We start from the raw sequence: 57671 nt of genomic DNA on the forward strand, positions 1-57671 counted from the left end.
GGTTTCAGGCGTGTGCTCTTCTGCTTTTGGGGCTGCCGGACTACCTCTCCCGTCCACCCCTGGCCATTGTCGCGCTGGTGCGGGTGCTCGAAGATTGGCAGTTGGAGTCGATGCCGTTGTATGTCGCTTATCCGCCGAATCGGCATGTGGGCGCGCGGTTGCGGGTGTTCATCGACTGGGTGGTGGAGGTGATGGGCGCTGATCAGGGCCGTTTCCCCAACTCTGGGCTATAACCTTCAAAGGTACCCCATCGCGGAGTCGCCATGGACCTTGCCCCCCGTTCCGACAGCCATGACCTTGCCAGCACCGGGCGGGCGCACAAGCCGTTCGACCTGCTGCGCTGGTATGCCTGGGTCAGCCTGGCCATCATTCTCTCGGTGGCAATGGGGCTGGGGCTGATTTCCAGCCGTTTCGTCATCGACGAGAGTGTCGAGCGCGATGCGCTGCTGACCGCGCAATTCATCACCGCGATTGCCGATGCCGAAGTGCGCCATGTGGCCATCCCCAACGTACGTACCATGGGCGAGCTGCTTGATCCGCGCCTGGACGAGGCCATGCCCGAGGTCGATCCCGAGGCCCGGCGCAAGGCGCGCGGGGAGTTTCTCGACCATATCGCCCATCTGCCGGACATGCTCCTGGCCAACATCTATGCACCCGACCGCACAGTGATCTGGTCGAGCAATCCTGCATTGATCGGCAACCTGATCCACGTCGATGAAGACCTCGACCGGGCCTTCGAATACAAGATGCGTGTCTCTGCCAGCTATCACAATTTCGAGCAGGCGCGCAGCGAGCAGAAGTTCGTGACGCCGCCGGAGCAATTGTTCATCGAGAACTACATCCCGCTGTTCGATGCCGATGGTGAACGTGTCACGGCGATGGTGGAGATCTACAAGGAGCCCCACGACCTGATCGTGCGCATCGAGCATGGCCTGATGCTGATCTGGCTGGCGATCGTGGTCGGTGCCGGGCTGGTGTACATCGGCTTGTACGGGATCATGCGGCGCGCAGCCAGGGCCCTTGCGGTGCAGCAGAAGCGTCTGGTCAACAGTGAAACCTTCGTGGCGTTGGGCGAGATGTCCTCGGCGGTGGCGCACAGCCTGCGCAATCCGCTGGCCAGCATCCGTTCCAGCGCCGAACTGGCCCAGGCGTTCGACGAGGGGCCCGCGCAGAAGAACATCAACGACATCATCGGACAGGTCGATCGCATGTCCCAATGGGTCCGGCAACTGCTGCAGTCGTTGCGTCCGCTCAATGACAGCGCGGTCCCCGTCGACCTGGCCAAGGTCCTGCATGAAAGCCTGCAGGCCTTTGCCGTCCCCCTGGCCCGCAGCGGTGTGCAACTGGACGTCCAGCCCTTGCCGGTGGTGCAGGTACTGGGCCATCCGGAACTGCTCGGGCAGATCTTCGCCAGTCTTATCGGCAACGCACTGGAGTCCATGGAGCAGGGCGGCCGGCTAAAGGTGGAAGTGGTGCGCCAGGATCGGCGGATGCTGGTACTACGCATCTCGGACACCGGGCGGGGCATGAACGAACAGCAGCAGCGCATGGCGTTCCGTCCGTTCTTCAGTACCAAGCAGGGCGGGCTGGGTGTCGGGTTGGTGCTGGTGAAGCGGATCATGGAGCGTTTCGGTGGGGCGGTCCGCCTGAGCAGTCGAGAGGGGGGCGGCACGCGTGTGTCGTTGAGTTTCCGGATTGCCAGAGCTGATATTTTTTAGAGCTTTTATCTTTAAATATATGATTTAAATAGATTTTTGTTTATTGGGTGAAATCCCCCATATGCGGGGCAGTACTCTCTAATTTACTTGACGTTATGCTTTCAAGTGCCTGATTTAATTCGATATTTTTCTCACTAAAAAGCTGGCTGATTTTTTGCTTCACTGTTTCAAACGCTTCCAGGCCGTTACCCAATCGAGCGACCGACAGCATGCAGACCCTGCAAGACGATGCTTCCGACACCCAACATGTCTCGCCGAGTGCGTTGGCGGTTCCCCTGCGTGAATTCAACCTGTTGCGCTGGTTCTCGATCATCAGCCTGCTGATCATCGCTTCGGTCGCCGGTGGCCTGGGCTATTTCTCTACCCGCTTCGTGGTGCGCGACAGCGTCGAGCGTGACGCCATGCTCACGGCCCAGTTCATCCAGGCCATGGCCCAGGCTGAAGTGCGCCATTCGCAACTGCCCCCGGGAACGACCATGGGTGAGCTGCTCGACCCGCGCATGGATGGCCAGCACTTGCAGATCAGCGAAGCGTTGGTCAGGGCGACCCGGGTGGAGTTCCTCGATCACGTCGAGCACCTGCCCGATACCTTGCTGGCGAATGTCTATGCCCGCGATCACACCATCGTCTGGTCGACCAACAGCGAACTGATTGGCAAGCGCATCGGCGAGGACGACGATCTGCAACAGGCCTTCCATTCGCGCCAGGCGGTTTCGGCCAGCTATCACAAGGTTGATGAGGATCGTGAGGAGCAGAAATTCCTGCGTGAGCCTCAGTACCTGTTCATCGAGAACTACATTCCGCTGTTCGACACCCAGGGCGAGCAGGTGCTGTCGATGGTGGAGATCTACAAGGAGCCGCAGGACCTGGTGCGGCGTATCCAGCGCGGTTATGTGCTGATCTGGGTATCGACCCTGGTGGGCGGGGCGCTGATCTACTTCGGGCTGTTCTGGATCGTGCGCCGCGCCGCGCAGTTGCTGCATCACCAGCAGGATCGCCTGGTGGCCAGCGAGACCTATGTGGCGCTGGGCGAAATGTCTTCGGCGGTGGCCCACAGCCTGCGCAATCCGTTGGCCAACATTCGCTCCAGTGCCGAACTTGCCCAGGATATCGCGAGCCCGGCGGCGCAGAAGAACATCACCGATATCATCAGCCAGGTCGATCGCATGTCACGCTGGGTGCGTGAACTGCTGGTGTCGCTGCGCCCGACCAGTGACGACCCCGAAGCCGTGGACCTGGTGGCGGCCCTGGAAGACACCCGCCTGGCGTTTGCCCAGCAGATCGAACGCAACGGTGTGCGGTTCAGCCTGGTTGGCCCACAGGTGCAATGGGTCGCCAGCCAGCCGCTGCAGCTCACGCAGATTCTCAACAGCCTGTTCGCCAACGCGCTGGAGGCGATGCCCAATGGCGGCGAACTGCGCGCCGAGGTCGGCGTTGTGGAGGGGCAGCAGGCGCAACTGGTGCTTAGCGACACGGGCAAGGGCATGACCCGGCAGCAGGAGCGGATGGTGTTCAAGCCGTTCTTCACCACCAAGCAGGGCGGGCTGGGCGTAGGCCTGGCCCTGGTCAAGCGGATCATGGAACGGTTTGGCGGCTCGGTGAGCCTGAGCAGCCGTGAAGAGGAAGGAACCCGCGTCAGCCTGATATTCAAACGTGCAGCGGGAGGGGACCATGGAGCACAGCATCCTGGTGGTCGAGGATGATGAAATCCTTGCCGACAACATTCGCACCTACCTGAATCTGAAAGGCTTCGAGGTCATGGTGTGTCACAGTGCCGAGCTGGCGCTGGAGCAGATCAAGCGCGTCCAGCCCGATGCGGTGCTGACCGACAACTCATTGCCGGGCATGAGCGGCCATGACCTGCTGCGTACCCTGGTGGCGCAGGCGCCGGCATTGAAGGTGATCATGATGACTGGTTATGGCAACGTCGAGGACGCCGTCCTGGCGATGAAGGAGGGGGCCTTCCACTACCTGACCAAACCGGTGGTGCTGGCCGAGCTCAAATTGATCCTCGACAAGGCCCTGGCCGCCGAGCGCATGGAGCGCACCTTGTCGTTCTACCAGACGCGCGAGGCGCAGAAGTCGGGGTTGCAGGCCTTGATCGGCGAGTCGCCGGTCATGCAGGGGCTCAAGCACACCCTGCGTCAGTTGCTCGATGCCGAGCGGCGTATGGCCAGTGACGACCTGCCGCCGGTATTGGTGGAGGGCGAGACCGGCACCGGCAAGGAACTGGTCGCCCGTGCCCTGCATTTCGACGGCGCACGGGCCAAGGGGCCGTTCATCGAGTTCAACTGTGCCTCAATTCCGGCCAACCTGCTGGAGGCCGAGTTGTTCGGGCACGAGAAGGGTGCCTTCACCGACGCCAAGGAGCGCCGAGTAGGACTGGTCGAAGCCGCCGATGGCGGTACGTTGTTTCTCGACGAAATCGGCGAGATGGACCTGGTGCTGCAGGCCAAGCTGCTCAAGCTGCTGGAGGATCGCAGCATTCGCCGCATCGGTGCGGTCAAGGAGCGCAAGGTCGACCTGCGGGTGATCAGCGCGACCAACTGCAACCTGGAGCAGATGGTCCAGCAGGGCAAGTTTCGCCGCGACCTGTTCTTTCGCCTGCGGATCATTGCGTTGAAGGTGCCGCGCCTTTATGCCCGGGGGCAGGACATCCTGATTCTGGCCCGGCACTTCCTGGCGCACCACGGTCGGCGTTATGGCAAGCCGAACCTGCGCTTCTCAGCCGAAGCCGAAGCCCTGATGTTGGGTTATAGCTGGCCAGGGAACGTGCGCGAACTACGCAACATGCTGGAGCAGACCGTGTTGCTGGCACCGACAGAGCTGATTGGCGCGCATCAGTTGAACCTGTGCCTGACCCTGGTCGACGAGCCAGTCGTACCGGCCGCACAACCTGTCTACGAACCCCAGCGTCCCGAGCCCGAGATCGGCGGTAGCTTGCCGGACATGGAGCGAGACATGGTTTGCCGCACCCTGGACCGCACCGACTGGAACGTCACCAAGTCGGCGCGTTTGCTCGGGCTGTCGCGCGACATGCTGCGCTACAAGATCGAGAAGCTGGGGTTGAGCAGGCCTGACAAGCGGCAGTGGTAGGCGTCAGGGCTTGCCGCTGCCGCCCTGGCTACCATTACCTTCCGAGCCGCTGCCATCCATGCCGGGCAGATCGCGGTTGTCGTTCTGCCGTGCTGGCGGGCTTTCCGGGTCGTTGCCCTGAATGCGCGGATCGGTATCGCGCGGCATGGGTTTCTCGACCGGATTGAGGGTGCTGTCTACACCAGGTTGCGGTGCAGGGTTGTGCGGATCGTCCGGGTAGGTGGTGCCGGTGCCAACCGCCATGGCCAGTGGTGAACAGAGCAGGGCGGCGAGCAGGCAGGTACGGGGCAGGGATCGCTTCATGGGGCAAACTCCTTTGCGCAGGACAGGGGCATCTTCCTCTTGGGCCCCGTCCTGCTCAGCAAGGTGCCATTACCCCGACCGACGGTCACACCACCATCGACAACAGCATGATGAAGATGATGCCGACCACGGACAGGATGGTCTCCATCATGCTCCAGGTCTTGAAGGTCTCGGCCACGGTCATGTTGAAGTACTGCTTGACCAGCCAGAACCCGGCATCGTTGACGTGGGACAGAATCAGCGAACCAGCGCCGGTGGCCAGTACCAGCAACTCACGGTTGACTCCCGGCACCAGCTCGATCACCGGCGCGACGATACCGGCGCCGGTGATGGTCGCCACGGTGGCCGAACCTGTGGCGATACGGATCACCGCCGCCACCAGCCAGGCGAGCATGATCGGTGAAATCTCGGCTTGCACGGCCATCTGCCCGATCACGTTGCCGACGCCGGTGTCCACCAGCATCTGCTTGAAGCCGCCACCTGCCCCGACGATCAGCACGATTGCCGCGGTGGGCGCCAGGCTCTGGTCGAGCATCTTCATGATCTGCTGGCGGCTGAAGCCGCGGGCCGAGCCGAAGGTGTAGAACGCCAGCAGCAAGGCGGCGAGCAACGCGCTGATGGGGTGGCCGATCAGGTCCATCCACTGGCGCACGATATGGTCGGTGGGCAGCACCACATCGGCGAAGGTCTTGAGCAGCATGAGCGCCACCGGCAACAGCACGGTGACCAAGGTGATGGTGAAGCTTGGCAGGTTTCTCTGGTCGGACTCGCGGGCGATCTGGTCCATCAGCTCCTGGGACGGGTTGCCGGGGATATAGCGGGAGATGAAATTACCGAACAGCGGCCCGGCGATGACTGCCGTGGGCAGCGCCACCAGCAGGCCGTAGAAGATGGTCTTGCCGATGTCGGCATGGAAGATGCCGATCGCCAGCAATGGCCCTGGGTGCGGCGGCACCAGGCCATGCACCACCGAGAGCCCTGCCAGCAGCGGGATGCCGATCTTCACCAGCGACACCCCGGAGCGGCGGGCGACGATGAACACCAGCGGGATCAACAGCACGAAGCCGATCTCGAAGAACAGTGGGATGCCCACCAGAAACGCGGCGAACATCATTGCCCAATGCACTTTTTGCTTGCCGAAGGCTCGGATCAGCGTTTGTGCGATCTGGTCGGCGCCGCCGGAGTCGGCCATAAGCTTGCCGAGCATGGTCCCCAGCGCTAGGACGATGCCGACAAAGCCAAGCACGCCGCCGAAGCCGTCCTGGAACGACTTCATGACCTTGGCCACCGGCATGCCGGAGGTCAGGCCAAGGAAGCCTGCGGCGAGGGTCAGGGCGACGAAGGGATGAACCTTGAAATGGGTGATCAGCAGGATGAGCCCGACGATGGTAACCAGCGCGTCGAGCAGCAGGTAGGTATCAGTAGCCAGTCCGAACATGGGGTCTATGCCTCGGTCTTGTCGTTGTTGTAATGGCGGAGCTTGAGTGAACTTTTGACGCTCGCAGGCGTCGAGACAGCGCTGTCTTTGGTGAGCCGGGAAACCGCCGGGTCAGGCAGTTCGCGCCAGAGGCCGGTCACCGCAGGGCTTTAGCCAGTCATGCACGGATTCGGCGAGTGCCTCGATCGGGCGCGTGGCGTCCAGCGCCAGCGTGAGCGGTTCGCCAAACGGTGCTTCAAGGGTCGCAAACTGGCTGGCGATCAGGCTGGCGGGCATGAAATGGCCGGGGCGGGCGAGCACCCGTTTCTCGGCCTCCTCAGGGCTCAATTCGAGAAAGACGAAGCCCAGGCCTGGCACGGCCTGGCGCAGGGTGTCGCGGTAGCGGCGCTTGAGCGCCGAGCAGGTGAGAATCGGGCGTTCGCCAGCCAGGAGAATGGCCTGCAATTCTTCGCCCAGGCGTACCAGCCAACCGGCACGGTCGTTGTCGTCGAGGGGGATGCCGGCGCTCATCTTCTCGATGTTTTCGGCAGGGTGGAAGGCGTCGCCCTCGATCAGGCGTCCGCCGCTACGCGTAGCAATGGCCTGGCCGACGCAGCTTTTGCCGCAGCCTGCCACGCCCATGACCACGATGGCGCGAGGGGAAAGGTTCATCGATACCTCCTGCGGGGTAAGACAGCGCTGTCTCACGCTCGACGAGCAGTGGGTGCAGGCGCCACCCTCCCGGGTGTTATTGATCTTGTGATACGCAGTATGGACGCTGCGGCAATTATTACGTTGCCTGCGTTCTGAGACAGCGCTACCTTAGTGACCGTTCCCACTTCTTGCAAGTAGTAAAATTACAACATTCATGACCCGCACCGGCTCCCGCACCACAGGTCGTCCCACTCTGGCCGAAGTCGCCAGACTTTCAGGGGTTTCTCCCATTACCGCATCGCGCGCGCTGCGCGGCGTCAGCACGGTTGCACCGGAGCTGGTGGAAAAGGTCATTGCCGCCGCCGCGAGCCTGGGCTACGTGGCCAATCCGGCCGCCCGGGCCCTGGCGTCGGCGCGCAGCCAGTCGGTGGTGGTACTGATTCCGTCCCTGTCCAACCAACTGTTCATCGACACCCTGGAGGCGATTCACGAGGTGATGCGTCCACGTGGGCTGGAAGTGCTGATCGGCAACTATCACTACGACAGCGCCGAGGAAGAGAACCTGATCCGCAACTACCTCGCCTATCAGCCCTGCGGCATCCTGCTGACCGGGTTCGAGCGCAGCGACGCTTCGCGACAGATGCTCGCCGCCAGCGGTGTGCCCTGTGTACACATGATGGAGCTTGGCGGGGAGCCGGGCGCGTTGTCGGTGGGGTTCTCCCAGCAGCAGGCTGGGCACGCCGCGGCTCGCCACCTCATCGAACGCGGGCGCAGGCGCCTGGGCTTCATCGCTGCGCAGCTCGACCCGAGGGTGATGCAGCGCGCCGAGGGGTTTCGCCAGGCGCTGCTGGAAGCGGGCTTGCAGGCACCGGAGCTGGAGATGCTGGACCCACAACCCTCATCGATCGGCCTTGGGGGCGAGCTGTTCAGTCGTTTGCTGGCCAAGGCACCGGACGTCGATGGCCTGTTCTTCTGCAACGACGACCTGGCTCAGGGCGCAGTGCTCCAGGCGCTGCGCCAAGGTGTAGAGGTGCCGCGGCAGGTGGCGATGGTCGGCTTCAACGACCTGCCGGCCTCGGCGCACATGGTGCCGCGCCTGACGTCGATCCGTACGCCAAGGGCCGCCGTGGGGCGCAGTGCCGCGCAGGCGCTGTTGAGCCTGCTCGATGGCAAGCGGGTCGCGCAGCAGCAGCAGGACATGGGCTTCGAACTGGTAGTGCGGGAAAGTACCTGACCGGGTGTGGGGGGGGGGGCGAAGCCCTCTGCGAAACCGTCTAATCACAAGGTGATATCAGATCGCTTGCACGGCAGCGGGGCCCATCTATGCTCAGGAAACCCCTGCGCATACAAGGAGGCCCGGCGCATGTTCGAGTACCATCGCAAGTCCGATCTGATCGAGATTCAGCGGTGCCGCCAGGCACTGGCGGGCATGGAAGCCAAATTAGCCGCGATCAGTCGCTCCATGGCGATGATCGAGTTCGCCCCGGATGGCAGCATCCTCGACGCCAACGACAACTTCTGCGCAACGATGGGCTACAGCGCCGAAGAGATCCGCGGCAAGCACCACCGTCTGTTCTGCGACCAGACCTATGCCAAGAGCGCCGAGTACCAGCAGCTATGGCATGAGTTGCGGCAGGGCAAGGCGATCAGCGGTACGTTCGAGCGTATCGACAAGGCGGGGCGCGAGGTGTGGCTGGAGGCGAGCTACATGCCGGTGCTCGACGATCAACAGCAGGTTACCAGCGTGATCAAGGTCGCGGCCGACATCACCCGCAGGGTCAACGAAGAGCACGAGAGCGAAAGCCTGCTCAAGGCCATCGGTCGCTCGATGGCGGTGATCGAATTCACTCCCGAAGGGCGGGTGATCACGGCCAACCAGAATTTCCTCGACACCATGGGCTATCGCCTGGAGGAAGTCACGGGGCGTCATCATGGATTGTTCTGCCTGCCCCATGAGCGCGAATCAGCCCAGTACCGGGAGTTCTGGGCATCGCTCAACCGGGGCGAATATCACTCCCACCGCTTCGAACGGGTCAACAAGCAAGGCCAGACGGTGTACCTGGAGGCCTCCTACAACCCGATCTTCGATGGCAAGGGCCGCCTGTACAAGGTGGTCAAGTTCGCCAGCGACATCACCAGTCAGGTCAGCACCCAGCAGAGCGCTGCCGATGCTGCTCACGCAAGCTCCGTGCAGACCGACGCCTGCGCGCGCAAGGGGACCCAGGTGGTGCAGCAGACGGTGCAGGTGATCGAGCAGATTTCCGAGGAGCTCAATGATGCGGCACGCAGCATCGATGCCGTGAGCAAACAGTCGGAGCTGATTGGGAAGATCGTCCTGACCATTCGCGGGATTGCCGACCAGACCAACCTGCTGGCACTCAATGCCGCCATCGAGGCCGCCCGGGCCGGTGAGCACGGGCGTGGTTTCGCGGTTGTGGCTGACGAGGTGCGCAGCCTGGCGGCGCGCACCAGCAAAGCGACGCTGGAGATCGTCGAGGTGGTGCGACAGAACCACGATCTGTCACTGACGGCGGTGGCCAGCATGCAGTCGAGCCTGTCGCGCACGGGGTTGGGCGTGGAGCTGGCCAACGAGGCCGGCACCGTGATCATGGAGATCCAGCAAGGCTCACGTCATGTGGTCGATGCAATCAGTCAGATCAGTTCGACGCTGCAATTGCATTGAGTCCCTCGCCTAGCTGATGCTCCAGGCCCTGGAGGTTTGCCTCCAGGCGCTCGAGCAATGCATCGCTGGGCGCTTCATCGGCCAGTGCTTGTTCCAGTGTTTCGCAATCGCGAACCACCCCCCTGACCTTGAGCATGCGCGCACCGCCCTTGATCCGGTGCACGAGCGTTTTCACCTGTTCCGATGTGCGGTCTGGCCCCAGTTCTCGCAGGGCCTGCAGATCTTGCGCGGTACTCTGGGCGAGTTGTTCGAGCAGACGCCGGGTCAGGTCCACGTCGTCCTGGGTGAGATGGCGCAGCTGAGCGATGTCGAAACCACTGGCAGGTGGTGTGTCTTCGGTGAGCGGTGCCTCGGTGGTCGACGCCTGGGGCAAATGGGCTTTGAGGGTGCGCAGATCGATCGGTTTGAACAGGCATTCGTCCATGCCATCGGCCAGGCACTGTGCCTTGGCTTCGGCCTGGGCGTTGGCCGTGACGCCGAGGATTTGGCAGGGGTGCGCGCCGCGCTCGCGTTCCAGTGCGCGGATGCGCCGGGTCAGTTCGTGGCCATCCATGACGGGCATGCTGCAGTCGGTGATCACCAGGTCGAACGTTTCTGCCTGCCAGAGCGCCAGGGCCATCTCGCCATTTTCAGCCAGGCGCACTTTGTGCCCGAGGGTGCAGAGTTGCTTTTCGAGGAGCATGAGGTTGGCGGGGTAGTCATCTACGACCAGAACCCGCAAAGGACCGGCCAGGTTGGTATCGCCAGGTTCAGGCGTGGTCTGCGCGACCAGGGGCTCGGCGCTCGGCAGCGACAGGCTTATATCGACTCGGGTGCCGATGCCCTGCAGGCTCTGCAGTTGCAGGACGCCGCCCATGAGCTGGCACAGCGTACGGCTGATGATCAGCCCCAGCCCGGCACCATGGCGCGCGCGCTGGCCGTCGAGTTGGGCGAAGGCCTGAAACAGCCTGGCCTGATCGGCTTCGCTGATGCCGATGCCGCTGTCCTGCACCTGCAGTTCCACCTGCAGGACACCTTTGGTTTGCGGCTGCGCGCTCAGACTGACTTCGACCTGGCCTTGCTCGGTGAACTTGATCGCATTGCTGAGCAGGTTGGACACCACCTGGCGCAGTCTTACCGGATCGACCGCGGCCCAGACCGGCGTCTCCGGGAGCCTGGTTTGCAATGTCAGCCCCTTGAGCCTGGCATTGGCTTCGAACGCGCGCAGGGTCGAACGGACCAACTCGACCAGGTCGGTGGCTACCGGCTGCAAGACCATGTGTCCGGACTCGATGCGCGAGATGTCGAGAATGTCGCCGATCAGGTCGAGCAGTCCGAGCGCGGCATCGTGTGCAGTCTGCAAACCCTGTGGGTCGCTGCGGCCTTTACGGTTGTCTTCGAGTGCCAGCTCCAGCAGCCCGATCACCGCGTTCATGGGGGTGCGAATCTCATGGCTCATGATTGCCAGGAAGCTGCTCTTGGCCTGGCTGGCACGCTCAGCATCCTCTTTGGCCACGCGCAGTTGTTCGAGCAGGCTGCGGCTGAGTGTGAGCTGCGCTTGCAGCGCTCGTTGTGCTTCGCTGCGTTGGTGGATCAGCTTGCGTAGGTAGCCGTTCCAGAACACCACACCGGCCAGCAGCAGCGTCGAAAGCACCAGTACCTGCAATGCCAGCGAGCGGTAGTTGCCCCATAGGCTATCGCTGACGACGGTGCTGGTGCGCCAACGGTTGACCAATTGGTCCAGTTCTTCCGGCGGGATACTCAGCAGCGCCTTGTCCATGATCGACTGCAGTTGTGGCAGGTCAGGCGCTACCGCAAAGGCCATGGCTGTATGACTGTCGTCCTGCAAGCCGGCGATGCGCAACTTGTCCTTGAACACATGGGTCAGGTAGTAGGATGCGCTGATGTTGCTGCTGAGTGCGATATCGGCATTGCCTTTGGCAACCGACTCCATCATTGCCAACACGTTGCTGGCCTCGACCACCCGAGCCTCTGGATAACGCTGGCGCAGCGCGACATGCTGGGAACCATCACGTACGAGCGCGATGCGCTGCCCTTCCAGAGGGGTAGACGAAGTGCTGCCGCGGCGCACGACCTGCACGTTCGGGCTGACCAGGTAGGGGCGGGTGAAACGTAGGCGCGATGCACGTGGCGTGCTGTAGTCCAGAGCTCCGATCATCTGTGCATCGCCCCGTGCCACCTCATCGACCATGGCGGCTACGGAGTCGCGTTCGACGATGTCGAAACGCAGGCCGGTGCGCAACGTGATCTGTTTGAGAACGTCCAGCGTGATGCCGCTGGGTTGCTGCTGGGAGTCGTTGAAAGTCAGCGGTGCAAGGCTGGGATTGATCAGCACCCGTATCCTCGGAGCGCTGGCCAACCAGCGCTGTTCTTCACCGGTGAGCGTGGAAGGGCGCCGTTCAAGGAGCAGGCTGGTGTTGCCGCTGGACCAGCGCCGCAGGATGTTCAGGCGCTCGCTGTCAGTGATCCTTTGCAACGCCTGGTCGACCAGATTCAGCAGTCTGACGTTGTGTTGGTCCAGTGCGAAAGCGAAGGCACCTGCAGGCGTCTGGACGAAATGGTCGATGCGCACCAGGCCTTGATAGGCCCGTCCAATGGCGAAGTCCGAGCTGATGGCATCGCCGATGTAGGCATCGGCATCGCCTAGCGCCACGGCGCTGAGGCCTGCCTGGGTCGAGCTGTAGAGGGTCAGATGCGCCTCGGGGTAGAGGGCTTGGACAGTCGTCGTCGGCAGGTAGTGGTCGACCATCGCCAGGCGCAGGCCGGTCAGATCCTCACTGTGTAGTTGGGGACGGTCCTGACGCGTGACGATTACCGGAAGGTCGTCGGCATAAGCTTGGCTCAGAGACAACTGGGCATCGGCCGCTTCGAAACCGTTGGAGCTCCCAAGCAGGTCGATCTCCCCCTTGTGCAGGGCTTCGATGGCCGCCGTGCGGCTGGCGAAACGGCGTACTTCGACCGGAATGCCCAATTGCTCGCCGATCAGGCCTGCATAATCCGCGCTCAATCCCTCGTAGTCGTGCGGGCTGACATTGATTTCGAAGGGCGGATAGTCAGGGCGCGAGCTGCCCAGGATCAGCACCTTGCGCTCGCGCAGCCATTGGCGGTCGCTGTCGCTCAGCGGCAGCGCGGCACTGGCGCTGATCGAGCGGGCCAACAACTGTCGTGGTTCGTTTTCGCCAGCTGCGGCGCCCGATACCAGCAGGACGGCCGCTGCCAGTAGCAGGCCGCCAAGGGTGTGCTTCATGAGCGCGAGGCTCAATTCACGTGGTTGCGTTTGGCCAGGTCGACCATTTCGACCAGCGACTCGGTCTTGAGTTTTTCGCCGATTCGGCCGCGGTAAGTACTGATGGTCTTGGCGCTGAGGTTCATGGCTGTCCCTATGTACTTGTTGTTTTCTCCCCGCGCGAGCCTGCGCAAGACTTCCATTTCCCGGTTCGACAGGCTGTTGAGCCGTACCGTTTCCGATGCCAGGGTGTTGCTGTTCACCGACATCTGCGGAAACGTCGAATAACCTTTGACCAGTGCCTTGAGCGCAAACAACAGGGCATCGAGGTCTTCGTCCTTGTTGACGAAAGCCGCGATCCCGGCATCCAGGCAGCGACGAACATAGAGGTCGGAGGACTGCCCAGTGAGTACCATGATTTTTGGCGCAGGATCGAGCAATTGCAAACGCTTGATCACCTCCATGCCATCCAGGCCTGGTAGCCCAATATCGAGAATCACCACTTTTGGGGCAAGCTGGCGTGCCATCTGTACGGCTTCGATGCCATTACCCGACTCGCCAACGACATCAAAGCGTTCGCGTTCGAGCAGGATGCGCACGGCAAGGCGAACTGTGGGGTGATCATCGACCATCAGTACGGTGGTCATGGGAAAACTCCTGTACGAAGTAATGTTCGTTCCTGACGTTATCCAGGAATGGGTCTGTAGGGCCAATCTGGCTGCAGGCACGATACGTCCATCAGAAAGCTTTGATAATGGCGAGTATAGGCGCGTTGAAAAAGCCGCCACTGGTTGGTGAAAAGTCTTACAAAAAAGCGGCACGTGGGGCGGCGACGCCGCTCGCGGGCCGGTATGGGGTGAGGATGCTCAGGTAGAGCGCAGACAAGCTGGGTGAGGTTTGTTCACGCGTTGCGTGGAGGCGGGATTGTTGATCAGCGCAGTGCCGACCCGCGTCGGGCGTTGCCGCAATTGTCCTGCGCAATTCGGGCACTGTCCCTGCAGATGGTGCTCGGCGCAGTGGCGACAGAAGGTGCATTCGAACGAGCAGATCAACGCGTCAAGGGTATCGGGGGGCAAATCGGTATCGCAACATTCGCAATTGGGGCGTAGCTCGAGCATGGCGCAACTCCGGTACGGACAGTGATGCGCCAGTGTCGGCCGCTGGACGCTGGCTGGCAATCCTCAGTCGCCGGGGCGATACAGGTGGGCGTGGCCGGCGCGGTACAAGGCCGAGTCGGCAAATGGCGCATCGCCTAGCACGTGGCCGACGAGAATCAGCGCAGTGCGTCGGAAGCCTTTGTCGGCAACAGCGTCGACGATATCGGCGAGGCGGCCCCTGACCCAGTCCTGGTCGGGCCAGGTTGCGCGGTGGATCACTGCCACCGGGCAATCTGCCCCGTAGTGCGGCAGCAGCTCGTCGACGATGCGCGGTAGATGGCGTACCCCCAGGTGGATGGCCAAGGTACTGCGGTGGCGCGCCAGGTCCGCCAGCTGCTCGCCTGCCGGCATCGGTGAGCGGTCGCCGTAGCGGGTCAGGATGACGGTCTGCGAGATGTCCGGCAGCGTCAGTTCGCAGCCGAGCAGGGCGGCGCTGGCGGCCGTGGCGGTAACGCCAGGAATGATCTGGTAGTCGATGCCCTGTTCGCGCAGGTGGCGAATCTGCTCGCCGATGGCGCCATACAGGCTGGGGTCGCCGCTGTGTACCCGGGCGACATCCAGCCCCTTTTCATGGGCGTCGCGGATGGCGGCGATGATCTGCTCGAGGTGCAGTTCGGCGCTGTTGATCACGGTACTGGCCGTGTGGCCTTCAAGTACCGCGGGCGGTACCAGTGAGCCGGCGTAGATGATCACCGGGCATTGGCGGATCAGGCGTTGGCCCTTGACCGTGATCAGCTCCGGGTCGCCGGGGCCGGCACCGATGAAATAGACCGTCATGGCAAGTCCTTGAAACGTGAAATGAAAAGCGATTATCCGTTGCTGGCCAGGGCAAGGGTAGCGTCACCGAGCACCTGTCGAGTGACTGTCAGGATCGGCGAGCGCTGACCCTCGTCAGCCAGTGCCAGCGCTGCGCTCTCTGCCACTCCCCAACAGCCTGTGGCGTTGAAGGCCATTTCGGAGCGGTGGCTGAGGAGGGGCAGGAAAGGGTGCAGTTGCTGGGCGCTGTACAGCGTCAGGGGCAGGCCGAGTTGCTCGGCCAGTTGCCGAAGGCCGGGCTCCTGGGCCTTGAGATCGATGCTGGCGATACCGCGCAAGGCGGCCAGCGGCAGGCCGTTGTCGGCCAGCGTACGGTGCAGCAGGGTTTCCAGAACCGCCGCCGGGCAACCCCGGCGGCAGCCGAAACCGACGAACAGCGCGGCCATCAGGCCTGCGCGGAGCGACGGTAGAGCCAGGCGCTCAGCAGGCCCAATGCAACCCAGAAAGCTGCGTTGGTCAGCCAGGAGGCAACCTTGAACTGTGCTTCCAGCGCTTCGGGTGCCAGGCTTTCATGCACCAGTGGCTGAGGGGCGCCGATCAGGTGTGGCACGACCAGCAGCGCTGCGCCGAGCACCTTCAGCAGCCAGTGGCGCGCGAAGACCAGCAACGCCAGGCCCACCGCAGTGGCGGCGGCGGTGCCGATCCACCAGGTCTGGCGTTGGCCCAGATCGGCAGCGGCGGTGCCAGGCAGTTCAGGCGGAAGGCCCAGGGTCGGTGCCAGGCAGAACACGGCGAAGCCGCCCAGGCCCCACAACGCGCCAGTACTGACCCGACCAGGTTCGCGCAGGCTGTAGAGTGCGGCGAGAATCAGCGCGAAACCGACTGCCACCACCAGATTACCGCCGGTGGTCGACAGCACACGCTGCCAGCCGTCTTCCGGCGACCAGGCTTCTGCGTCGTGCTCATGGCCTGCGGCGCTTTCAGCGGTGTGCTCATGCTGCTCGGTGGGGGCCGCGCTTTCATAGGTTTCGGCCTGCAGGATCAAGGGCGCGACCCAGAAACTCTGCACCAGCGTCAGCAAAAGTGCGGCGAGCAGGCCACTGAAGCCTGCAGTTCGAGCGATACGCTTGATCATTGTCGGGCACTCAGTGGCAAGGGAAGGCAGCGCTGTGGCGGGTATCGTGGGCAGCGTTGTGAACCGCCTCGAGATGGGAGAACCCGGCGAAGTACACCAGGCACAGGCCCAGCAGGCTGGCGCCGACCGCAACGACGAGGCGCTGGCTGAGGCTGACGGGGGTGGCGATGCTGTGTTTGGCGCTGGTGACGGACATGACGCATTCCTCTGCTTTTTTTCATGGGCGACAGGAAGCGCGGCAACCCCAGGCGAGAACCGCCCAGGGACATGCAACAGCGCCCGCCCACCGCGGGGTGTGATCACAAGACGTCGGGCCGGTCTCCGGGCTGACGAGCAGGAGCATGGCTCCTGGGGAGAGCGTCACCTTCCCATGCCGAACTGCGGACACAGTGGATCAGACGCTCGCTCGCTTACCGTTGCGGGGGCAGCACCGGACTTGTCAGGCCCATAAAGAGCCATTGACGCACCGGTTTCCCGTTTCACCCCTGCAAGGGGCACCCTACGTAATGCATTAGGAGATCACGGCCATGCTTTGGTCGTCAATTCTTGTTACGAATCGCGCAGGCGTAGCGACTGGAAATCATCAACCTGCCTTGCACGTCGCACTTTTTGGCGTTCAGGGGCTCTATGCATGGCCAGGCTGTGCCGATTTCCGGCCCGGCCGCTGACCCTGGACCCCGGTGCAGATGCCTGTTCCTGCCTATCGCCGCCGTGCCCGCCTGTCGCTGGTGGGTGTCTTGATCGCCCTGTGCGCGTGCACCGGGCAGCAGGGGCGCGACGTATTCACCCAGTTAGGCAATGGTCATCCCAGCGAGTTGTTCCAGACCAGTGTCGACCGCATGGCGACCTTGTCCATGCGCGACAACCTGCAGAGCCTGTATCTGCTGATGAACAAGCTCTACCTGCGCAACCCCAATCAGTGGAAGCAGTCCGGCTATCTGGATGCGGCCACCGCCGAGCGCCAGATCCGCCAGGCCATCGAGCAGCGCCAGCCATTGCCGCAACTGGGCGAGCGCCGTGACCTGGCGGCGCTGAGCTACGCCTTGAGCCCGGAGTTTCGTGGAGATCGAGTCGGGGCGTTCATCTATGCCATCGGCAGCATGTTGATTACCGCCCACGGTGGGCGCACCGAGTTCTACATGACCGATGCGATTGATCCACTGTTCGTCAATAACGCCGCGCGCAACATCGAAAAGGCTACCTGGATGCTCAGTCAGCGCCAGGACGCCAATGGTGTGTTGCTACTGTTTTCCAACGAAATCTCGGAGGAGGGCAGCAACCTCAGCTTTGCCGTCGAATTCGGCAAGATCGTGGCGCGCCTCGATCTGCTGGCGCAGATGCTGGATGAGCGTTATCGACGGATCGGCCTCAATTACGCGCAGAGCCTGTTATTGATGAATTTCCTGCCGGTGCAGTGATCGTTACCCGTGGTTTCACAGCAATGCTTCGATCGCGCGTCGATAGCGCTGGCCGGCCAGGCTCATGCTGTTGTTGTGGCTCGCTCCCGGCACCAGGAGCAAGGTCTTGGGCTGTTGGGCCGCCTCGAACAGCGCCTCGCTGAAGCGGGGGGGCACATACCGATCATCCAGGCCATGCACCAGCAGCAGCGGCAAACCGATATCGGCGATCTTGCCCAGCGAGTCGAATTTCTGCGACAGCAGCCAGCGCACCGGCAGTGTGGTATCGGCCACTGATGCCGCCGCGTCGCCAAGGGAGGTGAAGGTGGATTCGAGAATCAGGCCGCGCGCAGGTACAGGCTTACCTTGCTGGCGTGCCTGGCGTGCGAGCTCCGAGGCAAGCTCCACAGCGACCGCACCGCCCAGCGAATGGCCGAAGATCAGGCGCTTGCCCGGCACCGGCTGCAACTGGGCGAAGCGCTCCCAGGCAATTCGGGCGTCCTCGTAAACCGTGGCTTCGGACGGCAGGTCGCCTCGGCTCTGGCCAAAACCGCGGTAGTCCACGGCCAACACCGAATAGCCCATGGCGTGCAACTGCTCGATGCGGAACATCTGGCCGGTGAGGTTCCAGCGTACGCCGTGCAGGTAGAGTATCGCCGGCGCATCGGCGCGTTTGGCCGGCCACCACCAGGCATGCAGGCTCTGGTCGTCGGTGAAGTTGCGCGGGCGCAGGTCCAGTTCCTGTACGTCGGCAGGCAGGCCCCTGAACCAACTGGCCTGGCCCGGCTCGATACGAAACACCAGTTCGCGCTCCTTGTGCTGCAAGACCGCGCAGCCCGCGGGCAGGCCCACCACCAGCAGGGCCATGGCCAGCCACATGAGCCAGCGGCGTTTGAAGTGAGTGAGCAGGGTGTCGGTCATGGGTGTCATCAGGCTGCTGGGAATCGTCGTTTTTAGCAGAAGCCATGGCCTCGCTGCAGGCAATTTTTCCCGAGCGGTGCTGACACATGTTTGCAAGCTGTTTCCCCGGTGCCATCGAGGGGCTCTGCACGCTTGCCGCCGCGGGCGCCGAGGGGTAGGTTTCCCTGACCCTGCCGATGGAAGACTCACCTTGGACTCGATTACCCAAGCCGTACTCGGTGCCGCCCTGCAAGGTACGGTGCTCGGTCGCATCCAGGGCCGCCGTTCGCTGCTGTATGGCGCCGCGCTGGCCACCTTGCCCGATCTCGATGTGGTGATCCGGTATGCGGACCCCGTTTCGCAGATGACCTATCACCGTGGTTTTTCCCACTCGATCTTCGTCCTTACCGGTCTGGCGCTGCTGCTGGCGTGGCTGGTGGCCTGGGTTGGGCAAAGGCGCTGGCCCGACAAGGGATACCGTTGGCCCCGGTTGTTCGTGGCGTTCTGGCTGGTGCTGGTCACCCACCCTCTGCTGGACGCGTTCACGGTCTATGGCACGCAATTGTTCTGGCCGCTGCCGCTCATTCCCGAAAGCTGGGCGGCGGTGTTCATCATCGATCCGGTCTACACCGTGCCACTGCTGGTCGCTGTGATCTATGCCGCGTGGCGAGGGCTGAGCGGCAAGGCGATACCCCTGATGACAGCAGCCCTGGTGTTCAGCACGGCGTATCTGGGCTTTGGGCTGGCCGGGCGCATGGCGGTCGAGCAGCGTTTCCAGGAGGCCTTGGGCCGCCAGGGCGTTGCGGTCGATCACCTGCGTGCAGTGCCCATGGCCTTCAACAGCCTGGTCTGGCGGGTGCTGGCCAAGACAGCGGATGGTCATTACTACGAGGGCGTGAGCAGTGTGTTCGACCGCGAACCGCCCGAGATGCAGCGCCTGTCGCTGAACCTGGAGGCCGCCAAGGTGCTCGAGGGCGTCGAGCTGCACGAGCGGCTGCGCTGGTTCACCGATGACTGGCTGCGTTATGACGTGGTGGGCGATGTACTGGTGGTAACCGACCTGCGCATGGGCATTCCCGGTAACTACACCTTCCGTTTCAGCATGGCTCACCGCGACAGCCAGGGACAGTGGGTGGTCGATACCCCGGCGAACTGGCGTGGCGGTGCCGCGATGTTCAACGGCCATGACCTGGGGCTGATCTGGCGTCGTATCCTCCAGCAGCAGCCTCCGCTGCCCCTGGCGGCCTGGACCACACGCTACCTGAACCCCTCGGCGCAATCCGAGGTGGGGCACTGAACGGCCGCTCGAGCGGGCTCGACCTGGTCAAGTGGACGGCGATCCTGAGCATGGTCGCCGATCATTTGCGCTACCTGTGGCCCAGTGCCGACGGGTTGTTCGTGATCGGGCGACTGGCCTTTCCACTGTTCTGCCTGGTCATCGCCTGTCATGTCGCGCGCGGCCAGCCAGGCGTGCTGTACACCGCCGCCAACGCTCGCTACCTGAGCTGGATGCTGGCCTTCTCGATACTTGCCGAAGGCCCGTACCGGTGGCTGGACAATGGCTCGCATACGCTCAACGTCATGCCCACCCTGACCCTTGGCCTGCTGGTCGCCTGGGGGGTGAGGCACCCGCAGCCTGCTGCGCGCATTGTCGGGCTCGGTAGTGCCGGGCTGGCGCTGGTTTTCAGTGATCGACTGATGTACGGCTTGCCGGGGGTATTGCTGCCGGCGGCCTGCCTGGTGCTGTGGTCGCGAGGTTGGCCGGGATGGCTGCTGCCCTGCCTGTTGGCAATGGGCGCCAACCTGACCAACAGTTGGTTGCGGGCACATCCCTGGCAGCCTTTTTCCCTGCTGGTGCTGGCCACAGCTGCAATGGCGGTGCCATTGGGTTTGCGGATGCTGGCATACCAGGGGGCGTCCATCGTGCCTGTAGGGCGCTGGGCCTACGGGTTCTATCCCTTGCACTTGATGGCGATCAAGGCCTTGCAATACCTGGATCTGCCCCCATCCTAGGGAGCCTCGGATATCCAGGAACAGTCCCATGGAACCCAACCGCTTCGGCGACATCGCAGCCTTCGTCAGTGCCGTGAAGGCCGGCAGCTTCACTGCAGCCGCCGCGAGCCTGGGCCTGACCCGCTCGGCGGTGGGCAAGAGCATCGCACGCCTCGAATCGCGCATGGCGGTACGCCTGCTCAACCGCACCACGCGCAAACTGAGCCTGACCGATGAAGGCCAAGTGGCGTTCGAACGCTGGCGGCAGATCCTCGAAGACCTGGACGAAGTCGAGACCACCATGGCCCAGCGCCGCGGACGACCGACAGGCACCCTGCGCCTGACGGCGCCGCTGTCGTTCGGCCAGCGTCACGTGCTGCCGATCCTGGATGTCTACCTCAAGCAATGGCCGGAACTGCGCGCCGATATTCGCTTCACTGACCGTTTCGTCGATCTGGTGGAGGAGGGGGTGGACGTTGCCGTGCGCATCGGTGCGCCCAAGGAGGACTCGCAACTGCTGACGCGTACCGTGGCGTGGCAGCAGTTCGTCACCTGCGCTGCGCCCGAGTACCTGCAGCGCCATGGTGTGCCCCAGGTGCCGGCAGACCTCTATGGGCACGACAAGATTGCTTTTCTGGCGGGCGAGAAGGCCAGCCCCTGGCGTTTCCACACCGATGAAGGGCTGCACCTGTGCGAAGAGCCCGGGCGCTTGAACATCGACAGCTCCGAGGCCATGCTCGATGGCGCCCGCGCCGGTTTCGGGCTTATCCATCTACCCACCTACATCACCGGCAACGACTTGCGCGCCGGAACGCTGGTCGAAGTGCTCGCAGGTTTCCGGCCGCCGGCCGACCCGATTCGTATCGTCTACCCCAGCAAGCGCCACTTGTCGCCGCGGGTGCGAGGCTTCATCGACCTGCTGGTCGCCCGGTGGGAGCACGGAGTGCCGTGGGAACACTGATTGGGGAATGGAGGGACCGGGTGTAGGGCCCGCCTTGCGGTTTATCGCTCAGGCGTGGCCCGGGACACTGTGCAGTCATACCCGTCACGACTTATGGAGACGCCATGACTGCGTTGTCTGTCCTGGACCTGGTCATGATCGGCGAGGGCAAGACCCTGGCCGATGCGATCGAGGAATCCCGCCAACTGGCACGTCACGTCGAGCAGCACGGTTACGCTCGATACTGGATCGCCGAACACCATGACATGCCCGGCATCGGCTCTGCCGCCACCGCGCTGGTAATCAACGAGATCGCCAATGCCACGCGGCATATTCGCGTGGGTGCCGGTGGCATCATGCTGCCCAATCATGCCCCGCTGGTGGTTGCCGAGCAGTTCGGTACGCTTGATACCTTGCATCCGGGGCGCATCGACCTGGGGCTGGGACGTGCCCCAGGCAGTTCCGGGCCGACCGTACGTGCGTTGCGCGGCGTCGCGCCCGAGCGTGACTTTGGCCAGGATATTGCCGAGCTGCGCGACTACCTGGCCGACAACGGCCAGCGATCGGTGCGCGGGGTGCCGGGCAAGCACGAGGTGCCGGTGTGGATATTGGGCTCCAGCCTGTTCGGTGCCGACCTTGCGGCCCGGCTCGGCTTGCCTTATGCCTTCGCCTCTCATTTCGCCCCGCGCTACCTGTTGCAGGCCATCGCCCATTACCGCGCGAACTTCCAACCCTCGGCGCAACTGGCCAAGCCCTACGTCATGGTGGGCATGAATCTGTTCGCTGCAGCCAGCGATGCCGAAGCCGATTACCTCGCCAGCTCGCACCGCAAATGGATGCTCGATCTGCATGTCGGACGTCATGGCCTGCTGCCCTTGCCGCAGGAAGGTTATGTCCAGGGTTTGCCGGGCCATGAACGAGCGGTGCTGGAGCAGGTGATGGCCTGTACCGTAGTCGGTGGACCGCAGCGGGTGAGGGCTGGGTTGCGCGCACTGATCGAACAGACTGGCGCCGATGAGTTGATGATCGATTGCCGGATCCATGACCCGTTGGCGCGCCTGCGCTCTCACGCGTATGCGGCGCAGGCCCTTGCCGACCTGAACTGAACGGGGTGGCAGGCGCCAAAGCACGGCCTGCCATTGCCCGCCTTCACTGTGCGTCTTTCCAGCCCCCGCCCAGCGCGGCATAGAGGTTCACCTCTGCCAGCAGTTGCGCCAGCCGGTCGTTGATCAACCCCTGCTGAGCGCTGAACAGCGAGCGCTGGGCGTCGAGAAAGGTCAGGCTGCTGTCCACGCCAATGCGGTAGCGGTTGCGGGCCAGGTCGTAGTAACGCTGGGTAGAGGCTACCAGGTCGCGTTGGGCCACCAGTTGCCGCTCATACGTGGCGCGCGCGGCCAGACCGTCAGACACCTCCTGGAACGCGCCTTGAATCGATTTCTCGTACCGGGCGACCTCGATTTCCTTTTGCAGGCGTGCATAGTCCAGGCTGGCCCGCAGGCTGCCGGCGGTGAACAGTGGCAGGTTGATCTGCGGCTGGAACAACCAGGTTCCGGTGCCGCCGTCGAACAGCCCGGACAACTCGCGACTGCTACTGCCAGCGTTGGCGGTCAGGCTGATACTGGGGAAGAATGCCGCCCGTGCAGCACCGATGTCGGCATTGGCGGCGCGCAACTGGTATTCGGCTTCGAGGATGTCCGGGCGACGCTGCAGCAGTGCCGAGGGCAGGCCGGCTGGCAAACCGACGATCTGTGGCGAGGCCAGCGGCAAGCTGGGCGTGCGCTCATCGAGGGGCGCGCCGACCAGCAGGGTCAGCTGGTTGATATCCTGGGCAACCTGGCGCTGGTAGCGCGCTACTGCAGCACGGGCGGTGTCGACGCTGGTCTGCGCCTGGATCTGCTGCAATGCCGACGCAGTGCCGGCGCGGCGCTGACCTTGGGTCAGGCGCAGGCTTTCCTGGTCGGCGATCAGGGTCTGGCGTGACAGTTCGAGCAGTTCCAGGTCGGCACGCCAGGTCATGTAGCTGCTGGCCACGCTGGTCACCAACCCCAGTTGCACACTGCGTCGGGCCTGTTCGCTGGCGAGGTAGGTCAGCAAGGCCTTGTCGCTCAGGCTGCGCAGGCGGCCGAACAGGTCAAGCTCATAAGCGCTCACCCCGAGCGTGGCGGCGTAGGTCTGGGTAATGGCGCCGTCACCGGTTCCGGTCATGCGCCGCGGCAGGTACTGACGCTGGCCCTTGGCGTCGGCGGAGACCTTGGGCAGCAACTCCGAGCGTTGGATACGAAACTGCGCGCGATAGGCTTCGACGTTGAGCGCTGCCACGCGCAGATCGCGGTTGTTGAGCAATGCGTTTTCGATCAATTGGCGCAGCAACGGATCCTGGAACACCTCGTGCCAGTCGTCGTGCTGATGGTCGGGCGTCATCTCGCTCTGGGTGGTCTCCCCCAAGGGAAATTCAGGGGCGACAGGCAGGGCGGGGCGTTGATAGTCGGGGGCCAGGGTGCAGCCGGTCAGCAACACCGCCAACAAGGCAGCAGAGTATTTGGGCATCGCGGGTTCTCTGGGGTCAGGCACCGGCCATCCATCTGGCCAGGCCGTGGCGGCCACTGACGCCAAGCTTGGCGGTGGCGCGTTTGAGGTAGGTTTCCACTGAGCTGTTCTTCACATTCAGGCGTTGGGCCATTTCCGGCACGGTGCCGCCGGTGAGCAGCCCCAGGCAGACTTCCTGCTCGCGACTCGACAGTTGCACCGCTTCCTGGGCCAGTCGCTCGCCGAAGCCGTGGCGCAACGCATCGGGCATCGCCGCGCCTTCGCCCTGGCCGGGCACCGGGTGTTGTGCATGGTGTTCGAGCAAGGGCAACAGGGTGTCGGAGAGGCGCTTGAGCAGCGACAGTTCGCCGAGGGAAAAGGCTGTCTGGCTGGGCAGGCGATGGAAGCAGATGACCCAACGGCGGTCGCCATTGCATGACACCAGGTTGCACTGGTGCGCGCTGGGTTGCGGGTTGCCGGTGACATGCGGCGCCCTGACCTGAATGAGCAGGGGGTCCTTCATCTGCAGAATGTTCTGCAACAGCGGGTGATTGGGCTGATCAGGCGGAGGAAACTCCTGGGCCAGCCCTGCGCCGCCCAGCACCTTGACCCGGGTGACGCCGGTCTGTCGGGCATCCAGGGTCCACTCGCTCAGGTCGAGCCGGTGAATCGGCACGAGGCTGTCGACCAATTGGAGCATGCGCTCGGCAAAATGAACCTCGCCGGTGCTGGCGATCAGTTCTCCCAGTTGCAGGTAGAGGCGCGCGTCGTGGTGATGTTCGAGGCTGCGGGTCAGCTTCATGTCCTGTTCATCCTTGAGTCGGGTACTGCGCAGGCGGGTGGCGACTGGGCTCACGCCTTGGCCGGTCGAGGGTGCGCTATTCAAGCCCGGGCCCGGCGCCTGCGTCTGTAGTGGAAACCGGGGACAGAAAATGGCATCGATTCGGACAAAATGGGGGGATGAATCAGACAGGTTGAATGCAGATCTTTCTGCATTAGTCGGCAAATTGACGTCAGAAAGCCGCTGTTGCCACCACGTTTGCCACGGCTGGCGCGGCGGGTAGGCTATAGAAGGGGCTGATATGTGGCTGATTTCCTACAGAAAAATCAGCGACCTTGGATGCGCGGACGACTGTCCGGGTTTCCGGGGCCATACAGGTTACGGAAGCGGTGCTTGAATCCGCGGACGATCAACGGAGAAGGACCCTCCCAGCCCATGCCTGCCGCCGATACCTACCCCCTGACCAGCGCTCAACGGGACATCTGGCTCGACCAGTTGAGCAAAGGCGATTCTCCGCTCTATACCATCGGCGGCTATGTCGAACTCACGGGCGAGCTGCGGCCGGACACCCTGCATCACGCGTTGCAGCAACTGGTGGCGGCCAACCCGGTGTTGCGCACCGAGCTGCTGCCAGGTGCAGGTGCCGACGGCCTGCCGATGCAGCGCTTCGCCGAGCATGCCACGTTGGCGTTGCCTGTGCTGGACCTGTCGACTGAAGCCGACCCGGCAGCCGCGGCCACGGCATTGATCCAGGCGCAAATGGGCCAGGGGTATCGCTTCGACGGCACGGCACTGCTGCGTTTCGCCCTGATTCGCCTGGGCCCCGAACGTCATTGGCTGGCAACCCAGGCCCACCACCTGATCCTCGACGGCTGGGGTTTCGGGCAGATGCTCAAGGCACTGGGCGAGCATTACACGGCGTTGCTCGAGGGTGGCGAGGCGCCACGGGCCCAGGTCGGTTATGCCGACTTCATCGACGAAGACCGCCAGTACCAGGGCTCGATGCGCCAGGCCCGCGATCGCGCATATTGGCTCAAACGCTTCGCCAGTGTGCCGGAGCCGCTGCTGGCAGCGCGTCACCATTACCGTCGAGCCACCGATGAAGCACCTTCGCGCACCTGGGTTCAGGCGTTTCCCGATGCGTTGCATGGGCGCATGAAGCGCCTGGCCGAGGCTCACCAGGCCTCGGCGTTCCATGTCCTGCTGGCTGCACTGCATGTGCTGTTCTCCCGTAGCGCACAACGCGAGGACTGGGTGGTGGGGCTGCCGCTGCTCAATCGTGGCGGTGCACGTTTCAAGGCCACACTGGGGACCTTCGTGCAGGTCAGTGCGGTGCCCCTGGCGTTTGCCCCGACACTGAGCTTCGCCGAACTGGTGGTTGCGATACGCGATACCCTGCGCCGGGATTTTCGCCATCAGCGACTGGCCGTGAGTGAGCTGAACCGAGCGCTTGGCCTGTTGCGCGAGGAACGCGGGCAATTGTTCGAGGTGTCGGTCTCCTACGAGCAGGACGATCACGACTACCGCTACGGCGCGGCCAGCGCCCACACGGTGAAGGTCTCCAACAGCCACGAATCCACGCCCTTGGCCATCCACCTGCGCAGCAATCGCCATAACGACAAGGCCTGGTTGCATCTGGTGCATCACCGCGCCTGGCTGGCAAGCGACGAGGCCGAGGCATTGGCGCAGCGGCTGCTGCATGTGCTCGAGCAAGGCTTGGCGACACCGGCGTTGGCGGTTGCCGATTTCGACCTGCCGACACCTGCCGAGCATCGCCAGATGCAGGCGTGGAATGCGACGGGGCGTGCCGTTGGCGAGCCGGTCGTGCACCGCCGGATCGAGGCCCACGCGGCGCTGATGCCCGACGCCATTGCCACTGTGCACGAAGGGCGCAGCCTGAGCTACGGCGAGCTGAATCAGCGGGCAAATGCTCTGGCCCTGCGTCTGATCGAACGAGGTGTGAGGCCCGAGCAGCGCGTGGCAGTGGTTGCCCGCCGTGGCCTGGATACCCTTGTGGGCCTGCTGGCGATACTCAAGGCGGGGGCAGCCTACGTACCGATCGACCCGGCGCATCCGCGCGAGCGCATCGCATATCTGCTTGAAGACAGCGCGCCCGTGGTACTGCTGACACAACAGGACCTGCTGGCGCGTCTGCCGCGCCATGAGCTGCCGCTGATCGAACTCGACGCCTGCCCGGCAGCCACGACCATTGTGGACAACCCTCGCGTGGCGGGGCTTGGGCCCGAGAGCCTGGTCTATGTGATCTACACCTCAGGCTCCACCGGCCAACCCAAGGGTGTGATGGTCGAACACCGCATGCTGGCCAATCTGGTCGACTGGCATTGCGAGGCCTTTGACCTGGGCGTCGGCGGGCACACGTCGAGCCTGGCCGGCTTTGGTTTCGATGCCATGGCCTGGGAGGTCTGGCCAGCCTTGTGTGCGGGGGCGACGCTGCACCTGGCGCCCAGCAGCGACGGTGGCGAAGATATCGACAACCTGCTGCGCTGGTGGCGTGCCCAGCCACTGCAGGTCAGTTTCCTGCCAACACCGGTGGCCGAACACGCGTTCACCCAGCACGATCACCCGACCCTGCGTACCCTGCTGGTGGGGGGTGATCGGCTGCGCAGCCTGTCGCGTGAGCGGGCCTATGCGGTCATCAACAACTACGGCCCTACCGAAGCCACGGTGGTCGCCAGCTCCGGGCGGGTGACGGCGGGTGGTGCGCTGCATATCGGCACGCCTGTGGCCAATACCCGGCTGTATGTGCTCGATGCGCAGCTCAAGCCATTGCCGGTCGGTATCCCGGGCGAACTCTATGTAGCAGGCCTGGGGGTCGCCCGCGGCTACCTGAATCGCCCGCAGATGACCGCCGAGCGTTTCCTCGACGACCCGTTCAGTGATGAGGTCGGTGCCCGGATGTACCGCACCGGCGACCGCGTGCGCTGGCTTGCCGACGGCACCCTGGAGTACCTGGGGCGCAATGACGATCAGGTGAAGATTCGCGGTGTACGCGTTGAACTCGGTGAAATCGAGGCTGCGCTGACCCGCCACCCGCAGGTGCGTGAAGCGGTGGTGCTGCTGCGCGATGGGCAACTGCAAGCCTGGTTCATTGGCGATGCGGTTACCCCCGGCGACCTGCATGAGCACCTGCGCGGGCTTCTGCCGGTGGCCTTGCTGCCAGCCGGCTACCAACGCATCGAGCACTGGCCGTTGACCGCCAACGGCAAGCTCGACCGTCGCGCCTTGCCGGCGCTGGATGAAACCGCATCGGTACGTCGCGCCCATGAAGCGCCTCGCGGCGACGTGGAGGTCCGCCTGGCTGCGCTCTGGAGCGAACTGCTGGGTGTGCAGCGCATTGGCCGTCACGACCACTTCTTCGAGTTAGGGGGCCATTCGTTGCTGGCGGTGCAACTGGTCGAACGCATGCGCCAGCAGGGCCTGCAGGCTGACGTGCAGGTGCTGTTCGGCCAGCCGACCCTGGCAAGCCTGGCCGCCGCCAGCCAGCGTCTGCTCGCGCAGGTGGAGGATAACCGCGTACCCGCTGACTGCACCCATATCACACCGGCGCTGCTCAGCCTGGCTTCGCTGACCCAGGGCGAGATCGACGCCATTGTCGCGGGCATACCGGGTGGCGCAGGCAATGTGCAGGAAATCTACCCCTTGGCGCCGTTGCAGCAGGGGCTGCTTTATCACCACCTGCGCGACAGCCATGACCCTTATCAGCAACAGGCGCTGTTCGCCTTTACCGACCGCACGGCGTTCGAGGCATTCGCTCAAGCGTTGCAGCAGGTGGTCGAGCGTCACGACATCCTGCGCACCAGCCTGGCTTGGGAAGGGCTCGAGCAACCGCAGCAAGTGGTCTGGCGTCAGGCGCAACTGCCCGTCGAGGTGTTGCGGATCGGGCCGGGCGACACGGCGCAGGAGTTGTCTGCACATTACTCAGCGGCCCAGCGCCCGCTGGACCTGCGTCATGCGCCGATGATGGCGCTGGCGGGGGCTGAAGACCGTGAGCACGGTCGTTGGCTGGGGTTGTTGCGCTTCCACCATCTGGTCAACGATGCGGTGTCGGTGCAGGTGTTGCTCGGCGAGCTTCGGGCCTTGATGAGCGATCAGGGGCATGCGCTGCCGGCGCCTGTGCCTTATCGCAACTACGTCGCGCTCAGCGGCGCCGAGGTGCGGCAGCAAGGGCACGAGGTGTTCCTGCGGGCATTGCTGGCAGGTGTCGAGGCACCGCCGACGTTGCCGGGGATAGTAGAGGACCAGGTGCAGGCGGACGCGCTGGAGAGCCTCGCGCATGAGGTTCCGCTGGTGCTGACCGAGGCCTTGCGCCGCCTGGCCAGGCAGCAGGATGTCGGGCTGGCCAGCCTGTTCCACCTGGCTTGGGCGCAGGTGCTGGGGGCACTGGGCGGTCGTGACGACGTGGTGTTCGGCAGCGTGTTGCTGGGGCGGATGATGGCGGGTGAGGGGGCCGACCGAGCGTTGGGCATGTTCATCAACAGCTTGCCCCTGCGGGTGAGCCTGGCGGGGCGCAGCGTGGCGCAGGCGCTGGCCGACACCCATGCCGGCCTTGCCGGGTTGTTGGGCCATGAAGACGCACCCTTGCTGCTGGCCCAGCGTTGCAGTGGGCTGCCAGCGGGTGTGCCGCTGTTCAATAGCCTGATCAATTTCCGCCATGGGCTGGCGGCCGAACAATCGACGTTGCCAGGGGCTCGCTTGTTGGAGGCCAGCGAAGTACACAGCCATGCGCTAGTGCTGTCGGTGGATGATCAGGGTGAGGCCTTGCACCTGAGCGTTCGTGCGCCGCGAGCATTGGGTGCAGCGCGTGTGCTGGCCTATCTCGAACGTACCCTCGAGGGGCTGGCCGAGGCGCTGGAGCAGGGTGGTTCGGCACCGATCGAGCAGTTGTGCAGTGTGCCGGAGAACGAGCTGCACCGGCTGCTGCACGACTTCAATGCCACCGAGGAGCCCCATGAATTGATGCACAAGACCCTGCCGGCGCTGTTCCAGGCCCAGGTGCTGCGCACGCCCGATGCCGTGGCGCTGCAGACCGACGAGGCGACGCTGAGCTACCGTGAACTCGACGAGCAGGCCAACCGCCTGGCCCATCACCTGGTGGCCCTGGGCGTACAGCCTGACACGCGAGTCGGCGTCTGCATCGAGCGCGGCCTGTCGCTGCTGGTCGGGCTGCTGGGCGTGCTCAAGGCCGGCGGTGCCTACGTGCCGCTGGATCCTGGTTACCCGGATGAACGCCTGCGCTACATGGTCGAGGACAGTACACCGCTGGCAGTGCTGGTCCACGGGGCCACACGTGGCCTGTTCGATCCGTTGGCGGTGCCGCTGGTGGATCTCGATCAGGGTGTCTGGCAAGCGCAGCCTGCCCAGGCCCCTCAGGTGCCGACACTGACGCCTTCGAACCTTGCCTACGTGATGTACACCTCCGGCTCGACCGGCATGCCCAAGGGCGTGATGATCGAGCACCGCGGGCTGGGCAACCTCATGCACTGGGGCTCGACCATCTGCCCGCCGCGTCCGGGCGATGCGCTGTTGCAGCGTGCGCCGTTCAGCTTCGACGGTTCGGTCTGGGAGTTGTTCTGGCCGTTGTGCGCAGGCTTGCGCCTGGTGCTGGCCCGCCCTGACGGTCATCGCGATCCGGCTTACCTGGTCCAGCTGGTCCAGGCTCGCCAGGTCACCACGATCAAGTTCGTCCCGGCATTGTTGCACCAGTTTCTCGAGCAGCCGGGCGTCGAACGCTGTACGAGCCTGACCGACATCTTCTGTGGCGGGGGTGAGTTGACCTTGACGCTGGCTGCCAGCTTGCGCCAGCGCCTGCCGCAGGTGCGCTTGCACAACGTTTATGGGCCCACCGAGGCTACGGTCGACAGCACGGCCTGGACGCTCGAACCGGATCAACCGCTGCCGAGCACGCCACCGCCGATCGGCCGGGCGATCGCCAACACCCGGCTCTACGTGCTGGATGCCCATGATCGACCGGTGCCACTCGGCGTGGCAGGTGAGTTGCACATCGGCGGCGTCGGTGTGGCACGCGGCTACCTGGGGTTGCCGGTGCTGCAGGCCGAGCGCTTCATCGACAGCCCGTTCGTCGAGGGCGATCGGCTGTACCGCACCGGGGATCTGGTGCGCTACCGCGAGGATGGCGAGCTGGAGTTCCTCGGGCGCAACGACTTCCAGGTCAAACTGCGTGGTCTGCGCGTCGAGCTGGGTGAGATCGAGGCCCTGCTGGCCGGGCATCCCGCTGTGGGCCAGAGCGTGGTATTGGTGCGCGACGAGCGTCTGGTCGCCTACTTCACCTGCCGGGAGGGGCAACCCGCCCCGGCACTGGATACGTTGCGCAGCCACCTGCTGGCGCGGCTGCCGGAGTACATGGTGCCCTCGGCCTTCGTCGCCCTGGCCGACATGCCGCTCAGCCCCAACGGCAAGATCGACCGCAAGGTGCTGCCTGAGCCTGGAGCGGAATCGGTGATCAGCCGCGTCTACACGGCGCCACGCAACGCACTGGAGCAGACCCTGGCGCAGATCTGGAGCGAGGTGCTGAAGGTCGAGCAGGTTGGGCGGGACGACAACTTCTTCGAACTGGGCGGGCATTCACTGCTGGCGGTGAATCTGGTGGCGCGCATGCGCCAGGCGGGGTTGCAGGCCGACGCACGTACCTTGTTCCGCCAGCCCACGTTGGCGGGCCTGGCGGCCAGTACCGGGTGGGACAAGCCGCAGGTCGAGATCGCGGCCACCACCATCCCGGGGCTGAAGGCACGACGCAGGATCTGAGGCGGGCAAGGGGCTGCGTGGCAGCCCCGCACCCACTGTGCCGGCGAATGACTGCTCCACTGTGCTTGACCCCATGGCGCCAGGGGGTAAGGCTACCCGGGTCCGCATGGAGAAAAAAATGGACCTGTCGAGCCTGCTGCTGTTCATCCCCGCCTGTTTCGCCCTGAACATGGCGCCGGGGCCTAACAACCTACTGTCGCTGCACAACGCCAGCCGCCACGGCTTGCGCACTGCCTGCCTGGCGGGGGGCGGGCGTATCCTCGCCTTCAGCGGCATGATCACCTTGGCGGCGATGGGGCTGGCGGTGGTGCTGCATACCAGCGAATACCTGTTCCTGAGCATCAAGCTCATGGGCGCGGGCTACCTGTTCTATATCGCCTGGCAATTGTGGCGGGCGCCCGTGGCAGAGGTGGCCCATGCCGGCGGGCAGTCGCGCGGCACCTGGAGCCTGGCACGCCAGGAGTTCTGGGTGGCGGCGGGCAACCCGAAAGCGATCCTCATATTCACCGCCTTCCTGCCGCAGTTCGTGTCGGTCGGCAGTACCACCCCGGTGAGCGAGCAGTTCCTGTGGCTGGGGTTGTGGTTCCTGTTGCTGGAATGGGCGGCGATCGCGATCTATGCGGCGCTGGGTGCCTACCTGCAGCGCTGGTTCAACCAGCCGCGGCCACGGCGGCTGTTCAACCGGATCAGCGCATCGTTGCTGGGATGCGCAGGGCTTGGCTTGCTGGCGGCGCGGCGATAGCCCCTCAAGATAGCCCCTCAACCGGTCTTTTCGCAGGTATCGACAGGCAAAGCGGGTTGCTCGCGCAGCGCCGACGCCACGACGAACGCCAGGGCCACCAGTGTCAGGACCGGCAGCATCGCCAGGCGCAAGCCATGATGTTCGCCGATAAAGCCCAGCAGGGGCGGGCCGACCAGAAACGCCAGGTAACCTGCCGTTGCCGCCAGCCTGACCCGTTGATCGCTGTGAGCACCACTTTCCCCGGCTGCCGAGATCGCCAGGGGAAAACCCAGCGATGCGCCAATGCCCCAGAGCATCACGGCGGCTGCGGCGATCCACTGCACGTCGCAGAACACCACCAATGCCAGGCTGGCTGCGCCAAGCAGTGCGCTGGCGCGCAAGGTGAGCGTCCGGCCAAAGCGGCGCACCACCGGCGCACCAGCGAATCGACCCAGGGTCATGCCCAGGGTGAATACCAGGTAGATCAGCGTGCCGGTGGTTTCTGCGAATCCGTGGCCGTCGATCATCAGCAGCGGCAGCCAGTCATTGGCCGCACCCTCGGCCAGCGCCATGGCCAGTACCACGAAGCCGATCAGCAACAGGCGTCGGTCGCTGAGCAGGGCGCCCCAGGCAAACTCGGCTGTCTGCGTTGTCGGTTGATTCGCTGCTCCTTCACTGGCCCGAGGGGCGTGAGGGGCAAGGGCCAGGGTCACCACGGCCGAAAGCAGTGCGGCGACGATCAGATGCAGGTCCAGGGGCACCTGCAGCGCGGTCATGCCCATGCCGGCCAGCGCGCCCACCAGGGTGCCGAGGCTGAAGAAACCGTGCAGGGTAGTCATGATCGGTGCATCGATTTCCCGCTCCACGGCTGCACCTTCGATGTTCACTGCGATGTCCGCCCAACCCATGCCGATGCCGTAGATGAACAGCCCGGCAAAGGCGCACCAGGCACTGTTCAACTCGCTGCTGCCGGCCAGCACCAGCATGCCTGCGGACAGCCCGAGCAAGCCGGTGCGCATCATCCGGTGTGCACCAAAGCGGGCGATCAGGCGTCCGGCACTGAGAATCCCGCACATCGCTCCGGCTGAAAATCCGAACAGGATCATCCCCATCTGTTCGGTGGAGGCCGACAGGCCGTCGCGCAGGGCAGGGGTGCGGGTGACCCAGCTGGCGAGGGTCAGGCCAGGGAGCAGAAACAGCAGATACAAGGCGTAGCGGGCCAGGCGGTAGTTGGCGGGCATGGTACAGACTCGTTGGAAAGGTTTCGTACGGGCGTACGAATAAATCGTACGGATGTCCGAAAAGGGCGTCAATCCTGTATTGAGTCGTGTGCTGGCTGAATGTTCAAAGACTCCAGAGGCAACCGGCGCCTGGCCGGTCGCGGTCAGGAGAACAGGTCGGCGCCGGTGGATGCCGCGTCCAGCATCGCCTGCAACTCGGCTACCCGGCGCTGGTGACGGGCGATGGCCGCAAGGTGTTCATCGATCTGCTGGCGAATGACTGCCGGGTCTTTGGCCTTCCTCGAGAGCCGCTCGATCCGCCTGGACAAGCCAACCTTCTTATCGGCCTCCAGGCGTGCCGACTCGTCCATCTGGGCGATGAGTGCCTGCAGGTCGTCCAGGCCATGGACGTTGCAGAACAATCCCGTCGCCTGGCGGTAAACCACCGACTTTCGGGCTCTGTCCAGCAGTTCGAAGACATTGCTCAGGGTGCCGGGGCTTTTGCCGTCCCAAATCATCAGGCCGAAATCGGCGGCTTCTGCCATTTCCAGGTCCTTGGCAGTGTAGAACGCGCGGCCCTTGGCATTGGCGGGTGGGCAGACAGCCACGAGTGGCCATGCACCAAGATTGTGGCGAGGCGTGTCACCGGTGCAGTACACCGTGACAGCGGCGTACTGGCGTTTGGCGAAATACTGCTGCACGCATTTGTCCACGCCTGCGGCATCACCGACCAGCACTTCGTGGCCACTGGCAACGATATTGTCGAGTCGCGCCTCGACCTGAGGGTCGAGGCGCTTGAGCGTGATCGAGCCGGAGATGAAAACCTTCGGCATCAATGCCTCCGTGTAAGGGTGACGACTGCAATTGAGCGGATGCTAGCGTATCCGCGCAGGGCGGTACAGGCGGCTTCCAGCGAGGCGCCAGTGTCGAACAGATCGTCGAGCAGCAGGACATTGCACGGGTGGAGTTTGTCTTGGGTGACAAAGCAACCTTGCAGTGCAGCGCAGCGCTCTTCATAGGTCGCCAGGTCTTTCATTGCGACGGTGCTGCTGTGCTTGATCAGTGTCTGGTCGCAGTACTCGAGCTCCAGCAACTGGGCTACCCGTTCTGCCACCGCGTGCACGGGCTGGCGAGTACGCTGGCGGCTGGCGGGCATGGGCAGCACGACATCCACCGGGACATTCTGTATCGCCTGGACGACAGATTCTGCGAGGAAGTCCACCAGGTCGTAGTCGTCGCGGTACTTGAGCTGGAACACCGCCTCGCCGATGGCGGTGCGGGTGGTGTCGAACTGCATGTAGCCCTGGGCGTTTTCGCCGACCGGCACGCTGCAGACGATGTGTTTGTCGAGGCTGATACCGTAATCCCAGGCGTCGTTGCCCGGCAGCGTGCGAATGTCCATGTGAGGCTTCCTTGTCGTTGATATGCCAGAGACTTTCTAACGGCCATCAATCAGCCGTGGTGGCAATGTTGCGACGGGGAAGTCCCGATTTCGACTTCACGCTTTCCGTTTTATGGGTAGGAAAATTCTGAGCTATCCGTGTGTCGCCCTCGCCGGCCAGTGGTCACGAGCCCGGCTAGACTGCTCAGGATCATCCACCGATCCGGGGGCCTGCCATGCCGAGCAAGAACACCATCTGCCTGTGGTTCGACAGCGATGCCGAGGCGGCGGCGAAGTTCTACGCCGCTACCTTCCCCGACAGCCGTGTGCTCGCCGTGCACAAGGCACCGGGCGACTACCCCTCGGGCAAGGAGGGTGATGTGCTTACGGTGGAGTTCATCGTGATGGGCATTCCGTGCCTGGGTCTCAATGGCGGGGCCGCGTTCAAGCACTCCGAGGCGTTTTCGTTCCAGGTGGCCACCGACGACCAGGCCGAGACCGACCGCTACTGGCACGCGCTCATCGATAACGGTGGCCAGGCCAGCGTGTGCGGCTGGTGCAAGGATAAATGGGGGCTGTCGTGGCAGATCAGCCCGCGAGTGCTGACCGACGCGGTCGGCGGTAGCGACCGCGCGGCAGCCAAACGGGCGTTCGAGGCGATGATGGAGATGGACAATATCGACATCGCCACGATCGAGCGGGCAATCCGGGGCTGACAGGCCTTGCCTGCCAGCCCGCGAGGGTCAGAAGCTGTACTTGGCCGTCAGCATCAGGTTGCGCGGATCGCCGAAGGTGTCGCCGCCGTAGTCCACCGACTTGGAGATGGACGAGTAGTACTTCTTGTCGAAGATGTTGTTGGCGTTGAGCTGCAGGTCCAGATGCTGGTTGACCTGGTAGCCGGCCAGCAGGTCGGTGACCGCGTAGCTGCCCTGTACCAGCCGATAGTTGCCGCCATCGACCGGGATGTCGTTGTACATGCGGCTCTGCCAGGTGATGCCGCCGCCCACCCGCAGCTTCTCCAGCGGGCCCTGGAAGCGGTAGGTGGTGAACAGCTTGAACTGGTGCTCGGGCGTGTCGGATTTGAGCGGCTTGTTGACGCTGGCCGGGTTCTTCTCGTCCTTGATGGTGTGCACGCGCGCGTAGGTGTAGCCGGTGCCGATCTGCCAATGGTCGGTCAGTGCGCCCTGCAGCTCGAAATCGATACCCTGGCTGCGGACCTCGCCCGAGGCTTCGTAGCAGGTCATCTGCGGGCAGTTGGCCGCACCGATCTCGACCTGGCGGTTTTCCTGATCGATACGGAACACCGCAAGGCTGGCGTTCAATGCACCGTCGAAGTATTCGCCCTTGATGCCGACTTCATAGTTCTTGCCGACGATCGGGATGATCGGCTTGCCGGAAACGTCCTTGCCGCTCTGCGGGGTGAAGATGTCGGTGTAGCTCACATACACCGAGTGATGCTCGTCCAGGTCATAGATCAGGCCGCCGTAGCGGGTGACGTTGCGGGTCACCTTGTAGTCGCCGTCGTTGCTGCCGCGCTGGTCGTAGTCGTACCAGTCCAGGCGCCCCCCGAGAATCAGCTTGAGCGGGTCGGCCAGGCTCAGGCGGGTGGTGGCGTAGACGCCTTCCTGGTTGATCAGGTAGCGACTGTTTCCGGTGTGCAGGAAGTTCGGCTTGCCGCCGTCGAGCGGATAGTTGGTGTCATAGGGGCTGTAGTCGCGCTCGTTCATGTCGTAGATGCGCTTGCTGGCACCCAGCACCAATTCATGGGTGCGGCCCAGCAGCTCGAAGGGGCCGCTGGCGAAGGCGTCCAGGCCCAGCTGGTTTTCGTCGTGCGCGGACTGGTAGACCGTCCTGCTCAAGGTCTTGGCAGTGTTCCAGCGCGACTGGTAAGAACCGCGGAACAGTGCGTTCTGCTCGCTGTAGTTGGCGTTGACCTGCAGTTTCCAGTCGTTGGCCAGGTGCTGGCGCACTTCGGCGAAGAGGGTGTTGATCTCCTGGTCCTTGTCTTCCCAGTCGGTGCCGGGGTTGTACGAACGGGACACATCCAGGTGATGGCCGCTGAGGTCGGTGGGGATCGCGCCCCAGAAGAAATTGGTCTTGTCCTTCTGGTGTGAAAAGCCCAGGGTCAAGGTGGTGTCATCGCTCAGGTCGGCTTCGCTGATGGCATAGAACAGCCCGTGGTTTTCTTCCTGGCCATCACGGAACCCGTTGGCATCGCGGTAGGAGGTCACGATTCGGCCGCGCAGGGTGCCGCTGTCGTTGAGCGGGCTGGAGGCGTCGAGTTCGCCACGGTAGTTGTCCCAGCTCCCGGCCGCGCCGGTCACGGTGACTTTCTGCTCGGCCAGCGGGCGCTTGCGCACCAGGTTGATGGCCGCTGATGGTGTACCGGCGCCTGTGACCAGGCCGGTAGAGCCGCGAACCACTTCGACGCGGTCGAACATCGCCAGGTTGGGTTGGGCGCCAACCACCCATCCGGTATAGGCGCTCGGGATGCCGTCGTACATCAGGTTGTCGACGTCGAAGCCCCGGGCGGTGTAGCTCTGGCGGCCGGGGCCGCTGGACTGGTTGAGGAACAGCCCAGGGGTGTAGCGGGCCACGTCGTTGATGCTGGTCATGTTCTGGTCGTCCATGCGCTGACGAGTGATCACCGTGACCGCCTGTGGCGTCTCGCGCATGGTCAACGGCAGCTTGGTCGCGGTGTTCATGGCGCCGGTGGTGTAGGACGTGCTGCCTTCGGTGGTGCTGCCCAGCCGGTTGTCAGTGATCTCGGTGGCGCCCAGTTCCAGTGTTCCGGGTGGTTGCTGGTCGTCGGCCATGGCATGGGGCAAGGTGCTGATACAGATGGCCAGGGTCAACAGGTTGGGCGCGAAACGACGAGGCGGAGCAGCAGGGGTCATGCCAGATATCCTTGTTGCTAGTACTTATGAGAATGATTAGCAATAAGTGTGTCAGGATTTGTCGCGGTCCGAAAGCGTGGTATGCCAAAAAAATCGCCAAATTTTTCACATTCGTCCGTGGGTTGCAGGATCGCGGGGCGTCCCGAGGCTTGCGCAAAGCGAGTAGAATCCGCGCTTGATCAAGTGTGTGAGGTCCATGTGGAGCTGCAGCAGGGTTTTGTCCTGACCCGTCATTGGCATGACACCCCCGACGGCACGTGCGTGGAGTTCTGGCTGGCCACCGACCAGGGCCCCCGGCGCGTGCGCCTGGGCGCGCAGGTTTCGGTGGCGTTCGTGCCCGCACAGCAGGCCGCCCACGCGCAACTGTTGCTCGCCGATGAGCCGGGCGCAGAGTTGCGCCCCCTTGAGCTGCGCGACTTTCAGCAGCGGCCGGTCATGGGCCTGTACTGCCGCCAACACCGCCAGCTGATGGCCTTGGACAAACGCCTGCGCACGGCCGGCGTCGAGGTGCTGGAGGCTGATATCCGGCCGCCGGAGCGCTATCTGATGGAGCGCTTCATTACCGCGCCGGTGTCGTTCGGTGGTCGTGTCGATGCCCAGGGAGCGGTCGTGGATGCACAGCTCAAGCCTCATCCGGACTACCGACCGAGCCTGCGCCTGGTGTCTCTGGATATCGAGACCAGCGAACGTGGCGAGTTGTACAGCATCGCGCTGGAGGGGTGCGGCCAGCGTCAGGTCTATATGCTCGGCCCTGCCAACGGCCAGGCGCAGGTAGAGGATTTCGACCTGCACTACTGCGCCGACCGTGGCCAGTTGCTCGAATGCCTCAACCACTGGTTGGCACGCCATGACCCGGACGCGATCATCGGCTGGAACCTGGTGCAGTTCGACCTGCGCATCCTTCACGATCACGCTCGGCAATTGCAGGTGCCTCTGTGCCTGGGTCGCGACGGTGCGCCGATGACCCTGCGCGAGCATGGCAGTCGTACGCATTTCTTCGCCGACGCGCCGGGGCGGCTGTTGATCGACGGCATCGAGGCCCTGCGCTCGGCGACCTGGAGCTTCCCCTCGTTCAGTCTGGAAAACGTTGCCCAGACCCTGCTGGGGGAAGGCAAGGCCATCGACACCCCCTACCAGCGCATGGATGAGATCAACCGGATGTTCGCCGAGGACAAGCCGGCCCTGGCGCGCTACAACCTCAAGGATTGCGAACTGGTCACCCGCATCTTCGAGCACACCCGGCTGCTCGACTTCCTTCTTGAACGTGCCACGGTGACTGGCCTGCCGGTGGACCGCAGCGGCGGCTCGGTGGCGGCGTTCTGTCACCTGTACATCCCGGCCATGCACCGGCTGGGCTTCGTCGCGCCGAGCCTGGGCAGCCGCGAGGGGGAGGCCAGCCCGGGCGGGTTCGTCATGGACTCGCAGCCAGGCCTTTACGAGTCGGTGCTGGTGCTGGACTACAAGAGTCTGTATCCATCGATCATCCGTACCTTCCTGATCGACCCGGTGGGGCTGGTGGAAGGCTTGCGTGAGCCCGATCAGGCCAGCTCGGTCGAGGGCTTTCGTGGCGCTCGCTTCTCGCGTACCCGCCACGCTTTGCCGGCCATCGTCGAGCGCGTCTGGCAGAATCGCGAGGCGGCGAAGAAAGCGGGTAACGCCCCGTTGTCCCAGGCCCTGAAGATCATCATGAACGCCTTCTACGGTGTGCTTGGCTCCAGCGGTTGCCGGTTCTTCGACCCGCGCCTGGCCTCGTCGATCACCCTGCGTGGGCACCAGATCATGCGCCAGACCCGCGCCTTGATCGAAGCACGTGGTTATGACGTGATCTATGGCGACACCGACTCCACCTTCGTCTGGCTCAAGGGCGCGCATGACGAGGATCAGGCGACGTGTATCGGGCGTGCACTGGTGGCCGAGGTCAACCAGTGGTGGCGCGAACACCTGCGCCAGGAGATGGGCCTGCACAGTGCGTTGGAGCTGCAGTTCGAAACCCACTACCGGCGCTTCCTGATGCCGACCATCCGCGGCACCGAGGAGGGCAGCAAGAAGCGCTATGCCGGGTTGGTGCAGCGCGCCGACGGTCAGGACGAGGTAGTCTACAAAGGGCTGGAGTCGGTACGCACCGATTGGTCGCCGCTGGCCCGGCAGTTCCAGCAGGAACTGTATGGCCGGATTTTCCGTGGCCAGCCCTATCGCGACTATGTGCGCGATTATGTACGACGCACGCTGCTGGCCGAGCAGGATGAACTGCTGGTGTATCGCAAGCGCTTGCGTCGTCCGTTGCAGGACTACCAACGCAACGTGCCACCCCATGTGCGCGCCGCGCGTCTTGCCGATGAATACAATTTGCGCCTGGGGCGCCCGCTGCAATACCAGCGCGGCGGCTGGATCAGCTACGTCATCACCACGGCTGGCCCGGAGCCCCTGGAGAACCTGCAGTCGCCAGTCGATCACGAGCACTACCTGAGCCGTCAGTTGCAGCCGGTGGCGGATGCGATCCTGCCGTTCGTGGGGGATGACTTCGCCAGCCTGACCGATCGCCAGCTCCTGCTCTTCTGAGGGGGGGCGGCTGCCGCCGGGGTGGCATCTATCTACTGCCCGAGCATGGCCGCTGCCACCTAGCCTGCGCTTCTTTTCCAAGGAGCGCTACGCCATGACGACCCCCCGCGTACAGCACGAACAAGACGCCACCGCCGTCCCTGATGTTCACGCACTGCATCAGGACGCCGTGATTGGTCAGCGTTTGCCGGACTGGCTACGCCAGGCTTCCCCGGAGCAGGTCAAGCACCTGTACGAGGCGATGAGGCTCAGCGTGTATTTCCAGGCGCGGGCCCAAGCCATCATGGGGCAGTTGGACAGCCTGGACAGCTTTGCCGAAACGCGTTTGGCCGAGGCCCTCAGGCCCCATGTCGATGGGCCGTTCGATGTCCGCGCGTTGCAGTTTCGTCGTGGTCACCGCGAGCCAGTGCTCACCTCGATACCCATCGGTTACCCGGTGACGGAGCCGGTGTACACGCAAATGCCCCTGGTCGAGGCGGCGCTGCGCAATTTCCGCGAGGAGGAAACCGAGGACGGCGGGCAGTTACCCGGCAACCGGCTAAGCGATCCTCGCAATGCATCTGCCCGGCTGCCCAACGCGCGCCGTTTTGCTGCATTGTGCCGGTCTCTGGACCTGGGCGGTCAATACCAGCGCCATTTGCACACCGTGCTGGAGCGGGACAGCCATTCGGGCGCTGCCGCCGAATCGGTGTTCGGCCGGGCCCATCGCTACGGCATGCTGGCTGATGCCTGCGTTGCGCGGCTCAAAGGTGTTCTGAGCGAGGACGAATACCTGCTGGTGCACAATCTCTGCGCGCAGAAAGCCTCGTTGACCTTCGAAGGACGTCCGGTGCAGTGCAAGCGCCTGAGCCTGCTGGCGTGCACCCTGGAGCAGATCGTGGTGCTGGATGTTCGTGACGAGATCTTCAGCCCGCTGTACAGCTCCAGCTACCGCGTGCTGGTCCACATTCCGGGCGATCCGACGACTCCGTGGAGCGCATTCCCCGACCTGCGCCACTTTGCCAATGACCTGGGCAAGCGCCTGCGCCTGCCCGGGTACCAGCGTTTCTTCAGCCGCTTTGTGTTGCGCCGCGATGCGCAGTCGTTCTTTTCCGCCGTTGTTTCGGGCTACCAGGGCGTGTCGGACCTGGCAAACATTGCACTGGAAGAGCATATGCACCCCTGGGAGATCACCGACCAGGCTACTGCCAGTACCCTGGAAGGCTCGCTGTTCAGTGCGCTGGGCCGTGCGCGCATTGCGCAGGTCAAGGCCGATGCGGCGATGATTGCCGTGCCCTCGGCTGCGGTGGATGAACAGGTCCGGCGCGAGCACGATCGGCGCTTGTCCGCAGAAGGCTGGGCTTTGCTCAATATAGCGGGGCTCTTCGTGCCGGCCCTGGGCGCGGTGTTGCTCGCAGTGACCGCATGGGAACTGCTGGGTGAGGTCTACCACGGTGTCGAGGCCTGGCACGAGGGGGATAGCAGCGAGGCCCTCGATCACCTGCTCAACGTCGCCGGCGATGTAGCCATGATTGCAGCCACGGCGGCAGGTGCGCAGGTGGCGCGAGCGGCCTGGAGCCGTTCGGCGCTGGTCGATAGCCTATTGCCGGTCCGGCTGGAGGACGGCAGCACGCGGCTATGGAAGGAGGACCTCACGCCATTTCGCAATGCGCCGCCTGCCGGGGCGCTGCGTGACGACCAAGGTGTATACCGTGCTGGCGAAGGTTGCTGGATTGAAATGGATGGCCAGCACTATCGGGTTGCGCAGGGTAGCGATCAGCGCTGGCGCTTGCAGGGTGACGACAACCACGCGCCTGTGCTCAGACACAATGGTGCGGGCGGCTGGCGGCTGTGGTGGGAGCAACCACTGGAGTGGGATGAGCCTCGGCGTTCGTTCCGGCGCCTGGGGCATGACTTTGCCGAGCTGGACGACGACCAGATCGACGAAATCCTGCTCGCCCACGACATACAACCGCAGCATCTGCGCGCGGTCCATGTCGAGGGACGTGTGGCCGATGGCGAATGGCTGGACAGTGTCGTCCGCTATCGGCTGGACCTGCGCATCCGTCGAGTGGTCAGCCAATTGCGCAGTGGGATCATGGCCACCGACGAGACTGTACTCGATCAGGCACGGTTGCTGTCCGGCGGCGCTGATGCCTCCGACCAGGCATTGGCGGAGCTGATCTGGTCCGAACGCAGGCGTCTGTTCGAGCAGTTGTATGCGTTGGAGCAGCCAACCGGAGACGCGGGCGTCGAGCGTCTGTGCCGACAGTTCTCTTCACTGCACAGTCGGGCGGCCTCGCAACTGTTGCGCGAAGCCAGTGTGGTCGATCGTGGGCGCTTGCTGGACAACGGCCGGGTGGCGATGGACCTTGCCTCTCAGGCGGGCGCTGCGGTGTGGCGTATCAGGGTGGCCCGGGTGTTCGAGGGGTTGTACTTGGATGCCAGCCAGAATGCCGATCTTGCCCGCGTTGCGCTGCAGGTGCTGGACACACTGCCGGGTGCTTCGCGAAACGTGGCCTGGCGCTTGTGCGAGGGCTCGGCGGACGGCCCGGTACTGCTGTCGATAGACCGCGCACAGACCGTTCGCACACTGACCCTGGTTCACACCGATGGGCATTTCCAGTTGCTCGACGGTGCAACAGAGGTGGTGCTCAAGGAAGGCGAACTGTTCGACGTCCTGAGTGGCGGGGTGGACGACGGGCAGCGGGAGGCCCTGGGGTTGACCGAGCCCTTGGCCCACAACCTGCGTGTGACCCTGGCGCGCGCGACGGCGGCCCGTCGCTCGGAAGTGGTGGGGATGCTCGGCAAGCGCGCCTCTGCAGGCTGGTTCCGGGCGCCGCAACGTCTGGCGGATGGGCGAGTCGGTTACCCGTTGAGCGGTCGCGGCGCCGGACGTGGGCGATGCCGGCCGTTGTTCGGCAGGGTGCGTAACCTGTACCCGAACCTGAGCGACAACGAGGTGCGAACCTGGCTGGTCATGCTCGGCAACGGCGGCACAAACATTCACACCGAGCTGACTCGGCTAGAGGATGAGATGGCTTTGCTGGAGACGCACCTGCAGTTGTGGGCCAATCAGCCTGGCGGCCTGAGCGCCCGTGGAGAGCGAGCCTACCTGCGCGATGCCTTGCTCGCGGCCTGGCGGCGCACCCTGCCCAGAGTGTACGACCAGTTCGGGCGCGTGATCGGTCAACGTCTGAACCTGTGGGCCGTGTCATTGCAGTCGCTCCCGGAGATTGCGCAACAGGTCAGTTTCGATCATGTGGTGTCGTTGTCGTTGCGCGGCATTGGCTTGACCGAGATTCCCAGCACCTTCATGCGGGCGTTCGGTCGCCTGGAAGTCCTCGAGTTACCCAGCAACAGGCTTACCCGCCTGCCGCCGCGGTTACGTCACCTCTCGCGACTGCGGGAACTGGACCTCACCGGCAATCGGATCGTGCTGGACGATCGCCAGGCAGCCACGCTGTTGCAACTGACGCATCTGAGGTTACTGGATTTGTCGTACAACCCGTTGGGGCGTAGTTTTTCCGTGGCAAGCATGCCACATCTGAGCTCCCTTCAGCTGGCGCACACCGGAATCAGCCAGTTGCCTGACGGTTTGCTGAGTCGCGGCTCTCTGGCGATCGCTGACCTGCGTCACAACGCAATTGTCGAACTTCCCGACCACTTCTTCAGTGCCCCTAGGTGGTATGCCCGCTCGGTGCTGTTGAGCGATAACCCGCTGAGCACCACCTCTACCCAGCGCCTGCGCAGCTTCATGATTCGTCATCAACTGATGGTTGAAGAGGAGCTGGAAGCCGAGAATGCCGGCGATCAAGCGGGGGGTGTCGCTGCTACGCTCGACAGAGCACGCGGTATCTGGAGACAGGTGATCGATGCAGGTTCCACCGCACTGTTCGACGAGCATTGGAATGGGCTGGCCGAGGCGCCGGGCAGCGCCGATTTCATGGACCTGTTGCGCCGCCTGCCCGAAACGCTGGATTTTCGCAATCACGGCACAGACCTTGGGCGGCGAGTGAACAGCATGATTCTGGCGATGCGCGAGCATGAGCAGTTGCGCGAGGAACTGTTCACCCAGGCGATGTTGCCCAGGACCTGCCAGGACAGTGTCATCGGGAACTTCAGTCGGCTGGAAGTGCGCATGCTGGTCTGGAAGGCACTGGTTGACGCCCGGGGCGGTGCCCAGGATGCGGCATTGGTGCACCTGGGGCGGCAGCTGTGGCGCCTGGATGAAATCGAACGGATTGCCGTCGATGACATTGCCGGTCGTGTGGTCGCGGGGAGCGACCCCGATGAAATCGAGGTCGAATTGGCCTACCGGGTCATGTTGCGCGATGAGTTCGATCTGCCTGCACAGCCGTCGGACATCGCCTACCAGCAGACTGCCGGCTTGAACCCTGAGCGTTTGGCTGCGGCCCGCCGGCGGCTGCGCGAGGGGGAAACCGAGCAGGCCATGGTCGAGTCGCTGTTCATGCGTGAATTCTGGACCGAGCACCTCAAGAACAGCCATCAAGAGGAATTCGACGCCATCAAGAGGCCGTTCTTCGAGCGTATCGAGGTGGCTCAGGAGATGGCTGGCGATGACTCGACAGGCACTCGGTCCTATGACGATACCTTGCAAGCCTTGAGTATCGAGGTTCAACGACTTCAGGCTCAGTCCGCCGAGCTTGACCTTCAACGCGGCGGCCTGACGGGGGATGCCCTGGAGGCCCATCTGCAGCGGCACGCGGATATCGACCGACAACTGCGCGAGCAGCGTGCCAGCCTTCAGATGCGCTTGGCCGATGGCGAATTTGCCGAGCGCATGCGCGCCTTGGGCACTGGCATGGATTCCCAGACCTTTCGCGAAACGATGGACCTGTTGTCGACCGAGCACGATGCGGCGGTGCAGGCACGCATCATCGAACTGACCCGAACGGCGCTGGCGCAGAACCCGTCGCAGGTAACACCGCCGACTTCCGAGCCGCAGCCGGGTCCGAGCCGTGGCAGCGGCATGGGCTGAGAGGCGAGGGTGCCAGCGTTCATTGTTGGGCTATGCTCTGCAGTGGGGGGCGGGCATTTCCGCACGTCCCGAGCGAAGGCCTGGACACCGGAAGTTACCTTTGCACAGCGCATGTTCCACTTCAGGTGGTTTAGGCTCCGTGTCGGATCTTTCTCTATGATCTGTAGTCATTGATATATCGAGAGAACAAGGAGATACACATGCTCGTCCGGTCACTGACCCTCGCCACTCTGCTTGCCGTCGCTGCCCCGCTGCTGGCTGCCGACAGCGATGCGCCCCTGGCCAAGGAGCTGGGCAAGGCACGGCCATTGGTCGTGATCGCCCCCAGCAGCGCCGACCCGACGTTGCGCGGGTTGGAGGAGGCCATGAAGGATCCGGCCACCCAGGCCGGGTTCAAGGAGCGCAACCTGGTGCTCTTCAGCGTCGCCCAGATGATGGGTAAACGCGAAGACAAGAACCTCGAGCAGCAGACCACCATGGCGCTGATCCGCGAACTCAAGCTTGGCGCGAGCAAGGGCACCAAGGTGATCCTGATCGGCAAGGATGGCGAGCGCCACATGCTCAAGGATGATGAAAGCGGTGAGAAGATCGACCCGCAGGCGATTTTCAAGGCCGTTGACGAACTGCCGGCGGCAGAGAAAGCCATTGCTGCCCCCGAGCCTGTAGCCGCTGCCCCGGCCTCGGAGCCCAAGGCGAAAGAAACTGGCAAGGCCGCCAAACCGGCCAAGCCGGCAGCACCGCCCAAGCCACTGGACGACTGAACCGCCAGCGCCGGTCTTTGCAGACCGGCGTTTTTGTATCCCACTGTATCAGCGGGCCCCGGTGACCGATTGCCATACAAATTCCCTCGCTTCTCGATACATCGGGGACACACCACTGCGGCGAAATGAGCTGACCTTTCGACCGACGTGGAGCTTCGCCATGACCGCCATCTGCAATCTTCTCCCGCCGCTCTGCCGTCTCATTCGAAACATCTGACTTTTCGCCGGTTAGCGCGCGGGGCAAGCCATCTTCCATCGTTCAACGGGAGGCGGCTTGCCCCGCGGTCGTTTCCGGCCCCTGCGGAGACTTTCCCCATGCATTCCGAACCCTTGCTCACCGGCCTTGGCTTGCGCCGCGGCCTGCTGGCTGAACTGCTGAAACTGGAGCCGGGCACCGTGGACTTCCTCGAGTGCGCCCCGGAGAACTGGATCAATGTCGGTGGCGCCTTTGGCCATGGGCTGGCGCAGCTCGCCGAACGTTTCGCAATCGCCTGCCATGGCTTGTCACTGTCGCTGGGCGGGCCGGAGGCGCTGGACTTGAAGCTGCTCGATGGCACCCGGCGCTTCATGGACCGTTACCAGGTGAAGCTGTACAGCGAGCACCTGAGCTATTGCAGCGATGACGGTCACCTCTACGACCTGATGCCGATCCCTTTCACCGACGAAGCGGTCCGCCATGTCGCTGCGCGTATCCGTCAGGCCCAGGATTGCCTGGGCAGGCGCATCGCCGTGGAAAATATCAGCTACTACGCCGCGCCCTACCAGGCGATGAGCGAGTTGTCGTTCATCTGCGCGGTGCTCGAGGAAGCCGACTGTGACCTGTTGCTGGACGTCAACAATGTCTTCGTCAATGCCTGCAATCACCGGTACGACGCATTGACCTTCCTCGAAGGGCTGCCGCGCGAGCGAGTGGTTGGCATGCATGTGGCGGGGCACTACGACGAGGCAGCGGACTTGAAGGTGGACACCCACGGCGCTGCGGTGAAGGAAGACGTATGGACGCTGTTCTCGATTGCGTGCCAGCGCTTCGGCAATCAGCCGACCGTACTGGAACGCGACTTCAACTACCCGCCCATGGCCGAGCTGCTCGCCGAGACTGCACGCATCCGGGCGCTGCAACAGGCTGCCGGAGGGTTGCGCCATGACTGAACTGCGCGAGCAACAATTCACCCTGGCCCGTCACCTGCGCGACCCGCAGCGTCATCCGGGGCCACCCGGTATCGAGGAGCGGCGGTTGAAGGTCTACCGCGAGCTGTTCTACGGGGCCATCGAGGGCCTGCTGGCCGGCGGTTTCCCGGTGATGCGCAAGACGTTGGGCGATCAGGTCTGGCATGCCCGGGTGCGTGATTTCTATGCCAACTATCGCAGCCAGACCCCGTTGTTCACCGAGGTCGCCGAATGCTTCATCGACTACCTGCAGGGTGTCGAGCTGGACGCACCCTGGCAACTGGAACTGGCGCATTACGAGTGGATCGAGGCGTACTTGAGCCTCACGGATGCGCAGGACCCCGCACACGATCCGCACGGCGACCTGCTTGACGGGGAACCGCTGCTATCCTGTGTGGCCCAGGTGCTGGCTTATCAATGGCCGGTAGAGCGAATCGGCCCTGACTATCAGCCAGAACAGGCGCCTGAGGTGCCGACTCTGCTGCTGGTGCACCGCGATGCAGGGTTCAAGGTGCACTTTTCCCGCCTGGCACCCTTGGCGTGGCAGCTGTTGAACGCATCGGGCAGCGGGCGTGAGCGCTTGCTGGCACTGGGCGGCGAGGCGTTGCTCGAAGGCGGCAAAGCGATGCTTGAAGGGTTGCGCGCCCAGGGTGTGATCATCGGAACCCGGGCGGCCTGACGAGTCGCCTCAAGCTTTGCGGGAAGACACAAAGCCCACGCCTGTTGCCAGGCGTGGGCTTTGTGTTCTGCGGGCCTTGATCAGCCGTGCTGCCAGCGACGGGCCAGCCAATGATCCAGGCTCAGGCGGCCGGATCCCTTGAGTATCAGCGGCAGCAAAGCCACCAGGTAGATCAGCGGCAGCTTGAAGTTGCCGAAGCCGCGGTCGGTAATGGTATAGCCCTGGGCCAGCTCAGCCAGCGATGACCAATGTGCCGGCCAGTGCACGGAGGCGATCGCGACGACCGTCACCACGGCCAACACCACCGAGGCCAGCCGTGTACCGAAGCCCAGCAGCAGGAGCAGCGGGCAGATCAGCTCGGCCCACATCGACAGTTGCCAGTTGAATTCAGCGGGCAGCACGTTGAACGGGAAGGGAAAGTTGGCCTGCAAGTCGACGAACCAGTTGTTGCCGTTGAACTTCTCAAGGCCTGATTCGAAGAACTCCCAGGCCAGGAACAGCCGAAGGGGCAGGTCTGCGCTCCAGTTGCCGGTGTTGTCGATGCGTGAAAGGGTGCGGTTGATCAGCGTTGTCATGGTGCAGGCCTCGCTTCAGCAGGAAAGGGCAGGTTTGGCGCGGCGCAGGTGTTGAGCGCGCTTGGCGGTGAGCTTGAGGACGATGGCAGCGAACATCAGGGCGAATGCCAGCGGGTACCAGCCGCCCATCGGGATGCGCTTGTAGAACGACAGGCAGAACACCCCGGCCAGCACCCAGGTGCCGGTGCTGTGCAGGCCTCGCCACAGACGGCCGCCGAGCAGGCGCATGGCGCCTTTGAACGAGGTCAGGGTCAGCAGCAGGATGAACAGGTAGCCAACACTGCCGGGAATGTTGGCCACTGCGGTGCGGCCGGCCCAGAACAGCTCCGGGAAGCGTTGCGCATAGAGGTAGATCAGTACCCCGTGAACCGTGTGGGAGAAGGCGAAGGCCAACCCGAGGAAGCGTCGCTCACGCAGCACCTGGCGACTGAAGACTCCAGGTAACAGGGTCACCAGCGAGGAGGCGAGAAACGTCAGCAGGAACAGCGCGAAGGAGCTGCGTGCGGTGGCGCGGATGGCTGTGCGCAGGGCTTCGGCAGAGCCGACGGGGTGCATCGACAGGGCCAGCCCGGTCATCAGCAGGGTCAGGCCGGCAAGGGCAGCGAACAGCTTCCAGCCGGAGGGTAACGCGAGGTTTTTCATGAGCAGCTCCCAGGTCTGCGACGGCGAAGGCCGTGGCGTTGTTGTGGCTGGGAGTGTGTTGGCGAGGGGTATCTGCAGTGTGTCGGCGGGGCGGGGGTTGTGTATCGGTGTGTAGCGTTGGGCGGGTGTGCTACAGATCCATACATGAACCGACCGTGGGAGGGAAGCCCGCTCCCACAGACAGCCCCACTTCTACAGGTGGGAGGGTGGCAGTTCTACCTGGGCGCACAGCCCGCCGCTTTCACGATTGCTCAGACTCAGTCGTCCACCCATGGCCTGGGTCAGTTGATGGGCAATGGCCAGCCCGAGTCCGGTCCCGCCGGTGCTGCGATTGCGCGAGCCTTCGACCCGATAGAAGGGTTTGAGCACCTCGCTCAATTCCTGTTCGGGAATCCCCGGGCCGTCGTCGAGCACTCGAATGAGGGTATCGCCGGTACTGCCGTGGCTGACCTCCAGGCGCGCAGAGCCGGTGAACTTCAAGGCGTTGTCCAGCAGGTTGACCAGGACTCGGCGCAAGGCATGCGGGCGGGTGTGCAGCACCGTGTCGGTGTCACCGCAGCGCACGACCTGCGCGCCGCTGTCCTGGTAGTCGAACACCAGGCTGTCGAGGAACGCGTCGAGATTGACCTTGCAGGGCTGTTCGGTGCTGCTGTCCATGCTGCGGGCGTAGGCCACCCCCTCGCGCACCAGATGCTCCATGGCGCTCAGGTCGTTCCACAGTTTGTCCTTTTCCAGCCCGTCATCCATCACTTCCACGCGCAGCTTCATGCGTGTGATCGGTGTCTGCAGGTCATGGGAGATGGCCGCCAACAATTGCATGCGCTCCTTGAGATAAGCGGCGATGCGTGCCTGCAGGGCGTTGAAGGCCACGGCGGCGTACTTCACCTCGCGCGGGCCGCTCTCATCCAGCTGTGGGCCGGGCTTGTCGGGGTCGAGGTGATCGACGGCCTGGGCCAGGCGCGTCAGGGGGCCGATCGCCAGGCGTACCGCAAGCCAGGTGCACAGCAGCAGGACCGCCAGCTGGAACAACAGCACCACGGGTAGCCAGGTGGCCAGTGGCACCGGCGCCGGGGTGACGTCGATGGTCAGCGGCGCGCCGTCGGCGAAGTCGAGATGAGCCTGGAAGTGTGCGTTCGGCCCAGGGATTTCCTGGAAGGTCAGTTGATAGTCCTTGCCAATCGCCTTGACGATCGACTCTGCTGCCATGGGCGGGTCGGCGCTGGGCATGCTCTGGCCGGCGAGGCCTTGGTCGAGGCGGTAGCGGTAGTTGTGACGCTCCAGGCGCGGCAGCCACGCAGCACGTTCGGCGGCGGGCAGGCGGTCGAGGATGGCCACCGAGGTGGCGACGTCCATTTCCAGGTTGCTCAGCATCATCGAGCGGCTGCTGACGTAGCGCTCGTAGAACTGAAGGCCGAACGACGAGCCGTAGGCCAGCACCAGCCCGGTCAGGAAGATCAGCGCCAGGCGCGAAGCCAGAGTGCCTGGCCACTTCATGTCGGCGACTCGATCAGCGAGACCGGCAGCGAGAACACATAGCCCTCGCTGCGCACGGTCTTGATGCAGGTCGGCTCGCGCGCGTCGTCGCCCAGGCGCTGGCGCAGCCGGCTGACCAACAGGTCGATGGAGCGGTCGAAGATGTCGGCTTCACGGCCCTGGGTGAGGTTGAGCAGTTGCTCGCGGCTGAGCACCCGCTGCGGATGGTCGAGGAATACCCGTAACAGGCGATACTCGGCACCGCTCAAGGCCACGAGGGTGCCTTCGTCGTCGAGCAGGTGGCGGGCGGTGGTGTCGAGGCGCCATTGGCCGAAGGCGATCAGCCGGCTGCTTTCGCTGATGGTGAGGTTGGGCGGCAGCATGCGCGTGCGACGCAGCACTGCATTGATGCGCGCCAGCAGCTCGCGGGCGGAGAACGGTTTGGTCAGGTAGTCGTCGGCGCCCATTTCCAGGCCGATGATGCGGTCGGTCTCGTCGTTGCGGGCGGTCAGCATCAAGACGGGCGTGTTGCGGTGCTTGCCGGCACGGAGTTCGCGACACAGCAGCAGGCCGTCATCGCCGGGCATCATGATGTCGAGCACGATCAGGTCGACGGAGTTGCCTTCGAGAAAGCTGCGCATCTGCCGGCCGTCGGCGACGATGCTCGTGCGCAGGCCGTTCTTCTTCAGGTAGTTGCCGACCAGCTCGCGAATTTCGCGGTCGTCGTCGACGATCAGGATGTGATCGACGTGTTCCATCATGGTGGTCCTGTAATGAGTGCGATGGGCACAGTGTAACGAGGCTCGGCTCGCTTGCCTGCGGGTGTTTGTATTGCAGTGTATCCGCCTGCGACACAGATACAGAACGAAGCAGCACGGGCATTTCTCGACACATGGCCGATACCTGGCGGGCTTCAAATGGCTCTCGACCGGGGAGCGAACAGCTTCCCACCCAAAGCCCCCGCAGGAGATCCATCATGAACTTCAAGACCCTTGCCAGTGCCAGCCTGTTCGCCGTGCTCAGCGTCGGCGCCATCGCCGCCCAGGCCAGTACCCAACCGATGCCCGACAGCCAGGCCATGCAGTACCGCTACGGTGATCACCTGGACGTCAAGCGCGTATTGTCGGTAAAGAACGACCGCAGCAACGCGTGTGGCGTGGTCAACACCCGCATGGACTACCTGGACTCGCAGGGCCAGGCACAGAGCGTCGAGTACCGCACCTACGCCACCGGCGGTTGCCATGACAACTGATCGCACCCAGGCCGAGCCAGGCAGCCCCTGGCGACGCCGCTCGCTCAAGCTGGGCGGTGTAGTCCTGGCGCTCGCTGGGCTGGGCCTGGCCGGGCACCTGTTGGCGCGGGACGACCTGGGGCCAATGCCTTCGCTGGCAGGTGCCCAGGCGTGGATCAACTCGCCGCCGCTGGATGCTCCGGCGCTCAAGGGCAAGGTCGTGCTGGTGGACTTCTGGACCTGGGACTGCATCAACTGCAAGCGCAGCATGCCGTACGTCAACCAGTGGGCCAAGCGCTATGCCGACCAGGGGCTGGTGGTGGTGGGCGTGCATACGCCGGAGTACGACTACGAGCATGATGTGGGCAATCTCAGGCAGAAGGTACGTTCGCTCGACATCGGTTATCCGGTGGCGGTCGACAACGATTACCGGATCTGGAATGCCTGGGGCAATCAGTTCTGGCCGGCGCATTACTTCGTCGATCGCAAGGGGCAAGTGCGCCATGTGCATTTCGGTGAAGGGGACTACGCCGGTCAGGAACAGGTGATCCGCGAGCTGCTGGCCGAGCCATCGACGTAGGCCCAGGCTAGCGCTGGCGCAGGAGACGACTCACCGCAAACTGGCAAAGTGTGCCTGCATCCGTATCGGGTCGGCCTGGCGAGCGCTGAACAGCTCGAATGCCTTGACCGCCTGGAACACGGCCATGGTACCGCCGTCGAGTGTCTGGCAGCCCAGCGACCGGGCATGGCGCAACAGTTCGGTTTCGAGCGGGAAGTAGATGATCTCGGCCACCCACAAGCGCCTGTGCAGCAGTTCGACCGGCAACGGTGTACCCGGCAGCTTGGCCATGCCCACTGGCGTGGTGTTGACCAGCCCGTCGGCTGCCGCCAAGGCGTCGGCCAGGTTCTCGCCCAATTGTGCGCGGCCGGTTCCGAAGCGTGTGTTGAGGTTGTCCACCAGCGCTTGCCCGCGTGCGCGGTCTATCTCGAACAGCACCAGGCACTCGACTTCTTCGGCCAGCAGCGCATGGGCCACTGCTGCCCCCGCACCGCCAGCCCCCATTTGCACCACCTGACGCCGGGCAACGCCGGGCAGGCCTCGGCGCAGGCCTTCGGCGAAACCCAGGCAGTCGGTGTTGTGGCCGATGCGCCTGCCGTCCTTGAACAGCACTGTGTTGACGGCGCCGATGCCGCGCGCCTCGTCTGACAGTTCATCCAGAAACGGCAGGATCGCCTGCTTGAACGGGAAGGTGATGTTCAACCCGGTAAAGCCGGTGTGCTGTGCCGCGTCGAGCAAGCGGGGCAGGGCGCTGTCGTCCAGGCCCAGCTGGTCGACATCGATCAGCCGATACAAGTAGCGCAAGGTCTGGGCATCGCCCTCTTGCTCGTGCAGCGCAGGTGTGCGCGAGGCCTGGATGCCGCGCCCGATCAGGCCAGCGAGGATGCTGTGCGGCCTCATGCAGCCACCTCCTGCAGCAGTTGCTGGAAATGCGCCAGCGCTGCGCGGTAGCCCTGGCTGCCCAATCCGCAGATCACCCCCACGGCCACCGCCGATACGAACGAAAGGTGTCGGAACGGTTCGCGCTTGTAGATGTTGGACAGGTGCACCTCGATCACCGGCAGCTCACAGGCGACCAAGGCGTCACGGATGGCAACCGAGGTGTGGGTCCAGGCACCGGGATTGATCAGGATGCCGGCGCAGCGACCTCGGGCGCCATGGATCCAGTCGATCAATTCACCTTCATGGTTGGTCTGGCGAAACTCGGTTTCCAGGCCCAGCTCGCGGGCGCTGGCGGCGCACAGGTTCGCAAGGTCGGCGAGGGTTTCCCGGCCATAGTGACCGGGTTCGCGTGTGCCCAGCAGGTTGAGGTTGGGGCCGTTGAGTACAAGGATTGGGCATGACATGGCGCAGCATCGCTTTTATTGTTGGCTGCAGTAAGTTTTGTACTATCTGGTTAGTTTTGTAAATCGGCGGCACCATTCGGCATCAAAAACGGGGGCGATAATCGCCCATCGTTCCGGCTGGATTACAGAATCGTAATCTTCACGCCACCGCCACGATAACCGCCGCGCCCTAGAGTCCCTCGCCAGCAACCGCCAGCCGTCGAGGATCCCAGACCGTGCCGTTCAAACCCTCCCGCTCCCTTGTCCTGATTTGCCTGCTGTCGGCCAGTGCTTTCGCCCAGGCAGGACAGGGCCTGACCCTGGGCCAGGCGCTCGATGCGGCGTTTGCCGATAACCCGGACCTGGCTGCCGTGCGCCAGGGACAGGGCATTGCCGATGGCGAACGGCGCCAGGCCGGGCTGATACCTAACCCGGAGCTTTCCTGGGAGCGTGAAGACACTCGCCGCGACACCAGTACCACCACGGTCATGCTCAGCCAGGCGCTCGAGTTGGGTGGCAAACGGGGCGCGCGTGTCGAGGTGGCCAAGGCCGGTCAGGATATCGCCCGGCTGGAGCTCGAGCGCCAAGGCAATGGCCTGCGTGCCGATGTGACCCAGGCGTTCCATGCTGCACTGCGGGCGCAGACTGCGGTGGAGCTGGCCGAGCAGTCCAAAGCCTTGACCGAACGGGGCCTGCGGGTGGTACAGGCGCGGGTCACGGCGGGCCAGTCATCGCCGGTCGAGGCCACTCGCGCCGAAGTGCAGTTGGCCCAGGCCCTGGCGCAACTGCGTCGCGCCGAAGCGGATCGCGTGGTGGCCTGGCAGGCGCTGGCGCGCTTGACCGGCAGCGCCGAGGTGGCGTTCACACAGCTTGATGGCAGCGGCTTGTTGCCTGGCCCGGCGCCACAGGCCGAGGTCTTGCTGGGCAAGGTCGAACAGACTGTCGAGTGGCGCCTTGCCGCCGTGCAGATCGAGCGCTCAGAGGCTGCGCTAGGTTCGGAAAAAGCCCAGCGTATCCCCAACCTAACGGTCAGCCTGGGCAGCCAGTACAGCCGCGAGGACCGCGAACGGGTCAACGTGGTCGGCCTGTCCATGCCGCTGCCGCTGTTCGATCGAAACCAGGGCAACGTGCTGGCGGCCTCGCGTCGCGCCGACCAGGCCCGCGACCTGCGCAACGCGGTGGAACTGCGCCTGCGCAGCGACACCTGCAGCGCCCTGAGCCAGTGGGCCATGGCCATGGCCGAGGTCAACGCCTACGACCGCACAATTCTGCCCTCGGCACGCCAGGCGGTAGATACCGCCACGCGCGGCTTCGAGCGCGGCAAGTTCGCGTTCCTCGATGTCCTGGACGCCCAGCGCACGCTGATCGAAGCCCGTGGGCAGTACCTCGACGCCCTGGCTTCGGCAAGTGATGCGCGGGCCCAGATCGAGCGGATCTATGGCCAGCTGGATGCCGGGCGCTGAGGCGCGAATCGAGCGTTCCACCTTCTTCATTTGCAGCAGGAGCCCCCATGAACACCACCCGCAAGTTCGCCCTCCTTGCCACCCTGGTCGCCGTGATCGGCGCCGGTGGGTTGGCCTGGACCGGCAACCTCGGCCCCGGAAAGACCAGTGAGTCCGGCCAAGACGACCATGGCAACGACGGCCACGACCACGGCAGCGCGCCGGCAGCGTCCGGCGAGGAAGCTCACGACGAAGAGGGCGAGCTGCACCTTTCCGCTGCGCAGATCGAGGCGGCCGGGGTCCAGTTGGTCACCGCCGGCCCGCGCGCCCTGGGGACGTCGATCAGTTTTCCTGGCGAGATCCGTTTCGATGAGGACCGTACCGCCCACGTGGTGCCGCGTGTTCCTGGTGTGGTCGAGTCGGTGCAGGCCGACCTGGGCCAGCCGGTCAAGCGTGGCCAGGTGCTGGCGGTGATCGCCAGCCAACAGATTTCCGAGCTGCGCAGCGAGCAGCAGGCGGCGCAGCGGCGGGTCGAGCTGGCGCGGCTGACCTTCGAGCGTGAAAAGCAGCTGTGGCAGGAGCGCATCAGCGCCGAGCAGGATTACCTGCAGGCTCGCCAGGTCTTGCAGGAAGCTGAAATCGCCTTGGCCAATGCCGGGCAGAAGGTGGCTGCCGTGGCCCCGGCGGGGGCGGGCAATCGCTACGAACTGCGTGCACCGTTCGATGCGGTGGTGGTGGAAAAACACCTGGCCGTTGGCGAGGTGGTGAGTGAGGCCAGCAACGCCTTCACCCTGTCTGATTTGAATCGGGTCTGGGCCACGTTCGCCGTAACCCCGCGTGATCTGGACAAAGTTACCAGCGGGCGCGCCGTGACGGTCAGTTCGCCGGACCTCGATGCGCAGGTCGAGGGCACCATCAACTACGTCGGCAACCTGCTCGGTGAGCAGAACCGCGCCGCCACCGCTCGCGCCACGCTGGCCAACCCCAAGGGGTCGTGGCGCCCAGGGCTGTTCGTCAATATCGCGGTGACTGTCGAGCAGGCAGAGGCTGCCGTGGTGGTTCCGCAGGTTGCCCTGCAGACCCTCGAAGAGCGCAGCGTGGTGTTCGCCCGCACCCCTGATGGCTTCCAGGCGTTGCCGGTCAGGACGGGTCGTCGCGATGGCGGTTTCGTCGAAATCACCGAAGGCCTGGCCAGCGGCACCCAGGTGGCGGCGGCAGGTAGCTTTGTCCTCAAGTCCGAGCTGGGCAAGGGCTCGGCCGAGCACAGTCACTGATCCGGGAAACCCTCATGTTCGAACGCCTGATTCAATTTGCCATCGAGCAACGCCTGGTGGTGATGCTTGCCGTGGTGCTGATGGCTGCGGTGGGCATCCACAGCTACCAGAAGCTGCCGATCGACGCGGTGCCCGATATCACCAACGTGCAGGTGCAGATCAACACCGCTGCACCCGGCTATTCGCCGCTGGAGACCGAGCAGCGCATCACCTATGCCATCGAGACAGCGATGGCCGGCCTGCCCGGGCTGAAGCAGACCCGGTCGCTGTCGCGTTCAGGGTTGTCGCAGGTGACAGTGATCTTCGATGACGTCACCGATATCTTCTTCGCCCGGCAACTGGTCAACGAGCGCCTGCAAGTCGCTCGCGAACAGTTGCCAGAGGGCATCGAAGCCAGCATGGGGCCGATCTCGACGGGCCTGGGGGAGATCTTCCTGTGGACGGTCGAAGCCCAGGACGGCGCACTCAAGGAGGACGGCACGTCCTATACCGCTACCGACCTGCGGGTGATCCAGGACTGGATTATCAAGCCCCAACTGCGCAATGTGCCGGGTGTGGCCGAAGTCAACAGCATCGGGGGCCACGCCAAGCAGTACCTGATTGCACCGGATCCCAAGCGCCTGGCGGCGTACAAGCTCACCCTCGACGACCTGATCGCGGCGTTGCAGGGCAACAATGCCAACGTCGGCGCCGGCGCCATCGAGCGCAACGGCGAGCAGTTGCTGGTGCGTGCGCCGGGGCAGGTGGCGTCGATCGAGGATATTGCCAATATCGTCATCTCCAGTGCCGATGGCGCGCCAATTCGTGTCAGCCATGTGGCCCAGGTCGGCCTGGGCGAGGAACTGCGCTCGGGCGCGGCGACCGAGAATGGCCGCGAGGTGGTATTGGGCACCGTGTTCATGCTGATTGGCGAGAACAGCCGCACAGTGTCCCAGGCGGTCGCGGCGAAGCTTGCCGAGATCAACCGCAGCCTGCCCAAGGGGGTGATGGCGGTCACGGTGTACGACCGCACCAACCTGGTGGAAAAAGCCATCGCCACGGTGAAGAAAAACCTGGTCGAAGGCGCCATCCTGGTGGTCGCGGTACTGTTCCTGTTCCTGGGCAACATCCGTGCGGCATTGATCACGGCCATGGTCATACCGCTGTCGATGCTGTTCACCTTCACCGGCATGTTCGCCAACAAGGTCAGCGCCAACCTCATGAGCCTGGGGGCGCTGGACTTCGGCATCATCGTCGACGGTGCCGTGGTGATCGTCGAGAACGCCATCCGCCGACTGGCTCATGCCCAGCACAAGCACGGGCGCATGCTGACCCGTGCCG

The 57671-nt window shown here is 64.0% G+C and carries 46 protein-coding genes, 2 pseudogenes and 1 riboswitch (1 of these 49 running past the window's edge); of the genes and pseudogenes, 25 read left to right on the forward strand and 23 right to left on the reverse strand.

The features are described 5' to 3' along the window. The 4 genes from ACPZMI_RS24855 to ACPZMI_RS24870 form a co-directional block, all read left to right on the forward strand. Positions 1–233: LysR substrate-binding domain-containing protein (locus tag ACPZMI_RS24855; protein ID WP_426353245.1), on the forward strand; the 233-nt coding region annotated here is incomplete at its 5' end. 30 nt (positions 234–263) lie between these two features. Continuing rightward, positions 264–1718 (forward strand): sensor histidine kinase, encoded by a 1455-nt coding sequence (locus ACPZMI_RS24860; RefSeq protein ID WP_426353246.1) that lies wholly within the window; start codon positions 264–266, stop codon positions 1716–1718. 209 nt (positions 1719–1927) lie between these two features. Next, on the forward strand, positions 1928–3421 hold the full coding sequence (locus ACPZMI_RS24865; RefSeq protein WP_426353247.1) for a sensor histidine kinase: 1494 nt from the start codon (positions 1928–1930) through the stop codon (positions 3419–3421). After that, on the forward strand, positions 3390–4814 hold the full coding sequence (locus tag ACPZMI_RS24870; protein ID WP_186709661.1) for a sigma-54-dependent transcriptional regulator: 1425 nt from the start codon (positions 3390–3392) through the stop codon (positions 4812–4814). The genes ACPZMI_RS24865 and ACPZMI_RS24870 overlap by 32 nt, the downstream gene beginning before the upstream one ends. Positions 4815–4817: 3 nt before the next feature. Here ACPZMI_RS24870 and ACPZMI_RS24875 read toward each other — a convergent pair whose 3' ends face one another. From ACPZMI_RS24875 to ACPZMI_RS24885, 3 genes are all read right to left on the reverse strand, one after another. Then, a complete protein-coding gene (locus ACPZMI_RS24875; RefSeq protein ID WP_186665431.1) occupies positions 4818–5105 on the reverse strand; it encodes a hypothetical protein in 288 nt (95 codons plus the stop codon). Between the two features lie 97 nt (positions 5106–5202). After that, positions 5203–6555 carry a GntP family permease gene (locus ACPZMI_RS24880; protein WP_186665050.1) on the reverse strand — a complete coding sequence of 451 codons (1353 nt, stop codon included), beginning with the start codon at positions 6553–6555 and terminating at the stop codon, positions 5203–5205. A 111-nt stretch (positions 6556–6666) separates the two neighbouring features. Further along, positions 6667–7206, reverse strand: coding sequence for a gluconokinase (locus ACPZMI_RS24885; protein WP_186709663.1), 540 nt, complete (start codon positions 7204–7206; stop codon positions 6667–6669). A 196-nt stretch (positions 7207–7402) separates the two neighbouring features. On the opposite strand from ACPZMI_RS24885, the gene gntR reads away from it, so the two are divergent. From gntR to ACPZMI_RS24900, 3 genes and pseudogenes are all read left to right on the forward strand, one after another. Continuing rightward, the gene (gene gntR, locus ACPZMI_RS24890; protein WP_186665046.1) at positions 7403–8422 is read left to right on the forward strand and encodes an HTH-type transcriptional regulator GntR; all 1020 of its coding nucleotides are present in this window, start codon (positions 7403–7405) and stop codon (positions 8420–8422) included. A 195-nt stretch (positions 8423–8617) separates the two neighbouring features. Further along, positions 8618–9334 (forward strand): annotated as a pseudogene (locus tag ACPZMI_RS24895) (PAS domain-containing protein); the annotation flags it as partial. A gap of 102 nt (positions 9335–9436) precedes the next feature. Next, a pseudogene (locus tag ACPZMI_RS24900) lies at positions 9437–9871 on the forward strand (methyl-accepting chemotaxis protein); the annotation flags it as partial. Here the strand turns inward: ACPZMI_RS24900 and ACPZMI_RS24905 are convergent. The 7 genes from ACPZMI_RS24905 to ACPZMI_RS24935 all read right to left on the reverse strand — a co-directional run bounded on the left by ACPZMI_RS24905 (position 9846) and on the right by ACPZMI_RS24935 (position 16341). Beyond that, positions 9846–13118: a transporter substrate-binding domain-containing protein gene (locus ACPZMI_RS24905; protein WP_426353248.1), complete on the reverse strand. Its 3273-nt coding sequence runs from the start codon at positions 13116–13118 to the stop codon at positions 9846–9848. The pseudogene ACPZMI_RS24900 and the gene ACPZMI_RS24905 overlap by 26 nt on opposite strands. A gap of 11 nt (positions 13119–13129) precedes the next feature. Next, positions 13130–13744: a response regulator transcription factor gene (locus ACPZMI_RS24910; protein ID WP_186665040.1), complete on the reverse strand. Its 615-nt coding sequence runs from the start codon at positions 13742–13744 to the stop codon at positions 13130–13132. A 219-nt stretch (positions 13745–13963) separates the two neighbouring features. Next, positions 13964–14215 carry a DUF1272 domain-containing protein gene (locus ACPZMI_RS24915; RefSeq protein ID WP_186719214.1) on the reverse strand — a complete coding sequence of 84 codons (252 nt, stop codon included), beginning with the start codon at positions 14213–14215 and terminating at the stop codon, positions 13964–13966. 63 nt (positions 14216–14278) lie between these two features. Next, on the reverse strand, positions 14279–15031 hold the full coding sequence (gene cobM, locus ACPZMI_RS24920; RefSeq protein ID WP_186665036.1) for a precorrin-4 C(11)-methyltransferase: 753 nt from the start codon (positions 15029–15031) through the stop codon (positions 14279–14281). 32 nt (positions 15032–15063) lie between these two features. Further along, positions 15064–15456 carry a cobalamin biosynthesis protein gene (locus tag ACPZMI_RS24925; protein WP_288376726.1) on the reverse strand — a complete coding sequence of 131 codons (393 nt, stop codon included), beginning with the start codon at positions 15454–15456 and terminating at the stop codon, positions 15064–15066. Beyond that, positions 15456–16145 (reverse strand): CbtA family protein, encoded by a 690-nt coding sequence (locus ACPZMI_RS24930; RefSeq protein ID WP_426353249.1) that lies wholly within the window; start codon positions 16143–16145, stop codon positions 15456–15458. The genes ACPZMI_RS24925 and ACPZMI_RS24930 overlap by 1 nt, the downstream gene beginning before the upstream one ends. Before the next feature lie 10 nt (positions 16146–16155). Then, a complete protein-coding gene (locus ACPZMI_RS24935; protein ID WP_063545029.1) occupies positions 16156–16341 on the reverse strand; it encodes a CbtB domain-containing protein in 186 nt (61 codons plus the stop codon). A 99-nt stretch (positions 16342–16440) separates the two neighbouring features. Beyond that, positions 16441–16662: riboswitch (cobalamin riboswitch) on the reverse strand. Between the two features lie 169 nt (positions 16663–16831). Here ACPZMI_RS24935 and ACPZMI_RS24940 point away from each other — a divergent pair. Continuing rightward, positions 16832–17563 carry a hypothetical protein gene (locus ACPZMI_RS24940; RefSeq protein ID WP_288376723.1) on the forward strand — a complete coding sequence of 244 codons (732 nt, stop codon included), beginning with the start codon at positions 16832–16834 and terminating at the stop codon, positions 17561–17563. Between the two features lie 15 nt (positions 17564–17578). Here the strand turns inward: ACPZMI_RS24940 and ACPZMI_RS24945 are convergent, their stop codons facing one another. Further along, complete coding sequence (locus ACPZMI_RS24945; protein ID WP_186665029.1) at positions 17579–18463, reverse strand: alpha/beta hydrolase; 885 nt, start codon at positions 18461–18463, stop codon at positions 17579–17581. A gap of 190 nt (positions 18464–18653) precedes the next feature. Between ACPZMI_RS24945 and ACPZMI_RS24950 the strand changes: the two genes are divergently transcribed. The 4 genes from ACPZMI_RS24950 (at position 18654) to ACPZMI_RS24965 (ending at position 22480) form a co-directional block, all read left to right on the forward strand. After that, positions 18654–19739, forward strand: a complete 1086-nt coding sequence (locus tag ACPZMI_RS24950) for a metal-dependent hydrolase (protein ID WP_426353250.1) — start codon at positions 18654–18656, stop codon at positions 19737–19739. Positions 19740–19762: 23 nt separating this feature from the next. Next, positions 19763–20455, forward strand: coding sequence for a TraX family protein (locus ACPZMI_RS24955; protein WP_426353294.1), 693 nt, complete (start codon positions 19763–19765; stop codon positions 20453–20455). 28 nt (positions 20456–20483) lie between these two features. Beyond that, positions 20484–21395 (forward strand): LysR family transcriptional regulator, encoded by a 912-nt coding sequence (locus ACPZMI_RS24960; protein ID WP_186665023.1) that lies wholly within the window; start codon positions 20484–20486, stop codon positions 21393–21395. A 104-nt stretch (positions 21396–21499) separates the two neighbouring features. Beyond that, positions 21500–22480 carry an LLM class flavin-dependent oxidoreductase gene (locus ACPZMI_RS24965; protein WP_186719219.1) on the forward strand — a complete coding sequence of 327 codons (981 nt, stop codon included), beginning with the start codon at positions 21500–21502 and terminating at the stop codon, positions 22478–22480. 43 nt (positions 22481–22523) lie between these two features. On the opposite strand, the gene ACPZMI_RS24970 is transcribed toward ACPZMI_RS24965, so the two are convergent. Beyond that, positions 22524–23921, reverse strand: a complete 1398-nt coding sequence (locus ACPZMI_RS24970; protein WP_426353251.1) for an efflux transporter outer membrane subunit — start codon at positions 23919–23921, stop codon at positions 22524–22526. Positions 23922–23937: 16 nt separating this feature from the next. After that, the gene (locus ACPZMI_RS24975) at positions 23938–24702 is read right to left on the reverse strand and encodes a helix-turn-helix transcriptional regulator (protein WP_426353295.1); all 765 of its coding nucleotides are present in this window, start codon (positions 24700–24702) and stop codon (positions 23938–23940) included. Positions 24703–25116: 414 nt separating this feature from the next. On the opposite strand from ACPZMI_RS24975, the gene ACPZMI_RS24980 reads away from it, so the two are divergent. After that, the gene (locus tag ACPZMI_RS24980) at positions 25117–31464 is read left to right on the forward strand and encodes an amino acid adenylation domain-containing protein (RefSeq protein ID WP_426353252.1); all 6348 of its coding nucleotides are present in this window, start codon (positions 25117–25119) and stop codon (positions 31462–31464) included. Positions 31465–31582: 118 nt separating this feature from the next. After that, entirely contained in the window at positions 31583–32206 is a 624-nt protein-coding gene (locus ACPZMI_RS24985; protein ID WP_186709683.1) for a LysE family translocator, read from the forward strand. Positions 32207–32223: 17 nt separating this feature from the next. Here the strand turns inward: ACPZMI_RS24985 and ACPZMI_RS24990 are convergent, their stop codons facing one another. The 3 genes from ACPZMI_RS24990 to ACPZMI_RS25000 form a co-directional block, all read right to left on the reverse strand. Beyond that, on the reverse strand, positions 32224–33426 hold the full coding sequence (locus ACPZMI_RS24990; RefSeq protein ID WP_426353253.1) for an MFS transporter: 1203 nt from the start codon (positions 33424–33426) through the stop codon (positions 32224–32226). Between the two features lie 143 nt (positions 33427–33569). Further along, positions 33570–34238 (reverse strand): hypothetical protein, encoded by a 669-nt coding sequence (locus tag ACPZMI_RS24995; RefSeq protein ID WP_426353254.1) that lies wholly within the window; start codon positions 34236–34238, stop codon positions 33570–33572. After that, positions 34238–34807, reverse strand: coding sequence for a ComF family protein (locus ACPZMI_RS25000; protein ID WP_186665008.1), 570 nt, complete (start codon positions 34805–34807; stop codon positions 34238–34240). Before ACPZMI_RS25000 ends, ACPZMI_RS24995 begins: the two co-directional genes overlap by 1 nt. 215 nt (positions 34808–35022) lie before the next feature. On the opposite strand from ACPZMI_RS25000, the gene ACPZMI_RS25005 reads away from it, so the two are divergent. Next, positions 35023–35502: a VOC family protein gene (locus tag ACPZMI_RS25005; RefSeq protein ID WP_426353255.1), complete on the forward strand. Its 480-nt coding sequence runs from the start codon at positions 35023–35025 to the stop codon at positions 35500–35502. 27 nt (positions 35503–35529) lie between these two features. Here the strand turns inward: ACPZMI_RS25005 and ACPZMI_RS25010 are convergent, their stop codons facing one another. Next, a complete protein-coding gene (locus ACPZMI_RS25010; RefSeq protein WP_426353256.1) occupies positions 35530–37683 on the reverse strand; it encodes a TonB-dependent siderophore receptor in 2154 nt (717 codons plus the stop codon). 198 nt (positions 37684–37881) lie between these two features. Here ACPZMI_RS25010 and ACPZMI_RS25015 point away from each other — a divergent pair, with 198 nt between their 5' ends. The 5 genes from ACPZMI_RS25015 (at position 37882) to ACPZMI_RS25035 (ending at position 47830) form a co-directional block, all read left to right on the forward strand. After that, positions 37882–40242, forward strand: coding sequence for a DNA polymerase II (locus ACPZMI_RS25015; RefSeq protein WP_426353257.1), 2361 nt, complete (start codon positions 37882–37884; stop codon positions 40240–40242). A gap of 94 nt (positions 40243–40336) precedes the next feature. Continuing rightward, positions 40337–45223 carry an NEL-type E3 ubiquitin ligase domain-containing protein gene (locus ACPZMI_RS25020; protein ID WP_426353258.1) on the forward strand — a complete coding sequence of 1629 codons (4887 nt, stop codon included), beginning with the start codon at positions 40337–40339 and terminating at the stop codon, positions 45221–45223. 200 nt (positions 45224–45423) lie between these two features. Beyond that, a complete protein-coding gene (locus ACPZMI_RS25025) occupies positions 45424–45984 on the forward strand; it encodes a DUF4174 domain-containing protein (RefSeq protein WP_186708203.1) in 561 nt (186 codons plus the stop codon). A 315-nt stretch (positions 45985–46299) separates the two neighbouring features. Continuing rightward, a complete protein-coding gene (locus ACPZMI_RS25030; RefSeq protein WP_186664996.1) occupies positions 46300–47133 on the forward strand; it encodes an HvfB family MNIO-type RiPP peptide maturase in 834 nt (277 codons plus the stop codon). Then, positions 47126–47830: an HvfC family RiPP maturation protein gene (locus tag ACPZMI_RS25035; RefSeq protein WP_426353259.1), complete on the forward strand. Its 705-nt coding sequence runs from the start codon at positions 47126–47128 to the stop codon at positions 47828–47830. Before ACPZMI_RS25030 ends, ACPZMI_RS25035 begins: the two co-directional genes overlap by 8 nt. An 80-nt stretch (positions 47831–47910) precedes the next feature. Here ACPZMI_RS25035 and ACPZMI_RS25040 read toward each other — a convergent pair whose 3' ends face one another. The 4 genes from ACPZMI_RS25040 to ACPZMI_RS25055 form a co-directional block, all read right to left on the reverse strand. Further along, complete coding sequence (locus ACPZMI_RS25040; protein ID WP_186664987.1) at positions 47911–48405, reverse strand: HvfX family Cu-binding RiPP maturation protein; 495 nt, start codon at positions 48403–48405, stop codon at positions 47911–47913. A 15-nt stretch (positions 48406–48420) separates the two neighbouring features. Continuing rightward, the gene (locus ACPZMI_RS25045) at positions 48421–49047 is read right to left on the reverse strand and encodes a ferric reductase-like transmembrane domain-containing protein (RefSeq protein WP_186664985.1); all 627 of its coding nucleotides are present in this window, start codon (positions 49045–49047) and stop codon (positions 48421–48423) included. 192 nt (positions 49048–49239) lie between these two features. After that, positions 49240–50541 (reverse strand): sensor histidine kinase, encoded by a 1302-nt coding sequence (locus ACPZMI_RS25050; protein WP_426353260.1) that lies wholly within the window; start codon positions 50539–50541, stop codon positions 49240–49242. Next, the gene (locus ACPZMI_RS25055) at positions 50538–51278 is read right to left on the reverse strand and encodes a response regulator (RefSeq protein WP_186664981.1); all 741 of its coding nucleotides are present in this window, start codon (positions 51276–51278) and stop codon (positions 50538–50540) included. The genes ACPZMI_RS25050 and ACPZMI_RS25055 overlap by 4 nt, the downstream gene beginning before the upstream one ends. A gap of 218 nt (positions 51279–51496) precedes the next feature. Here ACPZMI_RS25055 and ACPZMI_RS25060 point away from each other — a divergent pair, with 218 nt between their 5' ends. Together ACPZMI_RS25060 and ACPZMI_RS25065 are read left to right on the forward strand one after the other, a co-directional pair. After that, entirely contained in the window at positions 51497–51772 is a 276-nt protein-coding gene (locus ACPZMI_RS25060) for a DUF2790 domain-containing protein (protein ID WP_186708195.1), read from the forward strand. Further along, positions 51762–52331, forward strand: a complete 570-nt coding sequence (locus ACPZMI_RS25065; RefSeq protein ID WP_426353261.1) for a thioredoxin family protein — start codon at positions 51762–51764, stop codon at positions 52329–52331. The genes ACPZMI_RS25060 and ACPZMI_RS25065 overlap by 11 nt, the downstream gene beginning before the upstream one ends. 30 nt (positions 52332–52361) lie before the next feature. Here the strand turns inward: ACPZMI_RS25065 and ACPZMI_RS25070 are convergent, their stop codons facing one another. Further along, positions 52362–53210, reverse strand: coding sequence for a shikimate dehydrogenase (locus ACPZMI_RS25070; RefSeq protein ID WP_426353262.1), 849 nt, complete (start codon positions 53208–53210; stop codon positions 52362–52364). After that, positions 53207–53656, reverse strand: a complete 450-nt coding sequence (gene aroQ / locus ACPZMI_RS25075; protein WP_186664973.1) for a type II 3-dehydroquinate dehydratase — start codon at positions 53654–53656, stop codon at positions 53207–53209. The genes ACPZMI_RS25070 and aroQ overlap by 4 nt, the downstream gene beginning before the upstream one ends. A gap of 245 nt (positions 53657–53901) precedes the next feature. Between aroQ and ACPZMI_RS25080 the strand changes: the two genes are divergently transcribed. The 3 genes in view from ACPZMI_RS25080 to ACPZMI_RS25090 are tightly spaced (at most 47 nt apart) and all read left to right on the forward strand, a layout consistent with a single transcriptional unit that may run on beyond the window. Beyond that, positions 53902–55098: a TolC family protein gene (locus tag ACPZMI_RS25080; RefSeq protein WP_426353296.1), complete on the forward strand. Its 1197-nt coding sequence runs from the start codon at positions 53902–53904 to the stop codon at positions 55096–55098. A 47-nt stretch (positions 55099–55145) separates the two neighbouring features. Further along, positions 55146–56351: an efflux RND transporter periplasmic adaptor subunit gene (locus ACPZMI_RS25085; protein WP_426353263.1), complete on the forward strand. Its 1206-nt coding sequence runs from the start codon at positions 55146–55148 to the stop codon at positions 56349–56351. A 14-nt stretch (positions 56352–56365) separates the two neighbouring features. Then, positions 56366–57671, forward strand: partial view of an efflux RND transporter permease subunit gene (locus tag ACPZMI_RS25090; RefSeq protein ID WP_426353264.1) — the 5' end (the start) only. The gene runs 1826 nt beyond the window's last position; 1306 of the gene's 3132 nt are visible here — the first part of the coding sequence; it begins with the start codon at positions 56366–56368; its stop codon lies beyond the right edge, outside the window.

Source organism: Pseudomonas wayambapalatensis (genome assembly GCF_049942315.1).
Classification (GTDB): Bacteria; Pseudomonadota; Gammaproteobacteria; order Pseudomonadales; family Pseudomonadaceae; genus Aquipseudomonas; species Aquipseudomonas wayambapalatensis.

What these genes read in the sequence shown, in the direction of transcription:
- ACPZMI_RS25040 (WP_186664987.1), bottom strand. Translation starts at nt 48,405, where the DNA reads ATGACAACGCTGATCAACCGCACCCTTTCACGCATCGACAACACCGGC.
- ACPZMI_RS25065 (WP_426353261.1), top strand. Translation starts at nt 51,762, where the DNA reads ATGACAACTGATCGCACCCAGGCCGAGCCAGGCAGCCCCTGGCGACGC.
- ACPZMI_RS24910 (WP_186665040.1), bottom strand. Translation starts at nt 13,744, where the DNA reads ATGACCACCGTACTGATGGTCGATGATCACCCCACAGTTCGCCTTGCC.
- aroQ (WP_186664973.1), bottom strand. Translation starts at nt 53,656, where the DNA reads ATGTCATGCCCAATCCTTGTACTCAACGGCCCCAACCTCAACCTGCTG.
- ACPZMI_RS24985 (WP_186709683.1), top strand. Translation starts at nt 31,583, where the DNA reads ATGGACCTGTCGAGCCTGCTGCTGTTCATCCCCGCCTGTTTCGCCCTG.
- ACPZMI_RS24940 (WP_288376723.1), top strand. Translation starts at nt 16,832, where the DNA reads ATGCCTGTTCCTGCCTATCGCCGCCGTGCCCGCCTGTCGCTGGTGGGT.
- ACPZMI_RS25005 (WP_426353255.1), top strand. Translation starts at nt 35,023, where the DNA reads ATGCCGAGCAAGAACACCATCTGCCTGTGGTTCGACAGCGATGCCGAG.
- cobM (WP_186665036.1), bottom strand. Translation starts at nt 15,031, where the DNA reads ATGACGGTCTATTTCATCGGTGCCGGCCCCGGCGACCCGGAGCTGATC.
- ACPZMI_RS24965 (WP_186719219.1), top strand. Translation starts at nt 21,500, where the DNA reads ATGACTGCGTTGTCTGTCCTGGACCTGGTCATGATCGGCGAGGGCAAG.
- ACPZMI_RS25000 (WP_186665008.1), bottom strand. Translation starts at nt 34,807, where the DNA reads ATGGACATTCGCACGCTGCCGGGCAACGACGCCTGGGATTACGGTATC.
- ACPZMI_RS24975 (WP_426353295.1), bottom strand. Translation starts at nt 24,702, where the DNA reads ATGAAGCTGACCCGCAGCCTCGAACATCACCACGACGCGCGCCTCTAC.
- gntR (WP_186665046.1), top strand. Translation starts at nt 7,403, where the DNA reads ATGACCCGCACCGGCTCCCGCACCACAGGTCGTCCCACTCTGGCCGAA.
- ACPZMI_RS24960 (WP_186665023.1), top strand. Translation starts at nt 20,484, where the DNA reads ATGGAACCCAACCGCTTCGGCGACATCGCAGCCTTCGTCAGTGCCGTG.
- ACPZMI_RS24995 (WP_426353254.1), bottom strand. Translation starts at nt 34,238, where the DNA reads ATGCCGAAGGTTTTCATCTCCGGCTCGATCACGCTCAAGCGCCTCGAC.
- ACPZMI_RS24915 (WP_186719214.1), bottom strand. Translation starts at nt 14,215, where the DNA reads ATGCTCGAGCTACGCCCCAATTGCGAATGTTGCGATACCGATTTGCCC.
- ACPZMI_RS25025 (WP_186708203.1), top strand. Translation starts at nt 45,424, where the DNA reads ATGCTCGTCCGGTCACTGACCCTCGCCACTCTGCTTGCCGTCGCTGCC.
- ACPZMI_RS24925 (WP_288376726.1), bottom strand. Translation starts at nt 15,456, where the DNA reads ATGGCCGCGCTGTTCGTCGGTTTCGGCTGCCGCCGGGGTTGCCCGGCG.
- ACPZMI_RS25070 (WP_426353262.1), bottom strand. Translation starts at nt 53,210, where the DNA reads ATGAGGCCGCACAGCATCCTCGCTGGCCTGATCGGGCGCGGCATCCAG.
- ACPZMI_RS25055 (WP_186664981.1), bottom strand. Translation starts at nt 51,278, where the DNA reads ATGGAACACGTCGATCACATCCTGATCGTCGACGACGACCGCGAAATT.
- ACPZMI_RS25010 (WP_426353256.1), bottom strand. Translation starts at nt 37,683, where the DNA reads ATGACCCCTGCTGCTCCGCCTCGTCGTTTCGCGCCCAACCTGTTGACC.
- ACPZMI_RS24970 (WP_426353251.1), bottom strand. Translation starts at nt 23,921, where the DNA reads ATGCCCAAATACTCTGCTGCCTTGTTGGCGGTGTTGCTGACCGGCTGC.
- ACPZMI_RS24885 (WP_186709663.1), bottom strand. Translation starts at nt 7,206, where the DNA reads ATGAACCTTTCCCCTCGCGCCATCGTGGTCATGGGCGTGGCAGGCTGC.
- ACPZMI_RS24880 (WP_186665050.1), bottom strand. Translation starts at nt 6,555, where the DNA reads ATGTTCGGACTGGCTACTGATACCTACCTGCTGCTCGACGCGCTGGTT.
- ACPZMI_RS24945 (WP_186665029.1), bottom strand. Translation starts at nt 18,463, where the DNA reads ATGACCGACACCCTGCTCACTCACTTCAAACGCCGCTGGCTCATGTGG.
- ACPZMI_RS25060 (WP_186708195.1), top strand. Translation starts at nt 51,497, where the DNA reads ATGAACTTCAAGACCCTTGCCAGTGCCAGCCTGTTCGCCGTGCTCAGC.
- ACPZMI_RS25020 (WP_426353258.1), top strand. Translation starts at nt 40,337, where the DNA reads ATGACGACCCCCCGCGTACAGCACGAACAAGACGCCACCGCCGTCCCT.
- ACPZMI_RS25085 (WP_426353263.1), top strand. Translation starts at nt 55,146, where the DNA reads ATGAACACCACCCGCAAGTTCGCCCTCCTTGCCACCCTGGTCGCCGTG.
- ACPZMI_RS25035 (WP_426353259.1), top strand. Translation starts at nt 47,126, where the DNA reads ATGACTGAACTGCGCGAGCAACAATTCACCCTGGCCCGTCACCTGCGC.
- ACPZMI_RS24865 (WP_426353247.1), top strand. Translation starts at nt 1,928, where the DNA reads ATGCAGACCCTGCAAGACGATGCTTCCGACACCCAACATGTCTCGCCG.
- ACPZMI_RS25050 (WP_426353260.1), bottom strand. Translation starts at nt 50,541, where the DNA reads ATGAAGTGGCCAGGCACTCTGGCTTCGCGCCTGGCGCTGATCTTCCTG.
- ACPZMI_RS24930 (WP_426353249.1), bottom strand. Translation starts at nt 16,145, where the DNA reads ATGATCAAGCGTATCGCTCGAACTGCAGGCTTCAGTGGCCTGCTCGCC.
- ACPZMI_RS24935 (WP_063545029.1), bottom strand. Translation starts at nt 16,341, where the DNA reads ATGTCCGTCACCAGCGCCAAACACAGCATCGCCACCCCCGTCAGCCTC.
- ACPZMI_RS25030 (WP_186664996.1), top strand. Translation starts at nt 46,300, where the DNA reads ATGCATTCCGAACCCTTGCTCACCGGCCTTGGCTTGCGCCGCGGCCTG.
- ACPZMI_RS24990 (WP_426353253.1), bottom strand. Translation starts at nt 33,426, where the DNA reads ATGCCCGCCAACTACCGCCTGGCCCGCTACGCCTTGTATCTGCTGTTT.
- ACPZMI_RS25045 (WP_186664985.1), bottom strand. Translation starts at nt 49,047, where the DNA reads ATGAAAAACCTCGCGTTACCCTCCGGCTGGAAGCTGTTCGCTGCCCTT.
- ACPZMI_RS24870 (WP_186709661.1), top strand. Translation starts at nt 3,390, where the DNA reads ATGGAGCACAGCATCCTGGTGGTCGAGGATGATGAAATCCTTGCCGAC.
- ACPZMI_RS24980 (WP_426353252.1), top strand. Translation starts at nt 25,117, where the DNA reads ATGCCTGCCGCCGATACCTACCCCCTGACCAGCGCTCAACGGGACATC.
- ACPZMI_RS24905 (WP_426353248.1), bottom strand. Translation starts at nt 13,118, where the DNA reads ATGAAGCACACCCTTGGCGGCCTGCTACTGGCAGCGGCCGTCCTGCTG.
- ACPZMI_RS24860 (WP_426353246.1), top strand. Translation starts at nt 264, where the DNA reads ATGGACCTTGCCCCCCGTTCCGACAGCCATGACCTTGCCAGCACCGGG.